Annotated in this window: 55 protein-coding genes and 1 riboswitch (1 of these 56 running past the window's edge); of the genes, 35 read left to right on the top strand and 20 right to left on the bottom strand. The window is 69.1% G+C overall.

All coding sequences use genetic code 11. The annotated features are described in order from the left end of the window. The 4 genes from BM417_RS28165 to BM417_RS28150 form a co-directional block, all read left to right on the top strand. A protein-coding gene (locus BM417_RS28165) for a GAF and ANTAR domain-containing protein (RefSeq protein ID WP_093601409.1) crosses the window boundary here: on the top strand, positions 1–95 show its 3' end. The gene continues 694 nt to the left of window position 1, outside the view; 95 of the gene's 789 nt are visible here — the last part of the coding sequence; its start codon lies off the left edge, out of view; the stop codon is at positions 93–95. A gap of 82 nt (positions 96–177) precedes the next feature. Then, complete coding sequence (locus tag BM417_RS28160; RefSeq protein ID WP_093600862.1) at positions 178–582, top strand: ATP-binding protein; 405 nt, start codon at positions 178–180, stop codon at positions 580–582. Positions 583–754: 172 nt separating this feature from the next. Then, positions 755–1426 carry a response regulator gene (locus BM417_RS28155; protein ID WP_093600860.1) on the top strand — a complete coding sequence of 224 codons (672 nt, stop codon included), beginning with the start codon at positions 755–757 and terminating at the stop codon, positions 1424–1426. Continuing rightward, complete coding sequence (locus tag BM417_RS28150) at positions 1423–2826, top strand: sensor histidine kinase (protein WP_093600858.1); 1404 nt, start codon at positions 1423–1425, stop codon at positions 2824–2826. Before BM417_RS28155 ends, BM417_RS28150 begins: the two co-directional genes overlap by 4 nt. Here the strand turns inward: BM417_RS28150 and BM417_RS28145 are convergent, their stop codons facing one another. Continuing rightward, entirely contained in the window at positions 2827–4599 is a 1773-nt protein-coding gene (locus BM417_RS28145) for a sugar phosphate isomerase/epimerase and 4-hydroxyphenylpyruvate domain-containing protein (RefSeq protein WP_093600856.1), read from the bottom strand. It lies immediately after the preceding gene. Continuing rightward, on the bottom strand, positions 4589–5437 hold the full coding sequence (locus BM417_RS28140) for a shikimate dehydrogenase (RefSeq protein ID WP_093600854.1): 849 nt from the start codon (positions 5435–5437) through the stop codon (positions 4589–4591). The genes BM417_RS28145 and BM417_RS28140 overlap by 11 nt, the downstream gene beginning before the upstream one ends. 110 nt (positions 5438–5547) lie before the next feature. On the opposite strand from BM417_RS28140, the gene BM417_RS28135 reads away from it, so the two are divergent. The 5 genes from BM417_RS28135 to BM417_RS28115 all read left to right on the top strand — a co-directional run bounded on the left by BM417_RS28135 (position 5548) and on the right by BM417_RS28115 (position 12089). Next, positions 5548–6189 carry a TetR/AcrR family transcriptional regulator gene (locus tag BM417_RS28135; protein ID WP_093600852.1) on the top strand — a complete coding sequence of 214 codons (642 nt, stop codon included), beginning with the start codon at positions 5548–5550 and terminating at the stop codon, positions 6187–6189. Between the two features lie 75 nt (positions 6190–6264). Further along, on the top strand, positions 6265–7569 hold the full coding sequence (locus tag BM417_RS28130) for an MFS transporter (RefSeq protein ID WP_093600850.1): 1305 nt from the start codon (positions 6265–6267) through the stop codon (positions 7567–7569). Between the two features lie 65 nt (positions 7570–7634). Continuing rightward, a complete protein-coding gene (locus BM417_RS28125; protein ID WP_093600848.1) occupies positions 7635–8981 on the top strand; it encodes a hypothetical protein in 1347 nt (448 codons plus the stop codon). Positions 8982–9246: 265 nt separating this feature from the next. Then, positions 9247–10581, top strand: coding sequence for an endo-1,4-beta-xylanase (locus tag BM417_RS28120; protein WP_093600846.1), 1335 nt, complete (start codon positions 9247–9249; stop codon positions 10579–10581). Positions 10582–10655: 74 nt separating this feature from the next. Beyond that, positions 10656–12089 (top strand): WGR domain-containing protein, encoded by a 1434-nt coding sequence (locus BM417_RS28115; RefSeq protein WP_093600844.1) that lies wholly within the window; start codon positions 10656–10658, stop codon positions 12087–12089. A 183-nt stretch (positions 12090–12272) separates the two neighbouring features. Here BM417_RS28115 and BM417_RS28110 read toward each other — a convergent pair whose 3' ends face one another. Further along, positions 12273–14360 carry a glycoside hydrolase family 2 protein gene (locus BM417_RS28110; protein WP_177320641.1) on the bottom strand — a complete coding sequence of 696 codons (2088 nt, stop codon included), beginning with the start codon at positions 14358–14360 and terminating at the stop codon, positions 12273–12275. 46 nt (positions 14361–14406) lie between these two features. Next, the gene (locus tag BM417_RS28105; RefSeq protein ID WP_093600842.1) at positions 14407–15846 is read right to left on the bottom strand and encodes an IucA/IucC family protein; all 1440 of its coding nucleotides are present in this window, start codon (positions 15844–15846) and stop codon (positions 14407–14409) included. A 22-nt stretch (positions 15847–15868) separates the two neighbouring features. Between BM417_RS28105 and BM417_RS28100 the strand changes: the two genes are divergently transcribed. Continuing rightward, positions 15869–17212 (top strand): IucA/IucC family protein, encoded by a 1344-nt coding sequence (locus tag BM417_RS28100; RefSeq protein WP_093600840.1) that lies wholly within the window; start codon positions 15869–15871, stop codon positions 17210–17212. On the opposite strand, the gene BM417_RS28095 is transcribed toward BM417_RS28100, so the two are convergent. Next, positions 17202–18215 carry a hypothetical protein gene (locus BM417_RS28095; protein WP_093600838.1) on the bottom strand — a complete coding sequence of 338 codons (1014 nt, stop codon included), beginning with the start codon at positions 18213–18215 and terminating at the stop codon, positions 17202–17204. The genes BM417_RS28100 and BM417_RS28095 overlap by 11 nt on opposite strands. A 72-nt stretch (positions 18216–18287) precedes the next feature. Beyond that, on the bottom strand, positions 18288–18635 hold the full coding sequence (locus tag BM417_RS28090; RefSeq protein WP_093600836.1) for a hypothetical protein: 348 nt from the start codon (positions 18633–18635) through the stop codon (positions 18288–18290). Between the two features lie 178 nt (positions 18636–18813). Here BM417_RS28090 and BM417_RS28085 point away from each other — a divergent pair, with 178 nt between their 5' ends. Genes BM417_RS28085 through BM417_RS28070 form a run of 4 tightly spaced genes read left to right on the top strand, consistent with a single transcriptional unit; the run spans position 18814 to position 21825 of the window. Continuing rightward, on the top strand, positions 18814–19344 hold the full coding sequence (locus BM417_RS28085; protein WP_093600834.1) for an NUDIX domain-containing protein: 531 nt from the start codon (positions 18814–18816) through the stop codon (positions 19342–19344). After that, entirely contained in the window at positions 19344–20204 is an 861-nt protein-coding gene (locus BM417_RS28080) for a cobalamin-binding protein (protein WP_093600832.1), read from the top strand. Before BM417_RS28085 ends, BM417_RS28080 begins: the two co-directional genes overlap by 1 nt. After that, positions 20195–21166, top strand: coding sequence for a D-cysteine desulfhydrase family protein (locus tag BM417_RS28075; RefSeq protein ID WP_093600830.1), 972 nt, complete (start codon positions 20195–20197; stop codon positions 21164–21166). The genes BM417_RS28080 and BM417_RS28075 overlap by 10 nt, the downstream gene beginning before the upstream one ends. A gap of 23 nt (positions 21167–21189) precedes the next feature. Next, on the top strand, positions 21190–21825 hold the full coding sequence (locus BM417_RS28070) for a GTP pyrophosphokinase (RefSeq protein WP_245822210.1): 636 nt from the start codon (positions 21190–21192) through the stop codon (positions 21823–21825). A 15-nt stretch (positions 21826–21840) separates the two neighbouring features. On the opposite strand, the gene BM417_RS28065 is transcribed toward BM417_RS28070, so the two are convergent. Continuing rightward, positions 21841–22662 carry a MerR family transcriptional regulator gene (locus tag BM417_RS28065; RefSeq protein ID WP_093600828.1) on the bottom strand — a complete coding sequence of 274 codons (822 nt, stop codon included), beginning with the start codon at positions 22660–22662 and terminating at the stop codon, positions 21841–21843. 102 nt (positions 22663–22764) lie between these two features. On the opposite strand from BM417_RS28065, the gene BM417_RS28060 reads away from it, so the two are divergent. From BM417_RS28060 to BM417_RS28050, 3 genes are all read left to right on the top strand, one after another. Then, a complete protein-coding gene (locus tag BM417_RS28060; protein ID WP_093600826.1) occupies positions 22765–23688 on the top strand; it encodes an anti-sigma factor RsbA family regulatory protein in 924 nt (307 codons plus the stop codon). 216 nt (positions 23689–23904) lie between these two features. Further along, positions 23905–24258 (top strand): DUF742 domain-containing protein, encoded by a 354-nt coding sequence (locus BM417_RS28055; protein ID WP_177320640.1) that lies wholly within the window; start codon positions 23905–23907, stop codon positions 24256–24258. A gap of 49 nt (positions 24259–24307) precedes the next feature. Continuing rightward, positions 24308–24688, top strand: a complete 381-nt coding sequence (locus BM417_RS28050; RefSeq protein ID WP_407656175.1) for a LapA family protein — start codon at positions 24308–24310, stop codon at positions 24686–24688. Here the strand turns inward: BM417_RS28050 and BM417_RS28045 are convergent. Continuing rightward, complete coding sequence (locus tag BM417_RS28045) at positions 24642–27266, bottom strand: helix-turn-helix transcriptional regulator (RefSeq protein ID WP_143138827.1); 2625 nt, start codon at positions 27264–27266, stop codon at positions 24642–24644. The two genes, BM417_RS28050 and BM417_RS28045, sit on opposite strands and share 47 nt — an antisense overlap. A 281-nt stretch (positions 27267–27547) precedes the next feature. Here BM417_RS28045 and BM417_RS28040 point away from each other — a divergent pair, with 281 nt between their 5' ends. Further along, entirely contained in the window at positions 27548–30091 is a 2544-nt protein-coding gene (locus tag BM417_RS28040; RefSeq protein WP_177320639.1) for a helix-turn-helix transcriptional regulator, read from the top strand. Positions 30092–30147: 56 nt separating this feature from the next. Continuing rightward, entirely contained in the window at positions 30148–30660 is a 513-nt protein-coding gene (locus tag BM417_RS28035; RefSeq protein ID WP_093601403.1) for an EF-hand domain-containing protein, read from the top strand. Here the strand turns inward: BM417_RS28035 and cobN are convergent, their stop codons facing one another. Then, the gene (gene cobN, locus BM417_RS28030; protein ID WP_093600816.1) at positions 30661–34224 is read right to left on the bottom strand and encodes a cobaltochelatase subunit CobN; all 3564 of its coding nucleotides are present in this window, start codon (positions 34222–34224) and stop codon (positions 30661–30663) included. It lies immediately after the preceding gene. A gap of 4 nt (positions 34225–34228) precedes the next feature. Further along, positions 34229–34376: riboswitch (adenosylcobalamin (AdoCbl) riboswitch) on the bottom strand. Positions 34377–34402: 26 nt separating this feature from the next. On the opposite strand from cobN, the gene BM417_RS28025 reads away from it, so the two are divergent. The 3 genes from BM417_RS28025 to BM417_RS28015 are packed head-to-tail and all read left to right on the top strand — an operon-like array spanning position 34403 to position 37541. After that, positions 34403–35476 (top strand): hypothetical protein, encoded by a 1074-nt coding sequence (locus BM417_RS28025; protein ID WP_093600814.1) that lies wholly within the window; start codon positions 34403–34405, stop codon positions 35474–35476. Then, the gene (locus tag BM417_RS28020; protein WP_093600812.1) at positions 35473–36093 is read left to right on the top strand and encodes a precorrin-8X methylmutase; all 621 of its coding nucleotides are present in this window, start codon (positions 35473–35475) and stop codon (positions 36091–36093) included. The genes BM417_RS28025 and BM417_RS28020 overlap by 4 nt, the downstream gene beginning before the upstream one ends. After that, a complete protein-coding gene (locus tag BM417_RS28015) occupies positions 36090–37541 on the top strand; it encodes a precorrin-2 C(20)-methyltransferase (RefSeq protein ID WP_093600810.1) in 1452 nt (483 codons plus the stop codon). Before BM417_RS28020 ends, BM417_RS28015 begins: the two co-directional genes overlap by 4 nt. Here the strand turns inward: BM417_RS28015 and BM417_RS28010 are convergent. The 5 genes from BM417_RS28010 to BM417_RS27990 all read right to left on the bottom strand — a co-directional run bounded on the left by BM417_RS28010 (position 37513) and on the right by BM417_RS27990 (position 43178). Beyond that, positions 37513–38304 carry a cobalt-precorrin-6A reductase gene (locus BM417_RS28010; RefSeq protein WP_093600808.1) on the bottom strand — a complete coding sequence of 264 codons (792 nt, stop codon included), beginning with the start codon at positions 38302–38304 and terminating at the stop codon, positions 37513–37515. The genes BM417_RS28015 and BM417_RS28010 overlap by 29 nt on opposite strands. Then, positions 38301–39041, bottom strand: coding sequence for a precorrin-4 C(11)-methyltransferase (cobM, locus tag BM417_RS28005; protein ID WP_093600806.1), 741 nt, complete (start codon positions 39039–39041; stop codon positions 38301–38303). The genes BM417_RS28010 and cobM overlap by 4 nt, the downstream gene beginning before the upstream one ends. After that, positions 39038–40192 (bottom strand): precorrin-6y C5,15-methyltransferase (decarboxylating) subunit CbiE, encoded by a 1155-nt coding sequence (gene cbiE / locus BM417_RS28000; protein WP_093600804.1) that lies wholly within the window; start codon positions 40190–40192, stop codon positions 39038–39040. The genes cobM and cbiE overlap by 4 nt, the downstream gene beginning before the upstream one ends. Further along, entirely contained in the window at positions 40173–40553 is a 381-nt protein-coding gene (locus BM417_RS27995; RefSeq protein ID WP_177320638.1) for a PPOX class F420-dependent oxidoreductase, read from the bottom strand. The genes cbiE and BM417_RS27995 overlap by 20 nt, the downstream gene beginning before the upstream one ends. Before the next feature lie 75 nt (positions 40554–40628). After that, positions 40629–43178, bottom strand: a complete 2550-nt coding sequence (locus BM417_RS27990; protein WP_245822209.1) for a chitobiase/beta-hexosaminidase C-terminal domain-containing protein — start codon at positions 43176–43178, stop codon at positions 40629–40631. A gap of 179 nt (positions 43179–43357) precedes the next feature. Here BM417_RS27990 and BM417_RS27985 point away from each other — a divergent pair, with 179 nt between their 5' ends. Further along, positions 43358–44167, top strand: a complete 810-nt coding sequence (locus BM417_RS27985) for a helix-turn-helix domain-containing protein (RefSeq protein WP_177320637.1) — start codon at positions 43358–43360, stop codon at positions 44165–44167. Next, positions 44067–44324 (top strand): DUF397 domain-containing protein, encoded by a 258-nt coding sequence (locus BM417_RS27980; protein ID WP_322788996.1) that lies wholly within the window; start codon positions 44067–44069, stop codon positions 44322–44324. The genes BM417_RS27985 and BM417_RS27980 overlap by 101 nt, the downstream gene beginning before the upstream one ends. Here the strand turns inward: BM417_RS27980 and BM417_RS27975 are convergent. The 4 genes from BM417_RS27975 to BM417_RS27960 are packed head-to-tail and all read right to left on the bottom strand — an operon-like array spanning position 44302 to position 48438. Continuing rightward, positions 44302–45966, bottom strand: coding sequence for an aminotransferase class V-fold PLP-dependent enzyme (locus tag BM417_RS27975; protein WP_093600799.1), 1665 nt, complete (start codon positions 45964–45966; stop codon positions 44302–44304). The two genes, BM417_RS27980 and BM417_RS27975, sit on opposite strands and share 23 nt — an antisense overlap. Position 45967: 1 nt before the next feature. Further along, complete coding sequence (locus BM417_RS27970; protein ID WP_177320636.1) at positions 45968–46726, bottom strand: amino acid ABC transporter ATP-binding protein; 759 nt, start codon at positions 46724–46726, stop codon at positions 45968–45970. Continuing rightward, on the bottom strand, positions 46713–47546 hold the full coding sequence (locus BM417_RS27965; protein ID WP_093600796.1) for an amino acid ABC transporter permease: 834 nt from the start codon (positions 47544–47546) through the stop codon (positions 46713–46715). The genes BM417_RS27970 and BM417_RS27965 overlap by 14 nt, the downstream gene beginning before the upstream one ends. After that, positions 47536–48438 carry an ABC transporter substrate-binding protein gene (locus tag BM417_RS27960; RefSeq protein ID WP_093600794.1) on the bottom strand — a complete coding sequence of 301 codons (903 nt, stop codon included), beginning with the start codon at positions 48436–48438 and terminating at the stop codon, positions 47536–47538. Before BM417_RS27960 ends, BM417_RS27965 begins: the two co-directional genes overlap by 11 nt. A 134-nt stretch (positions 48439–48572) precedes the next feature. Here BM417_RS27960 and trxA point away from each other — a divergent pair, with 134 nt between their 5' ends. The 8 genes from trxA to BM417_RS27920 all read left to right on the top strand — a co-directional run bounded on the left by trxA (position 48573) and on the right by BM417_RS27920 (position 53126). Then, entirely contained in the window at positions 48573–48953 is a 381-nt protein-coding gene (gene trxA, locus BM417_RS27955; protein ID WP_093600792.1) for a thioredoxin, read from the top strand. A gap of 33 nt (positions 48954–48986) precedes the next feature. After that, the gene (locus tag BM417_RS27950) at positions 48987–49376 is read left to right on the top strand and encodes a phage holin family protein (protein WP_093600789.1); all 390 of its coding nucleotides are present in this window, start codon (positions 48987–48989) and stop codon (positions 49374–49376) included. Then, complete coding sequence (locus tag BM417_RS27945) at positions 49373–49660, top strand: DUF3618 domain-containing protein (RefSeq protein WP_093600786.1); 288 nt, start codon at positions 49373–49375, stop codon at positions 49658–49660. Before BM417_RS27950 ends, BM417_RS27945 begins: the two co-directional genes overlap by 4 nt. Further along, a complete protein-coding gene (locus BM417_RS27940; protein WP_093600783.1) occupies positions 49657–49926 on the top strand; it encodes a DUF4235 domain-containing protein in 270 nt (89 codons plus the stop codon). Before BM417_RS27945 ends, BM417_RS27940 begins: the two co-directional genes overlap by 4 nt. Positions 49927–50011: 85 nt before the next feature. Continuing rightward, entirely contained in the window at positions 50012–50860 is an 849-nt protein-coding gene (locus tag BM417_RS27935; RefSeq protein WP_407656181.1) for a chorismate transformation enzyme, FkbO/Hyg5 family, read from the top strand. 38 nt (positions 50861–50898) lie between these two features. Beyond that, entirely contained in the window at positions 50899–51417 is a 519-nt protein-coding gene (locus BM417_RS27930) for a VOC family protein (RefSeq protein WP_093600777.1), read from the top strand. Positions 51418–51438: 21 nt separating this feature from the next. Then, the gene (locus BM417_RS27925; RefSeq protein ID WP_093600774.1) at positions 51439–52527 is read left to right on the top strand and encodes an S-(hydroxymethyl)mycothiol dehydrogenase; all 1089 of its coding nucleotides are present in this window, start codon (positions 51439–51441) and stop codon (positions 52525–52527) included. Continuing rightward, a complete protein-coding gene (locus tag BM417_RS27920; protein WP_093600771.1) occupies positions 52527–53126 on the top strand; it encodes an MBL fold metallo-hydrolase in 600 nt (199 codons plus the stop codon). Before BM417_RS27925 ends, BM417_RS27920 begins: the two co-directional genes overlap by 1 nt. On the opposite strand, the gene BM417_RS27915 is transcribed toward BM417_RS27920, so the two are convergent. Beyond that, the gene (locus tag BM417_RS27915) at positions 53127–53885 is read right to left on the bottom strand and encodes an enoyl-CoA hydratase/isomerase family protein (RefSeq protein ID WP_093600768.1); all 759 of its coding nucleotides are present in this window, start codon (positions 53883–53885) and stop codon (positions 53127–53129) included. Positions 53886–53987: 102 nt separating this feature from the next. Between BM417_RS27915 and BM417_RS27910 the strand changes: the two genes are divergently transcribed. The 3 genes from BM417_RS27910 to BM417_RS27900 all read left to right on the top strand — a co-directional run bounded on the left by BM417_RS27910 (position 53988) and on the right by BM417_RS27900 (position 57325). Next, positions 53988–54956 (top strand): DUF2332 family protein, encoded by a 969-nt coding sequence (locus BM417_RS27910; RefSeq protein WP_177320635.1) that lies wholly within the window; start codon positions 53988–53990, stop codon positions 54954–54956. An 11-nt stretch (positions 54957–54967) separates the two neighbouring features. Further along, positions 54968–55885: a hypothetical protein gene (locus tag BM417_RS27905; protein WP_093600762.1), complete on the top strand. Its 918-nt coding sequence runs from the start codon at positions 54968–54970 to the stop codon at positions 55883–55885. A 72-nt stretch (positions 55886–55957) separates the two neighbouring features. After that, positions 55958–57325, top strand: a complete 1368-nt coding sequence (locus BM417_RS27900) for a glycoside hydrolase family 28 protein (protein ID WP_093600759.1) — start codon at positions 55958–55960, stop codon at positions 57323–57325. A gap of 20 nt (positions 57326–57345) precedes the next feature. On the opposite strand, the gene BM417_RS27895 is transcribed toward BM417_RS27900, so the two are convergent. Further along, positions 57346–57671 (bottom strand): transposase (locus BM417_RS27895; RefSeq protein ID WP_177320634.1); only part of this gene is annotated, 326 nt, incomplete at its 5' end.

The following is a 57671-nucleotide window of genomic DNA, read 5'->3' as shown; positions in this document are numbered from 1 at the left end:
CCTTCACGATGCTGGTCGAGCGATCTCAGCGCGACAACGTGAAGCTCCGCAACATCGCCCTCGCCCTGTTGCGGACCGTCACACGCTCGGGGTGAGCCGGGCACGGTTGATCGCTTCGGCGAGCGGGCACCCCATCACCGACGCAGAAGGCGTGCCACGGCGAAGGAGGACGACGTGATGAACCGCAGGACCTCGTCCGATGTCGCGCACGTCCTCGAGCTCGACCGCGACGTCACCGACCTCGGCCGGATTCGCCGATGGACCGAGTCGTCCCTCTCCGGCCTGCACCAGGACGAGCTCGTCGACGTGCTGCTGGTCGTCACGGAGCTCGTGTCGAACGTCTACGACCACGCTCGGTTCCCGGCACGTCTCCGGCTGCGGAGGTCGGCCCGGCCGTGCACCGTCACCATCGCGGTCGAGGACGCCTCCTCCACGAACCCCGTGCTGCGACCGGTCTCACCCGACTCGGTGCGCAGCCGCGGTCTGGTGATCGTGAACCAGCTGGCCAAGCGGTGGGGCGTGGTCCAGAGCAGGGTCGGGAAGTCCGTGTGGGCCCTGATCCCCTGCCCGCTCACGTCCTGAACCGTCCAGAAGGTGGTGGCGCCGCTCCCCCTGCGACGCCGCCACCTTCTCCCCCGATCGCGGATCCCCTCATCCACGCGGCAGAGCCTGCCAGGGTGAACCTGAAGGGACGCTGAAAGAACCTGAACCGGATTTCAGGACGCGATCATGAGCGATGCGGCAGGCTGCCCCCATGCGCGTGCTCGTGGTGGAGGATGATCCCCGTCTCGCCGACCTGCTCACCCGCGGCCTGACCGCCGAAGGGTTCGCCGTCGACGTGGAGCGCACCGGCACGGACGGGCTGTGGCGGGCGCGGGAGCACCCGTACGACGTGATCGTCCTGGACATCATGCTGCCCGGTCTCAACGGTTACCGGGTCTGCCAGGCGCTGCGGGACGCGGGCGTGTGGACGCCGATCCTGATGCTCACCGCCAAGGACGGCGAGTTCGACGAGGCCGAGGGCCTGGACACCGGCGCCGACGACTACCTGACCAAGCCGTTCTCCTACGTGGTGCTGGTGGCCAGGCTCAGGGCGCTGGCCCGGCGGTCGCGCACCGCCCAGCCGGTGTTGCTGCGGGCGGGCGACCTGGTGCTCGATCCGGTCAGCCGGGAGTGCCACCGGGGTACCGCGCGGATCGAGCTGAAGGCCAAGGAGTTCTCGGTGCTGAGCTTCCTGCTCAGGCACGCCGGCGAGGTCGTCACCAAGTCGGAGATCATCGACGGCGTGTGGGACGCGGCGCAGGACCCCGACCCCAACCTCGTCGAGGTCTACATCAGCGCGCTTCGCCGCAAGATCGACACGCCGTTCGACCGGCGGAGCATCACCACCGTGCGCGGCGTCGGCTACCGGTTGGTGGACCGATGAAATCCTTGCAGGTCAAGGTGACCGTGCTGGCCACGGTGATCACCGCGCTGCTGATCGGGCTCGCCGGGACGCTGATGCTGACGGCACAACGCCGGCAGATCGCCGACCAGACGGCGGACAGTTCGCGCGTGCACTACATGTGCTCCAGCCAGAACTGCGTCCGGCTGCGCGAGCAGACGACCGCTCCCACGCCAGGGGTGCTGGTCCGGTACGCAAGCGTCGAGGTGCGGCCGGAGTTGTCGATGTGGCCGTTCACCAAGCTCGGCGAGACCCCGTACCAGGTGATCGGGGACGGGCCACGCCTCGACGAGGAGTTGACGCTGAACATCGTCTACCAGGCGCAACGGCAGCTGAACAGCGCGACGCTGGTCCTGTTCGGCGTGCTTTCCTCGATCGCCGCGCTGGTGTCGGTCACGGTGCTGGGCGCGGCCAACCGGGTGCTGCGGCCTGTGGAGGCGATGCGGGCCGAGGTGGCCGAGATCAACGAGCACAACCTCACCCGGCGCGTCCCGGTGCCGTCCTCCGACAACGAGATCGCCCGGCTGGGCAAGACGCTGAACGAGACGCTGGACCGGATGCACAGCGCCGTCGAGGACACCCGCAGGTTCGTCGCGGACGCCTCGCACGAGCTGCGCAGCCCGCTGGCCGCGTTGCGGGCCGAGCTGGAGATCGCGCTGTCGCATCCGCACCTGGCGGACTGGACCACCGTCGTGAAGGCGGCGCTGGAGGACGCCGAAAGACTCCAGGAGCTGACCACGGATCTGTTGCTGCTGGCCAGGTTGGACGCCGACGCACTGGACAACCAGGACACCGTGGACCTCACCGCCGTGGTGCGACGGGAAGTCTCGCGCCGGGCGATGGTCACCCTGGAGGCCGACGACCACGTCGTCGTTCCGGGGCGACGGGCGCAGCTGTCCCGGCTGCTCGGCAACCTGCTGGACAACGCCGAACGCCACGCGGGCACCGAGGTGGTCGTGCGGCTGCGCGGCGGGCCTTCCGCGACGATCGAGGTCATCGACGACGGCCCCGGCATCCCCGAGGCGGACCGGGAACGCGTCTTCGACCGGTTCACCCGGCTCGACGAGGCCCGCACCCGTGCCGCGGGCGGCGCCGGCCTCGGGCTCGCGATCGCCCGGCGCATCGCCACCAGGCACCACGGCACGCTCGAAGCCGCCGACGCCGAGGGTTTCCGCGGAATCCGTTTCGTGGCAACGATTCCGACCGGCGTTTCGCTACCGAGGAAAGCCGCCGCGCAGCAGCGCGCGGGCGACGAGGTGTGGCAGTTCCTCAACGGCTCGATCGTCTCGACGCACTTCCACATCCCCGAACCACGCCCGGCGCTCGAACAGCAACTGGAGTGGGAGCTCATCTTCGGCGAGCACCAGCCCGTGCCGCGGTGATCAGGCGCGCGCGAACCGCCGCGCCTCGTGGTGGGCGGCCATCCGGACGGGTGCGTTGACCACACCGAAGCCGCGGTAGCCACCGATCCGTTCGACCACCTCGAAGAACACCCTCGCGCCCGCCAGTTCGGTGTAGAAGTGCAGGTACTCACCGAACTCGTCGCGGTCGTAGAGCACGGAGTTCTGCCGGAGCGCGTCGACACGATCAGCCGACAGTTTCGTGCGCGCCAGGAGGTCGTCGTAGTAGTTGCCGGGGATCTCCAGCAGCCGTGCGCCCAGCTGCCGCAACGTTTCGGCGCACGCGACCGCGTCGGCACAGGTGAACGCGATGTGCTGAGGCTCCTCCACCGCCGGTGCCCACCCTCCACGCCGAACCAGCGCGCAGTCCAGGGTGAGCCGGACGCCGCCGCCACTCACGCCGCGACCGCGCACCAGGCCGAACGGCGCCGCGAACTCCGCCGTCACACCAGGTTCCAGGCCCAGCACCGAACGGTAGAACAGGCCCGCCTCGTCGAAGTTGTCGAACGGCTGGGTCAGCGCGACGTGGTCGATGCCGGTGATGCCGGCCTCCGGCGCCGACTCACCGGTGGGCACGAAGTCACCGAGCCAGTCGTCGTCCGCGCACAGGAAGATCTCGGTGCCGTCAGGTGCGGCGATCGCCGTCAGCGGCGCCTCACCAGGACCTGCCTTGCGTGCCAAGGGAGGCGCGAGCAGGACCTTCGCCCGCCGTGCCGCGGCGGCCGGGTCCGGCACGGAGACACCGAGCGCGCCGATCGCACCGGGTTCGCCTTCCGCGTTGACCAGCACGCGCGCTTCGCCCTGCGTCCACAGTTCCACGGGCTTCGAGCGATGCACGCCCGTCCGCGTGAAGCCCAGCACCGCGAGGTCCGACTCCCCCACGACCTCGGCGAAGGCGTAGCCGGTCGGAACGGGCGCGGCGGGAACGTCCAGCAGCCGCAAGGAGTCCTGGAGACCGACGAGCGACCGCATGGCGTCGACCGCGGCGCGGTGCGGGTCGGACTGGCGGAAGACGTCGTTGAACACCTCGAGCGAGAGCGGGCCGCGGTACCCGGCGTCGAGGACGTCACGGGTGAACGTCGTCAGGTCGAAGTCGCCCTGCCCAGGGAAAAGCCGGTGGTGGCGGCTCCACGGCAGAACGTCCATCGGCAGCGTCGGCGCGTCGGCGAGCTGGAGGAAGAAGATCTTCTCGCCGGGGATCGCGCGGATGGCCCTGGGATCGTCCCCTTTGGACAGGATGTGGAAGCTGTCGAGGCAGACCCCGAGTGACGGATGCCCGGCGCGGCGCACGATCCGCCACGCGTGCTCGTAGCCGTTGACGTACCTGCCCCAGGCGAGTGCTTCATAAGCGATGCGCAGGCCGCGTTCGCCCGCGCGCGTCGCGAGCAGGTGCAGCTGTTCCGCGGCGAGATCGTCGTCGTCGATGGCCTCCGGCGACACCGAGGAGCACACGAGCACGGTGTCCACGCCCAGTTCGGCCATGACGTCGAACTTCTGCTCGGCACGGCGAAGGTTGGCGGCGAGCACGTCCGGCGGCACGGCCTCGAAGTCGCGGAAGGGCTGGTACAGATCGATGCTCAGGCCGAGATCGGCACAGCGTTGCCGGATCTCCGCCGGGCCGCGGCGGTCGGCGAGCAGGTCGTTCTCGAAGAGCTCGATGCCGTCGAAGCCTGCCTCGGCGGCCGCGGTCAGCTTGTCGTCCAACGTGCCGGACAGGCACACGGTGGCGATGGCGGTGCGCAGATCAGGACGCATGAGCGGGCTCTCCTTCCAGCTCCTCGAAGTGCGCGAGCATCCGGTCCGCGTCCGGTTCGACGCCGGTGAACAGCCGCAACGACTCGGCGGCCTGGAGCACGACCATCCCGCCGCCGTGCAGCACCCGGCAGCCCCGTGCCCGCGCGGCGGCGAGGAGCGCGGTCTCCAGCGGCCGGTAGACGATGTCGGCGACCCAGAGTTCGCCCCGCAGCAACGACTCGTCGAGCGGCAGGCCGGGATGTGCCGCCATGCCCGTGGGGGTCGCGTGGACGAGGCCGTCCGCGGTGCGCACGGCCTCAGGGGTGCAGGTGGTGGCCCGGCCGGGGCCGAAACTCCGCTCCAACGCCGACACCAGCTTCGCGGCACGATCCCGGTCGACGTCGTGGACGCCGAGGTGTCCGGTGCCGAGCGAGAGCAACGCGTGGGCCACGGCGGCGCCCGCCCCGCCCGCGCCGAGCAGGACGACGTTCTTCATCCTGGCGTCCGGCAGGCCCCGGCTCAGGCTGCGGGCGAACCCCGTCGCGTCGGTGTTGTGGCCGATCGCCCTGCCGTTCTCGAAGACCACGGTGTTCACGGCGCCGAGCGCGGCGGCCTCCGGGACGAGTTCGTCGAGGTGCGGCAGGATCGCCTGCTTCGCCGGATGGGTGATGTTGAGGCCGTCGAACCCCTCGGCCCTGGCCTGCGCCAGCACCTCGTTCACCGGCAGGCCGATGACGTCGAGGTCGAGCAACCGGTAGCTGTAGGGCAGCCCGAGCTCGGCGGCCTCGCGTTCGTGCAGCGCAGGGCTCAGCGACGGGCCGATGCCGGAGCCGATGAGCCCGATCAGGTAGGTGGTCACCCGGCCTCCACTTAATGTACGAACTAGTGAGTTCACTCTAGCGCGCCGAGTCGCCCGCAGGAAGTGCTGCACTAGAGTTGGCTGGTCATCCGCAGATCGAAGGGGGCTCGGTGGCCGCACCGCCGTCATCCGATGAGCGCCAGCGGGACAAGGACCGCACCCGCGCCGACATCCTGGACGTAGCCACGCGGGAGTTCGCGGACAAGGGCTACACCGGGGCGCGGGTCGACGAGATCGCCGAGCGCACCAGCACGACCAAGCGGATGATCTACTACTACTTCGGCGGCAAGGAACAGCTCTACATCGCCGTCCTGGAGCAGGCCTACCTCGCGATCCGGGCTCTCGAAGCGGAACTCGACGTCGAGCACCTCGAACCGGAGGACGCCATCCGCCGGCTCGCGGAGCTGACCTTCGACCACCACGAGGCGCATCCCGACTTCATCCGGCTCGTCAGCATCGAGAACATCCACCGCGCCGAACACATCGCACGGTCGGAAGTCCTGGCGGGACTCGCGAACCCGGCCCTCGACGGCCTGACGCAGATCCTCGAACGGGGCCGCGCGGCCGGCCGGTTCCGCGACGACGTGGACCCGCTCGACGTGCACATGGTGATCAGCTCGTTCTGCGTCTTCCGGCTCGCGAACCGGCACACGTTCGCCGCGATCTTCGGCAGGGACATGCTCGACCCCGGCCGCCGCGAGCACTACCGACGCATGCTCGGTGACATGCTGATCGACTATCTGACCAGCTGAAATCTCGCTCTTGACACACGGGGGTCACATATCCGACCTTGTATTAACTAACTAGGTCGTACATGGGAGTACGCCGTGACCACATCGATGGCCCGCAAGACTGCGCTGGCAGCCTGGATCGGCAGCGCCCTCGAGTACTACGACTTCTTCATCTACGGCACCGCCGCCGCGCTGGTCTTCAACAAGGTCTTCTTCCCCGCCGCCGATCCGGCGACGGGCACCCTGCTCGCGCTCGGCACGTTCGGCGTGGGCTACCTCGCCAGGCCGCTCGGCGCGTTCATCCTCGGCCACGTCGGGGATCGCTTCGGCCGCAAGAAGGTCCTCGTCTTCACGCTGCTGCTGATGGGCGTGGCCACGTTCGCCGTCGGCTGCCTGCCGACCTATGCCACAGCAGGTGTCCTCGCACCGGTCCTGCTCGTCTTTCTCCGCCTGCTGCAAGGACTTTCGGCCTCGGGCGAGCAGGCGGGCGCGAACTCGATGTCGCTGGAGCACGCCCCGGATCACCGCCGGGCGTACTTCACCAGCTTCACGCTGAGCGGCACGCAGGCAGGGCAGATCCTCGCCACAGCGATCTTCCTGCCGGTGGCGGCACTTCCCCAGGAGGACCTGCTGACGTGGGGCTGGCGCGTGCCGTTCTGGTGCAGCGCGATCGTCGTGGTGGTCGGTCTCATCATCCGCCGCAAGATCGACGAGACCGCGGCGTTCAAGCGCACCAAGGCGGCCAAGCTGCCGGTCGCGGTGTTGTTCCGGACGCACTGGGCCGACGTCCTGCGGGTCGTCCTCGCGGCCACCATCGCGTCGGTCAGCACGATCTTCACCGTCTACGCCCTGAGCTACGCGGTGAACACGATCGGCCTGGCACGCACGCCGATGCTGTGGGTCGGCGTGCTGGCCAACGTCGTCGCGCTGGCCGCGATCCCGTTGCTGGCAGGGCTTTCGGACAGGATCGGCCGCAAACCCGTGTTCCTCGCGGGCTGCGGCGCGTGCGCGATCCTGATCTTCCCGTACCTGTGGTCGATCTCCATCGGCGCGTACGGGCTGGTGTTCGCGCTCGGCATCCTGCTGTTCGGCGTGTGCTACTCCGCGATCAACGGCATCTGGCCGTCCCTGTACGGCGAGATGTTCAGCACCGAGGTGAGGCTCTCCGGGATGGCGATCGGCACGCAGATCGGCTTCGCCATCGCGGGCTTCGCGCCGAGCGTGGTGGCGGCCATCGGCGCCGGGCGTGACGACTGGATCGGGGTCGCGATCTTCACCGCGGCGGTGTGCGCGGTCAGTGCGACCGCGATCGCGACGGGACGTGAGACGTACAAGCGTCCAACGGCGGAGCTCGGCCGCTTGCCGCAGGAAGCTGCTGCCGGGGCCTCATTGGGCCGTTGAGGGGTGGCCGGGGCGACTCCGCCGGGGTGCAATGATCCGGCGGAGTACGCCAACGGAGGTGTCGCATGCGAGCACGGCTCGTGGTGTCGTTGCTGGGACTCGTGCTCGTCGCAGGTGGTGCGCCCGCAGTGGCCGATCCCCTGCACGTTCCCGGTGACCAGCCGTTGCCCGGTTACACCATCGTCAACCCTCCACTGGCGCCCGAGGTGATCGACGGGCGGCCGACGAGGGTGTTGCAGGGCGTCCACCGGCATTCCGCGTACGTCGTCGAGGTGCCCGCGAAGTGGAACGGCCGGTTGGCCATGTGGGCGCACGGCTACCGCGGCACCGGCACCGTCCTCACCGTGGACCCACCGGCGTACGGCCTGCGCACCCGGATGCTCGGCCAGGGCTACGCCTGGGCCGCGTCCTCCTACTACAGCAACGGGTACGACGTCCGTGCCGGTGTCTCGGCGACGCACGACCTGGCACAGCACTTCGGCACGCTGGTCGCCAGGCCGAAGCAGGTGTTCGTCGCAGGGGTGTCGATGGGCGGGCACGTCATCGGCCGTTCGCTGGAGCAGTACCCCGGCTTCTACGACGGCGCGCTGCCGATGTGCGGCGTGCTCGGCGATCACGAGTTGTTCGACTTCTTCCTCGACCACCAGCTGACGGCGCAGGCGCTCGCCGGGATCCGCGCCTACCCGATCCCGGCCGACTACCAGACGGCCGTGGTGCCGCGCATCCAGGAGAAGCTGGGGCTGAACGGACTCCTGCCCGGCGGCCCGGACACCGTGACGGACCGGGGCGCCCAGTTCCGCGCGAACGTCGTCGAGCTCAGCGGCGGACCGCGTCCTGGCTCGACCCCCGCTTTCGCGTACTGGAAGGACTTCCTGTTCAGCCTCGCCGCGCCGCCCAACGACAGCGCGCCGCTCCCGCTCGACCCCGGCCGGTTGGCGACCAACCTCGGCACCCACTACCAGCCGAACACCCCGGTCGACCTCAACCGCGAGGTGCGGCGGGTGGCGCCGCGCGACTGGCGGACCCGTCTGTCCCCCGCGCTCACCGAGGTGCCCCGGATCGCGGGTAAGCCACGGGTTCCGGTGCTCTCGCTGCACGGGCTGGGTGACCTCTTCGTGCCGTTCTCGATGGAACAGGACTACCGGGCCGACGTCGCCCGCAACGGCCAGTCGAAGTTGGTGGTGCAGCGGGCGATCCGCACGGTGGACCACTGCGAGTTCTCGCCGGCGGAGGCGGGTGCGGCGTGGGACGACCTCGTGAGGTGGACCGACCGCGGCACGAAGCCCGCCGGTGACGCGATCGGCGATCGTGACGCGGTCGCCGCGCCCGCGTTCGGCTGCCGGTTCTCCGATCGCGCGGCCTACACCGGTCCCGGCACCCGCAGGTTGTTCTCGCCCTGTCCCGTGAACTGAGGTCGACGGCGGTTTCGAAACTTTGCCGTTTTGCCGCCCTTCGGCGCGTGCCGGGCGGGGCATTCACCTGGACGTTCGACGAATTCGACACCTGATTCAACGGATTCGACGGCTCTTGATCCGTCGAACCGGTCCGGTCGACACTGCGGGAAGTTCGTTCGGGCGGCATGGAGATTTGGCGCGATCCCTGCCGCTCGCACCGAACGGTGTGTCGACCGATCCACTCCACCCGCCTTTCGCGGGTGCTTCTCAGAAAGCGCCGAAAATGACGCTGACAGCGAAGTCAGTCGCACGGGTCACTCTCGTGTCAGCCCTTCTCACCGCCGTCGCGGGTGCCGCGATCATCGGAGCGTCGCCCGCCAGTGGCGCCGCCTCCACGTTGGGCGCGGCCGCCCAGCAGAGCGGCCGCTACTTCGGCACCGCGGTGGCCGCGGGCAAACTGGGCGACTCGACCTACACCGGGATCCTGAACCGCGAGTTCGACATGGTCACGGCCGAGAACGAGATGAAGATGGACGCGACCGAGCCCAACCAGGGCCAGTTCAGCTACGGCAACGCCGACCGGATCGTGAACCAGGCCCGCAACCAGGGCAAGCGAGTCCGCGGGCACGCGCTGGCGTGGCACTCGCAGCAGCCCGGCTGGATGCAGAACATGTCCGGCTCGTCGCTGCGCAACGCGATGCTGAACCACGTCACGCAGGTCGCGACCTACTACCGCGGCAAGATCTACGCCTGGGACGTCGTGAACGAGGCCTTCGCCGACGGCAGCAGCGGCGGCCGCCGTGACTCCAACCTCCAGCGCACCGGCAACGACTGGATCGAGGCGGCGTTCCGCGCGGCCCGTTCGGCCGACCCCGGCGCAAAGCTCTGTTACAACGACTACAACACCGACAACTGGTCGCACGCCAAGACCCAGGGCGTCTACCGGATGGTGCAGGACTTCAAGTCCCGTGGCGTCCCGATCGACTGCGTCGGTTTCCAGGCGCACTTCAACAGCGGCAACCCGGTGCCGTCCAACTACCACACCACCCTGCAGAACTTCGCCGCCCTCGGCGTGGACGTCCAGATCACCGAGCTGGACATCGAAGGCTCCGGCAGCACGCAGGCCCAGCAGTACCAAGGAGTCACCCAGGCCTGTCTGGCCGTCGCGCGGTGCACCGGCATCACCGTGTGGGGCATCCGCGACACCGACTCCTGGCGCGCTTCCGGCACTCCGCTGCTGTTCGACGGCAGCGGCAACAAGAAGGCCGCCTACACCTCGGTCCTCAACGTCCTGAACAGCGGCACGAACCCCGGACCGACGAGCACCACCACGTCGTCCAACCCCGGCGGCGGGGGCTGCACGGCGACGTACTCCGAGGGCGAGAAGTGGAGTGACCGCTTCAACGGCAACGTCACCGTCTCGGGCACGGACAACTGGATCGTCACGGTCACCGTGAGCTCGCCGCAGCGGATCATCGCCACCTGGAACACCAGCGCCACCTGGGACTCGGCCAACGTGATGACCGCGCGCCCCAACGGCAACGGCAACACGTTCGGCTTCACCATCCAGCACGGCGGCAACTGGAACTGGCCGAGCGTCTCCTGCCGCGTCGGCTGATCACCGCGGTCGCCGGAATTGTCGGACCCCCTTGCTACGGTCGTTTCAGCTGATCAACGCGAGGGGGAAAGACCGTGGCCGCTGCCACCACGTACCTGGAGCTGTCGGAGTCCGGCGGAAGTGCGCACAAGTTCTACGAGGTGGTCGTCGACGGCACGACGGTCACCATCACGTTCGGCCGCATCGGTGAACGCGGGTCCACTCGCGAGTCGACGTTCGCCGATGCGGCCAAGGCGGTGGTCGCCGCGGAGAAGAAGATCGGCGAGAAGGTGCGCAAGGGGTACGCGCCCGCGGTCAAGGGGCAGCGGGCGCGGCGGGCGATCACCCGGCGCGAGATCACGAGCGTGCAGTCGAGTGCCCGGCAGGCTCCTGTGCTGTGGCGCTTTCACTCCGGCGCGCCGGCGTTCGGCATCTTCATCGGCGAGGACGAGGCGTGGGTCGGCAACGAGCGCGGTGACGTCTTCACGCTCGCGCACGACGGCCAGGTGACCGGGCGGTACGGGCTGCCGGACGGCGTGAAGTGCATCGTCGCCGACGACTTCTGGATCTACGCGGGCTGCGACGACGGCCGCGTGTACGACCTGGGCGGCAAGGTTCCGCGCGTGGCGTACGAGATCGCCAACGACGTCGACATCTACTGGCTCGACATCGACGACGGCGTGCTCGGCGTGTCGGACCGGCAGGGCGGCATCACGATCGTCGACCACGAGGACGAGTTCCAGTGGTCGCGGCGCAGCACGGGCGACAGCGCGTGGATGGTGCGGTGTGCGCCGGAAGGGGTGTTCCACGGGCATTCTCGCGGCGTCACGCACTACGCGGCGCGCAGCGGCGATCCCGTGTGGCACGCCGAGACGGTGGGCGCCGTGCTGTTCGGCTGGCAGGAGCCGGCCGAGGTGTTCGCGGGCACCAGTCGCGGGTACGTGCACCGGTTAGCTCGCTCCAATGGCGCCGAGAAGGCGCGTTACCGTTGTGACGCAGCGGTTTTCTCGTGCGCCACCTCGCCGGGCGGCGACTACGTGTTCGCGGGCGACAACCACTCGTCGGTGTACTGCTTCGCGGCGGACGGCACGCGGTTGTGGAAGCTCGGCACGGGCTGCGGTTCCGCGTACTCCATGCAGTACCGCGACGAGCGCCTGTACATCGTCACGACGGACGGTTCGCTGGCGTGCATCGACGCCAGCCCGGCGGCGATCCACGCTGCCGAACAAGGAGAACTGCCGCAGCGCAGCGACATCAAGGCCGACCACTGGCAGCGCGTCGAGGCGACCGCCGCGGTGGAGACCGTCGTGGCCGGCGCGGTTCCGGCGGGTGGCATCGTCGTGGAGTGCGTGCAGGACGGCGGGCGGCTGCGCGTGCACGTGATCTCCGACGGATACGACCGCACTCGCGCCGTGCAGTTCCCGAAGGACATCCGCGTCCCCGGCGCGCGTTACCTGGTGACCGAGATCCACACTTCGGCGAGCGGCGGCTTCTACCGCGCGAGGGGAGAGATCAAGCGGCTCCTGTGATGCCAGGGCCCGGGGTTGTGGCACCGCGGCAGGTCGATGGCGTCACCGGTCAGGACGTACCCGCCGGACCGGTGCGCGATCGCCGGCGCCACCAGGACGCACCGCTGCCGGGGGCGGCTCCAGGTCCACCGCTCCCGCGCTCACTTCTCCCGGCAGACGCGACACCCCAGCGCCCCAGAACACTCACGCGGAAGTGAGCGTCCAGGTCGCCGTGTCGGTGTAAGTGCGTCCGTCGCGCGTGCCGGTGATCGTCACCGTGTTGGCGCCCGGCCGCAGGGAGATAGGCCAGGTGTAGATGTGGTCCGAAGCGGGCGGCTTCGGACCACCGACGGCCACGCCGTTCAACGTCAGCTGCACGGTGTCCGTCGTGCCGTAGGCGCGCACGGTGGTGGCGGCGGCGGTGCGCTGGGTCCAGCGGGCGCTGTTCAGGTGCACGAACGGGGTGTTCGTCCAGTTCGCCTTGTACAGGTAGAAGGAGTCCTTCCGGGTGGCGCGGTCGTAGGTGACCAGGCCCTTGTCGTTGCGTCCCAGGGTGTCGCCCTCGGAGCGGCTGTCGACGGCGAAGTCGAACATGTTCCAGACGAACGTGCCCCACAGGTACGAGCGCGTCTTGATGTCCGCCCAGTGGTTCTCGTGCACGAGGGTCTGGTACTCCTCCGGGTGCCATCGCGAGGTCGTCACGGGCGGGCGAGGGTTCTCCTCGTGCTGCGCGATGCTGCCGCCGGCTCCGTACTCGCTCAGCGCGATCCTGCGGGCCGGGTCGCGGGCGTGCAGGCGGTCCGCCCAGCCGCCGGGGCCGGTGCTGCTGGTGTCGTACCAGCCGAAGTACTTGTTGTAGGCAGCCAACTCCGCGTGGCTCGACACCGGGTCGAGGTCGCCGATGTGGCTCGCGTAGGTCGAGTGCCGGCCGGAGTCCTCGGCCCGGACGGCGGCGGCGAGGTCGCGCAGCAGGGTGTTGGTGGCCGTGTTGCTGGTCTTCTGCTCGTTGCCGATGCCCCAGAACGCGATGGACGGGTGGTTGAAGTTCTGCCGGATCATCTCCAGCAGCTGCTGCTGGGCGTTCGCGCGGAACGCCGCGCTGTCGGTGATCTCGTTGACCAGCGGGATCTCCGTCCACACCACGTAACCACGTTCGTCGGCGAGGTCGTAGATCTGCTCGGCCTGCTGGTAGTGGGCGGTGCGCAACGCGTTGACGCCCATCTCGTCCATCAGGTCGAAGTCCTGGCGCTGGTGCGCGGGCGTCACCGCCCAGCCGGCGTTCAGCCGGTCCTGGTGGGCATTCACGCCGTTGAGGCGCAAGGGCCTGCCGTTCAACGAGAATCCGGTGCTGGCGTCGACGGCGGTGGTGCGCAGGCCGAGCGGTTCGGTGACGACGTCCTTCACCGCGTTCGTGTCGGCGTCGATGATCTCCACGCTGGCGCGGTACAGGTACGGGTCAGCCTTGCCGTTCCACCGGTGCGGGCGCGCGATCGTGACCGTCTGCACGGTGTCGAAACCGGTGGCGGCGTTGACCGAACGGGTCGCGGACGTCGTCTCGCCGACGATGACGCCGGCGTGGTCGGCGACGACCGTGCGGATCTTGACCCGTGCCGCGGAAGCGCGGTTGTTCCAGGCCTTCGTGGTCACCTCGACGCTCGCGGACGCGTCACTCAGAGACCGTTGCCGCAGATAGACACCGGGGCCGCCGGAGTCGCCCATGCGCGCGGCGAGCAGGTCCAGCGCGGTCAGCGAGACGGTCCGGTAGATGCCGCCGAAGAACGTGAAGTCCGCGGAGATCGGGGCGATGTCGGCCTTCGCGGCGTTGTCCGCCTTGACCGCGATCACGTTGTCCTGCCCCAGTTTCAGCGCGGCGGTCGCGTCGAACCGGAACCCGGCGAAGCCGCCGCGGTGCTGGCCCAGCTTCACGCCGTTGACCCACACGTCCGCGACCTGGTTCACGCCGTCGAACCGCAACCACAGCCGGCGGCCCGCCAGCGTCGTGGACGGCGTGAAGTGCTTGCGGTACCAGCCGATTCCCCGGTAGTAGTTCGACCCGCCGTCCTGGCCGTCGGTGGCGTTCCACGTGTGCGGGACGCTGACCTGCGACCACGCCGAGTCGTTGAAACCCGATGCCTCGGCCCCGGCGGCGTCCGCGCGCAGGAACCGCCAGCCCGCGTCGAGACTCACCTGCGCGCGTGTCACCGGTGGCACGTAAGCCGAAGCCGCTGGTGTGCCGACGAACATCGCGGAGAGCAGAAGCAGAGGCAGGAGCAACGCCGGCAGACGTGTCATGCCACTGAACGTATGGGCGCGATGAAAACGGTGTCAACGAAAGGAGCTAGTTCCGGTACAACGGGTTGGGGCAGTCGACGTACCGGCTCGCCGCACCCTCCGCGCGCGTCCAGCGCAGCAGCAGGTTCGCCTTCGCGGGCACGAACCGGTTCTCCAGCAACGACATGACCTGTTCACATCCGTGATCTCTTGCATACGCAACGAAAACAGACCGTGCCTCGGTCCACACGTCGAGCCCGGGGTGCCGGACCAGCACCGCGCCGGCGATCTCGATCAGGTGGTTGACGATCAGGCAGTACTGGAGCCGCTCCCAGCCCTTCGCCTCGGAGACTCCCCGCGACCCCTCCAGTCCATCCATTGAGGACAGAAGCTCCGCGTGCCGGGGCAGCAGCCGCATGCCCTCGGGGTCGCGGTAGATCGCCTGCACCGGCATGCCCGCGGAGTCCACGCCCACCAGAACGTTCTGCAGGTGGCACTCCATCACGATGCCGTGCGCGAAGAACGCGTGCAGCACCGGAGGAACGACGACCGAGACGTACTGCCGGAACCAGCGCAGCGCGGCATCGGAATCCAGGCCGTCCAACGGGTTTCCCTCGAATCCCTCGCTGATTCCGGCCGCCAGCAACGGGGTCACGCCCGGAAGAACGTGCTGCCGGAGGCCGTCGCGCACCACGACCGCCAGCCCCTCGAACGAGTCCGGCGAGGTCCGGTAACCGCGGTCGATCAGGAAGGCCGCACCGGGGAAGTCCGACGCGATATCCGCGAACACCGGTCTCAGCAGGCGCCCGAGCGGCGGGATCCAGCGCAGGTCGTGCTCCCACAACCGCCGCACGTCGTTGGTGATCTGCACGTCCAGGCTGAACTTGTAGAACAGGTCCGCGGCCGGGTCGTAGACCGTGCGCACCGACGACGTCGGCCACACCTCGTGCTCCGCCACGGCACCCGTGAGGCCCAGCAAGGAGAGTTGCCACGGATGCGCGGGCAGCACACCGGCGGGCAGCGGCACCTCGCCGTCGTCGACGAACTCGCCTTCCAGGTGCGCCAGCGAAAAGCTCGCGTGCACCTCGGGCGAGTAGGGCAGCCACTCCGAGGCGGGCAGGCCGCCGCGACCCTTCGGCGCGGGGTGGTAGCGGTGGCCGGCGATCAACGCCTGCTCGGAACGCCGGTAGAGGTCGGCCGGCGGCGCGGCGCGGGCGTCGAGGACGGCGGCGATGGCCGACCGCGAGCCCGCGATCTCGTCCAGGAAACCGACCGGCGGGTCGCCGAGCTCCTTCGTGATGAGCACCGCGAGTTCGTGCCACGACAACGGCTGCCACGACCCGGTGAACACCTCGGGGTCCGACAGCCAGCGCCCCTCCCGCACCCGCAGCAGGACGCCGGTGCGGGGCAGGCGGATCGTGCCGTTCGCCCACTCCCCCACCTCGCGGCGCAGGCAGTTCAGCAGGGCCGTCGTGGTGACGGCGTCGGGGTCAGTGCTGGCTTCCACCGGTGTCCGCTTCCCTGTCGCGATGTGTCAGGATCAGATCATTCTGACGCAGACACCGGTCGAGTCCGACTTCGCCGCAGCGCTGGACGAAACACGCGCCGAGAGGTTCATCGCGGCGCTGCCGGGAGCCCGTGCGGCGATCCTCGCGCGCCTGCGCCGGGCCTTCGCGATCGAGCCGTTGCCGCAGGTCAGCGTTGATCCGGCCGAGTACGTCCACCCGGTCGGCCTCCTCACCGCACTGCGCTGGCCCGGCTCTGAGAGCCTGATCACGGAGGTCGCCCACAGCGTCGCCGGACTGGCTCTGTCCCGCACAACGAGCCCGCTCACGACTCCGTTCCTGAGCAGGTCGCTGGAGGAGCACGAGCAGAGCGTCGTCGACGGCCATCCGCTGCACCCGTGCTGCCGCAACCGCACCGGGTTCACCGCCCAGGACCACCTCGCGTACGGCCCCGAGCACCGCCCGATCGTGGCACTGCGGCTGCACTCCGCGCCGAGTCACGTGGTGTTCGGCGACTGGCCGGACGAGCTTCGCGACGGCGAGCGGATCCTCCTCCCGGTGCACCCGTGGCAGGCGGACCGGTTGAAGGTCCCCACCGAGGGCGCTCTGGACGCGAGCCCGCTGATGGCGCTGCGCACCCTCTCGACCGGTTCCTGGCACGTCAAGACGACGCTGAGCGCCCAGATCACGTCGGCCGTGCGGGACATCTCCGGCGGCTCGATCGCGACCGCGACGACGGTCTCCGACTTCCTGAGTTCCGCGGTGGAGGGCATCGAACTGCAGCAGAACCGGGCTTCGGCCGCCGTGCTGACCGACGGCGAACCGGACCGCCGGCTGGGCGTGATCCTGCGCGACAAACCCGTGCCACACGAGGGCGAGACCCTGCTGCCGCTGGCCGCGCTGAGCACCTGGCGGATCCCTGACCCGATCGAGTGGCTCGCGGAGTTCGCCGAACTGACCGTGCCGCCGCTGATGACGCTGCTGGCGCGCGGCGTGGCGCTGGAGGCGCACGAGCAGAACCTGCTGGTGGGCCTGGTGAACGGCAGGCCGCGCCGGGTGATCTACCGCGACCTGGCCGACATCCGCGTCAGCCCGCGCGCCGGCCTGCCGACCAGACTGCACGCGGGCCCGGAAGCCTTGCGCGCCAAGACGTTCGCGACGTTCTTCGCGACCGCGCTGACCGGGTTGGTCGGAGCCCTCGACGCCCCGGACGCCGACCTGTGGGACGTGGTGGCGAAGGCCGTCCCGGACACGCCGGACCGCCACGCGTTGTTGCACGACCCGTGGCCGGCCAAACCGCTCACGTTGATGCGGCTCGCCCCGGACACGACGGCCTGGGCCTTCCTGCCGAACCCGTTCAGGCCTTGAGCAACTCCGCACGGTGCTGCCACGCCAGCGACAACAACGCGGCACCGGCCGCCTGCGTCGGTTCGTGGTGAACGAAGCGCTCGACGTTCTCGGCGGTGAACGGCAGCCCACGCAGAACCTCGCCCTCTTCGTTGTGCGACACCAGATCGCCGAACAACTCGTCGAACTCCCCCGCCTCGATCACCGCGACCGTCAGCACGTCGGTGGCGAACGTCAGCGGGTCCACCCCCATACCGAGGTAGAACACCCGAGCCGCCGCCGTCAGCCGCCGCGCGAACGGCCAGGCCGCGTAGTCCACCGAGTGGATCTCCTCAGCGCCCAGCATCTCCTCGGCGAACTCGCGGATCATGCAGTGCCACAACGAGAAGTCGGCCTCGGTCGAGCCCTGGAACACACCGACCGGCAGCACCTGGAACATGCCGCCCGCATGTCCTACGCGCTTCGGGTCACGCCAGTGCAGGAAGAACGTCGCCTCTCCGGACGCCGAGTCGTGCCGCAGCGTGAGAGTGCTGATCGCGACGTTGATCGGACGGCGCCGGGGATCGCACGGATCACCGACCTCCGAACGCGAAGGCAGCGAGCCGATCCGGCCCAGCTCGCGCGCCGCGTACTCGTGGGCGCAGGCCTCGCCGACGTCGATGCCGTCGAAGTAGGTGCCGAGGCCGAACGTCAGGTGCCGGCCGGAGAAGTCGAGCAACCGGTAGGTCTCGCGGTTCTGGAACACCGCAGGCGCCGCGAGCGCGGCCATCGCCGCCGAGTAGCTGCCGAAGCCGTCCGGCAGCTGGGAGGCCGGCACCTCGGGCAGTTCGGCGGATGCCCCGAGTTCCAGTGAGAGATCGGCCAGCGGGATCGGCGCGGCCGCCATCCAGTCCGGCGACGTGAGCAGCGGCGTCCCGGCGACCCTGGGCACGTCCGGGTACTCCGAGACCGCCTTCAGGGCCAGCGCGTGGCGGTGTTCGAGCAGATGGGCGCGCACTTCGAGCCACTCGGCAGAGGTCGGCATGATGCCATTCTGGTCGGCGAAACGGCGAAATGACCGGGCCACCCGTGGCCCGGCCTCCTCACCGTGCAGCGGTCAGGCCCTCCAGCGCCGGGACGCGTGGACGACTTCGCCGACCGCGCGTGCCAGGCTTCCGTCGGCGTCGACGTGGCTCTCGTACTGCGCCGGAAGCGGCTGGGCCACCTCGGGCGGCGCCTCGTACGAGTCGCTGTCTTCCCAACGCAGCCTGCGCGCCGTCTTCACGAACACGACTGCCGCGACCAGCAGCAACATCCCGAGCACGGCCGGCCACCAGACCGATTCCGCGACCGCGATGGCGAACTGGACCTGGGCCACCACGACGAACACGACGGTCAGTCCGACCACCGACCACGGGGCCGAACTGCTCTCGTGTCTGCGCTTGGCGGCACCGGTTGCCCCCATTGGCGTCACCTCCACCGATGTTGCCGTGGACATCGGCGATTGATCGCACGGAGTTACAGGCCCAAGCGTACTCCTCGGTCGTTTGGTTGCAGACCGTCATCTTCCGGGCATCCGCGGACCGGCGCGAAACCGCTGCACAGCACGTGCGTGATTCACCCGGTGGTGTGATCATCAGCTCGTGTCCGCACTGCACGCGGGGGATCCCGCCTCATTCGCCGCCGATGTTCTCGACGAGGGTCCGGCCGAGCTGGAATACGTGCCAGGAGTGGCGTCCAGGCGCCCCACCAAGACGTGCGCGGGCGGCGCGCTGATCCGCGATTCCACCGGACGCGTGCTGTTCGTCGTGCCGACGTACAAGGCGGTGCTGGACATCCCCGGCGGCATGACCGAGGAGGACGAGTCCCCGAAGGCGGCGGCGCTGCGGGAGATCCGCGAGGAGCTCGGTCTGTCGCTGACGCTCGGGCCGTTGCTGGTGGTGGACTGGACGCCGCGCAACGGGGTCTGGCGCGACTGCCACCAGTTCGTGTTCGACGGCGGCGTCGTGGACGACGCGGTGGCCTGCGATCCCGAGCTGGAGGGCGTGTCGTACCTGACGCTGGACGAGGCACGGCACCGCATCTACCCGTCACTGCACCGGCGGCTCACCCTTGCTCTGGCCGCTCTTGAGAGCGGTTCCACCCGGTACGCCGAGTTCGGCCGGGAGGTCTGATGCGGATCGTCTCGCTGCTGCCCGCGGCCACCGACGTAATCGCCGAACTGGGACTCGTCGAGCACTTGGTAGGACGCACCCACGAGTGCGACTGGCCGGCCGAGGTCGAGGGCGTCCCGGTCGTCACGAGCACCGGGATCGACCAGAACACCCTGAGCAGCAGGGAGATCAACTCGACCGTCCACCACGGGTCGTCGCTGTACGGACTCGACGCGGACCTCCTGAACGACCTCGAGCCGGACGTGATCCTCACCCAGGACCTCTGCGACGTCTGCGCGATCTCGTACCGCAAGGTCACCGACACGGTCCGGATGATGGACGTGGGCCCGAAAGTGCTCAGCCTCGAACCCTCCACATTGGACGAAGTGCTGGACTGCCTGAGGACCGTGGGCGACGTCCTCGGCGTCGACAGCACGGACAAGATCGCCGCGCTGCGACACCGCATCGAGAACATCGAGCAGCAGACCAGGAACCTCGCCCACCCGCGAGTGGCCGCGATCGAATGGCTCGACCCGGTCTGGCCCGCCGGCCACTGGGTTCCGGAGCAGATCGCGGCAGCAGGCGGCATCCCGCTGATCGCAGGGAAGGGCGAGCACACCAGGCCGATCACCTGGCAGACCGTCCACGACGCCAAGCCGAACATCGCCCTCCTGATGCCCTGCGGCTTCCCGGTCGAACGGACGCTCCAGGAACTCCCGGACCAGCCGCTGCCGGAGACGTGGGTCCTGGATGGACCGTCGTACTTCAACCGGCCGGGCCCGCGCGTGGTGCGCGGAATCGAGGTCCTCGCCCACGTCCTGCACGGGATCGGAGAAACACCTTCCCAGCACGAGGCCCGTAAACTCGAACCATGGATCTGAGCGCGTTCCCCCGAGTCTCCCTGGGCAGCTGGCCGACCCCGCTGGAGGACGCCCCGAGGCTCGCGACCGAGCTCGGCGGCCCGCCGGTCCTGATCAAGCGCGACGACGTCAACGGCCTCGGCGCCGGCGGCAACAAGCTGCGCAAACTCGAGTTCCTGCTGGGCCAGGCGATCGAGCAGGGCGCGGATACGATCATCACGTTCGGCGCGCTGCAGACCAACCACGGCAGGCAGACGGCGGCGGCGTGCGCGAAGCTCGGCCTCAGGTGCGAGCTCGTGCTCACGGCCAAGGTGCCCATGAAGGGCGACGCGTACGAGAGGTCCGGCAACGTCGTCCTCGACCACATGTTCGGGGCGAACGTGCACGTCTGCGCGGACGCCGACGAGACCGTCAGGGCGTACGAGAAGATCAACCACGACAAGGCCGTCACGCTGCCCGTGGGCGGTTCGAACGGGCTGGGCGCGCTCGGCTACGTCGCGGCGGCCGTGGAGCTCGTGGGGCAGCTCAACGAGCGCGGCATCGACAACGCCACCATCGTCGTGCCGGACGGCAGCGGCGCCACGGCGGCGGGGGTCGCGCTCGGCACCGAACTGCTCGGCTGGCCCGGCGCCGTCCACGCCGTGAGCGTGTCGCACACCGCTCAGGACGCCGAGCAGGAGCTCCGCACCCTCGCCACCGACGCCGCCACCCTCCTCGGGCAGCCGGCCCCGAGGCTCGGCCACGTCACCGTCACCGACGACACCATCGGGCCTGGTTACGGCGTGCCGACGCCGGAGATGTGGAGCGTGCTGAAGCTGTTCGCGCGGACCGAGGGCGTGATCCTCGACCCGGTCTACACCGGCAAGGCCGCGGTGAAGTTCCGCGAGATCGCCCCGCACAGCGACGTGCCCGTCGTGTTCCTCCACACGGGTGGTCTTCCCGGCTTCTACGGGTACGCCCCCGAGGCCGTCGCCCAGTTCTGATCCGGAGTGATCAGTACTCTGGTGTGGTGACCGACCTGGCCGACGACCTGAGCCTGCTGCGCGACCTCGAACGACGTTTGCTCGTCTACAAGTTCGCGATCGAGGAGCTCATGACGAAGCTCCGCATCCTCAGCGAGGAGTTCGACTCGGTCCACCAGCACGACCCGATCGAACACATCACCAACCGCGTGAAGAAGCCGGAAGGCATCCTGGAGAAGCTGCGGCGCAAGGGCTTCCCGCTCGACCTCGACGCGATCGGCGACTGGCTCGACGACATCGCGGGCGTGCGGGTGGTCTGCCCGTTCGTCTCGGACGTCTACCGGGTCAAGGCGATGCTCGCGCGCCAGCACGACGTGGAGATCCTGCGCACCAAGGACTACATCGCCACGCCGAAGCCGAACGGCTACCGCAGCCTGCACCTGATCGTGCGGATCCCGGTGTTCCTGTCGGACCGGGTCGAGCACGTGAAGGTCGAGGTGCAGCTGCGGACCATCGCGATGGACTTCTGGGCCACGCTGGAGCACAAGCTGTTCTACAAGTACGACGACAGCCCGCCCGCGGACTTCGTGGGCGAGCTGATGTCGACGGCGATGATCGCGGCGCAGCTGGACGACCGGATGGAGTCGCTGCATCGGCGCATCCACCAGGACGATCGCTGAGCCGCGATCGCCGTCCTACGGCTTGCTGATCTCCAGCTGGATCTCCGTGACCCAGTCGGCGGGGTCGCCCTCGCCGTAGTTCAGGTACACCTCGCGGGCGAACCCGTTCTGCTTGTACCCGTTCGCCTCGATCCACGCCGCCACGGCCTGGTAGGTCGCGTCGACGTCGTCCATGGTGCCGCGATGCACGACGGTCGCCGCCTCGGCCAGCGCGGGCAGGTCGACGACCTCGAACTCGTAGGCCGGCGACGACTCGACGGCCACGGTCACACCGGCGTGCACGACGACCTGGTCGCCCTCGGCGGGCTCGTAGGTGGCGATCCCGTAGCCGGACGGCGCGACCCCCGCGCGGCCCAGTCGTTCGAGGAGCTGCGGGTACAGCGGCTGGATGACCGGGCCGATGTCCTCGGGCTCGTAGGAGGCGGCGGTCGCGGTCAGCCGGGCGACCCGGACGGCGGGAACGGGCTTCACAACGATCTCGTCGATGGGCATGGCGCCTTCTCTTTCGATGGCACGGAGACGTGCCTCGACCCGCCGCAGCCGCGACTCGTCCGCGAGGATCTGCTGCCGCAGCTCGGCGCGCCGCAACGAGAGCATGCCGTGCAACTGCTCGACGGAAAGCTTTTCGTCGAGCACCACACGCACCTGGTCGAGTGTCAGACCGAGGTCCTTCAACGCGACCAGGCGGTTGAGCCGTTGCAGCTGGGCGGCGGTGTAGAAGCGGTAGCCGGTGGCCGGGTCGACGCGGGCGGGCAGGAGCAACCCGACCGCGTCGTAATGGCGCAGCATCCGCACCGACACCCGCCCCAGATGGGCGAAGTCTCCGATGGTGAACATGACTGCTCCTGTGTAGGGGCTGACACGGTGTGAGGGTCAAGAAATGATGGGTTTGAGCAACGCACCGGGTGCGCATCCTGGGACGTTGACGAGAGGTGGCACATGACGTTCGCACATCCGGCGCTGTTCTACTCCGATGAGGACTCCTACATCGACGGGACCGTCCCGTTCGTCATGGAAGGTCTCGCGAGCGCCGAACCGGTCGCCGTGGCGGTGCCCAGCACGAACCTGGAGCTGCTCAAAGAGGCGCTGAGCGGGTTCGCGCACCTCGTGACGTTCATCGACATGGCGGACACCGGCCGCAACCCCGGCCGGATCATCCCCGAGCTCCGCGCGTTCGCCGACCGGCACCGCGGGGCCGTCCGCATCATCAGCGAGCCGGTGTGGGACCTGCGCACCGACGTCGAGTACCCGGCGTGCGCGCTGCACGAGGCGCTGGTCAACTACGCGTTCAGCGGCCGCGACCTGAGCATCCTGTGCCCCTACAGCATCACCACCCTCACCCACGACATCCTGGCCGACGCCGAGAAGACCCACCCGGTCGTCATCGACGCGAGCGGCCACCGTCCCAGCGACCACTTCCACCCCGCACGGGTGGTCGTCGCCGCCCACTCGATGCCGTTGCCCATCCCGTCGGACGCGGCGAGCACGTCCGTCGGCGCCGGGGCGATGGCGGCGGTGCGGGCGTTCGCCCGTGAGCAGGCCGTCAAGCTCGGTCTGGCCCATGATCGGGTCGACGACTTCGCGCTCGCGGTCACCGAGCTCGCGACGAACAGCGTGCGGCACGGCGGGGGCGAGAGCACGGTCCGCGTCTGGGCCGAGCGAAAAAGTATTGTTTGCCAAGTCAACGACAACGGTCACATCACCGATGTTCTGGCCGGCCGCACCCCCGTTCACGCAAACGAACCAGGCGGTCGCGGTCTGTTGCTCGTCAACCGTTTGGCGGACCTCGTGCGCACCCAAACGACGTCGTCGGGCACTGCAATCCAAGTCAGATTCGATCTGGGTGACAAAAAGGCAACGTGATCCACATACATTTGGGCGACTTCGTTATAGCTTGAGCACGTGCACGACGAGGAAGCGACGGAAATCGGTTACACGGGGGCGCGTTTCGGGTCTCCGGCGACCCGTAGACGGCTACGCGCCGACGGAAGTGAAGACTTCAAAGGCGCGGAGACGCAACAACTGCCCCGTCAGCAACCGTTGCGCCAACGCCCACCGGAACCGCCACCGGAGTGGCCTGTGCAAGAAGATGACCCGACCCACGCCCCCGCCAGGGACAGCTCGCTCATCCGTCCCTACGCCCGCACCGGCGGCCGCACGACGGCCCGCCACGACCTGCGTCTGGAGACGCTGCTCTCCACCGACGAGGACCGGCTGTACCGCGCGACCAACGACCAGGCGGCGATGATGCGCCTGTGCCTTCAGCCGCGGTCGGTCGCCGAGATCTCGGCGCTCATGAAGATCCCGCTCGGCGTCACGCGGGTGCTGCTGAGCGACCTGATCACCCTCAACCTGGTCGCGGTGCACGAGCCGAGCGCCCAGCCGAACATCGCGCTGCTCGAACGCGTGCTGTCCGGGTTGCGCAAGCTGTAACCCGTTCGCCAACGCGCGGGACGACGCTCGGGCGCCGATAATGTGGATCGTGGCGAACCCGAGCGACGAGTCCCCGAAAACGCCGGTCACGGAACCGATTCCGGCCGCTCCGGCGCCGGCCGTACCGAAGAAGCTGCGGCCCACCCGGATCAGCGGGACCTGGATCGCCGTGCTGGTGGCGATCGTCGTGCTGATCTTCCTGCTGATCTTCATCCTGCAGAACGGCGGCAACGCGACGATCCACTTCCTGTGGGGCCAGTTCAGCCTTCCCCTGGGGGTGGCGCTGCTGTTCGGCGCGATCGGCGGCGCGTTGCTGGTCGCCGTCGTGGGCGCGGCCCGCATCCTTCAGCTCCGGCGCCAGGCCAAGCGGACCACCGCCACACCTATTGGTCGTCCCGCGACCTCATCACCAGCTCGACGCGAGAGCTGATCTCCAGCTTGCGGAAGATCTTGCGCAGGTGGAAGTTCACCGTGTGCGGCGACATGAACAGCTGCGTGGAGATCTGCCGGTTCGTCTGACCCTTGGCCACCAGGTTGGCGATCGCCCGTTCGGTGTCGTCCAGACTGGACCATCCGGACGCGGGGCGCGCCGGGGCGGCCCTGCGGCGCCTGCCGAGCTTGCGCAACCGGCCCAGGACCCGCGCGCTGTCCCGTGACGCGCCGATCTCCCGGTACAGGCCGAGCGCGCTCTCCAGCGCCTTCACCGACCCCGCCCGGTCCGGCGAGCCGGTCAGCAGCACACCGAGGTCCTCCGCCGCGTTCGCCCGCGCCCACAGGTCGCGGTGCTGCTGCGCGGCCAGTTCCAGCAACTTCGCGTCGGCGTCGAACAGACCGCGCGCGTGCACCGCGGCCGCGGTGACGGCGCTGAACCCGGGGTGTTCCTCGGCGAGCCGTTCCGCGCGGTCCACGACGGCCTTCGCCAGCCGTTCGTCCCCCGCCTCCAGCGCCCGGCGCACGAACCACCCGGCGGCACGGGGTTCCTCCGCGAAGAGCCCCGACGACACCAGGCACGGGTACTCGTCGGTGAGCAGCGCCAGCGCCTTCTCGAGCCCGGAGCCGACGTGGGTGACGAGCACGTCGGCCCACTGGTAGTAGGCGCGGGAGAAGAGGATCCCGTCTGCGGGGACCTGCTCGCGGTAGCGCTCGACGTGTTCGATCGCGGCGGGCAGGTCGCCGGTGTGGATCGCGACCATCGCCAGCACTGCCAGCGCGGGCGCGACGACCGACTCGTGCCCGGTCTCCTCCGCCACGGTCAGCGCGGCACGCGCCTCGACGGAGGCCTCCTCGATCCGCCCTGCCTGCAACAGGATCCGCGCCTGCACGACCGCGGTCATGACCTCCCTGGTCACCACCGCGGACGGCCCGCCGCGCACCCGCCGCACCACGTCGTCGGCCTCGGCGAACTCCCGCAGCCCCGCGAGCAGCGTCGCGAACAGCAACTGCGGGTACGCGCTGAGGTCGTGGGAGGTGCCCGACCGCGCGGCCTCGCGGGCGAGTTCGAGCGCGGCGCCGGGCCGTCCGGTGTCGCGCGCGATCGCCGCGAGCACGGCCAAAGCCGTTGCCAGCACGTCGTCCGGCGAGCCCTGGTGGGTGCGCACGACCTCCTCGGCGAGTTCCTCCGCGCGGCGCCGGTCGTGGCCGAGCAACGCCATCAGCCGGGTGATCTCCACCCACGGCACGAGTTCCGGGGCCAGGCCGGGCTCGCGCAGCAACGCCTCGGAGATCTCCAGCGACTCGGCGTGCCGGGCGCCCAGCAACGTCGTCGTGGCCACGCAGTGCCGGAGTTTGGCGGCGGGTTCCGGGGACACGTGCCGGGACAGGGCTTCCCGCGCGAGCGCCTGCGCGGCGGTGAGCTTGCCGGCGGCGGTGAGCGCACGCACTGCCATGACCGTGCGGTGGACCAGCGAAGCAGACGCTTGGTCGGTCAGTTCGAGCGCGCGCACCGCGAGTTCGGCCGCGGCCTCGGGGGCGTTCCACAGCACGGCTTTCGCCGCCGCGACGAGGCCGCCGATCGACCGGGCGTCGCCGCGCTGGGCGCCGTGCAGCAGGTGCCTCGCGGCGAGGACGGCGGAATCCCCGCGCGCCAGCAGCATCTCTCCGGCCTCGCGGTGCAGCGCGCGCCGCACGGGCAGGGGCACGGAGTCGGCGACCAGCCGCCAGAGCAGTTCGTGACGGAACGCCAGCCGGTCGTCCAGCGACGTCACGACACCCGCGCCGATGACCTCGTCCAGGGCGGGCAACAGGATCGCGGTGCTCGACGCCAGCATCTCCGCGACGTCACCGGGTTCGAAGCGCGGCCCGAGCACCGAGGCGACCTGGAGGAGGTGCCTCGCCTTGCCGCTCAACGCACTCACGCGGTCGCGCAGCAACGCCTCGGTGGCGCGCGGCGAGCGGTCGGTCCTGATCGAGGCGTGCTCGGCGGTGACCGCCACCTGGTCGTCCTGCCGGAGGGCGGCGAAAAGTCCGATCAGCGCGGCGGGATTGCCCTGGGCGAGCGAAGCAAGCGCTTTCAGGTCGTGGTCGGGGATGCCGCCGGTCAGGTCGGTCACGAGGTCCTCGACCACGTTGTCCGCCAACGGCCGCAGCTCGATCCGGGTCGCTCCGCGTTGTGCGGCGGCGGCGAACAGGCGGTCCGCGCCCTCGCCACGGCGGCGGGCGAGCAGCCAGACCACCTTTTCGTGGATGGAGGCGGGTAACAGTGCGCGCAGGGCGGCCAGGGTGCCCGGCTCGGCCAGGTGGAGATCGTCCAGCACGACGAGCGCCGGGCCGTCCGGGCGACGGTCGGCCAGGCGGGCCAACAGGAACGGCTGATCGAGCTCGTCCCGCGCGGTGGCCACCTCGAACCCGCGGCCGGCGGCGACGGCGGCGATCTCGTCCAGCAACCGCGTCTTCCCGGTGCCCGCGGCCCCCTCGATCAGCACCACACCGGTGCCCGCGTTCAGCACACCGCTCAGGAGCTCCCGTTCTCCCTCACGGCCGCGAAACACCCCGTCCCGATTCCCCGACACCCATTTTTCCTTTCGCTCCGCGGCGGCGGAGAACACTCGCTGCATTACCACAACGACCCGCACCACGACCAGCCCCGAAGCGCCTCTCCTAGGCCGTTGGGATGAGCGGGTGAGGCCGCCGCCACGCTGCCGCTACCCATTCGAGTAGTTGCCCGCGGGATCATACGTGCAGCTCTCCTGTTGAGACGCCCTTAGCGCAGGAACCTTTACCTGGGCAAGTGGAGCGCTTTCTCCTAACATCAATTCCGCTGATACTTTCAGCGGCGGATTGTGGAGAGATCTTGGAAAACCGGCTGAAAGTGTGGTGCGCCGGAATCAGCGATCAGGTGGTGCCGGGCACGACCACGGTGGTGGAAGGCGCACCCGGCACGGGCAAGACGGCGGCGCTGGACGACCTCGCCGCGCGCTGGCAGGGGCAGGTCGTGCGGGCTCGTGGCAGTGCGCTGGAGGGCGACCTGCCGTTCGGGATCGTGGCACAGCTCTTCGACCTGATCGACCCTGATCTCGTGCCCGCAGAGGCGACGAACGCGTTGCGGCTCACAGCGGTCGCCGCCGATTTTCCCGTGCTGCACGGCGTCTACCGGCTGGCCGCCGGGCTGGCCGCGCGCGGTGACCTGCTCATCGTCGTGGACGACGCGCACTGGGCCGATGCCGCTTCCCTGCGCTGGCTCGCCTATCTGACGTTGCGGGTGCAGCGGTTGCCGATCGCTCTCGTGCTGGCCGTGGGTGTGGGCGAGCGGTGCGACGATCCCTCTTATGGCGAGATCATGGCTGCGTGCCAACGGGTCACGCTGGACAACCTGACTCCGGCCGAGATCGGTGTGCTGGTCACGTCGGCGCTGGGTGAGGCGGCGCCCGAGTTCGTGACCGCCTGTGTGGAGGCGACCGGCGGGAACCCGCTGACCGTGACGCGGCTGCTGAAGGCGTTGGCGGAGGACCGGGTGCCGCCGACCGCCGAGGCCGCGTGGCGGGTCGCGCAGCGCGGTGCGGAGGTGGCCGGCGAGATCATGGCGGCTCGGCTGCGCCGCCGTCCGGCCTCCGTGGTGGCCACGGCGCATTGCCTGGCGGCTCTGGGTTCCTCGCCGCATCCCGGCGTGCTGGCCGAGCTGACGCGGCTCAGCCCCGTCGAGTTGGCCGAAGCGATGCGGACGGTCGAGTTGCTCGGTGTGGCCGGGCCCGCGGTTCTCGACGACATGCCGGCCGGTGCGCGGGCCGCGTTGCACCTTCGGGCCGCACGGTCGTTGCGCACGCACGGCGCATCAGACCGGGCGGTCGCCGATCATCTGCTGGAGACCTCGCCCGGCCTGGAACCGTGGGCCGGCGAGGTGCTCGACCGGGCCGCGCAGGAGGCGGTGAACCAGGGCGACACGTCCGGTGCCGCGCGGTTGCTGTGGCGGGCGTTGCGCGAACCGGTGGCGAACCCGTCGCGGGCGTTGCGGCTGCTGGGAATCGCCGAGCTGGTCGGCGACCTGCCCGGCGCGACGGCCCGGCTGCGCGAGGCGTTCCAGTCCGATGTGGACGACGTGGAGTCCGCGGTGGCCCTGTCCTACGCTCTGCACGCCGAGGGGAACCCCGCCGAGATCCCGGTGGTTCTGGGCGGTTCTCCACTGGCCCAGGCACATCTGGCCGTGCACGGGCTGGTGTGGCAGGAGGCCGTGCCGTCGTCGGTGTCGCTCGACACGCCGGCCGGGGTGCTGCACCACGTGATGGTCGGGGACATCAGCGCGGTCGAAGCGGTTCCGCTCGTGTCGGCCTCGGGCGTGCTGTCGTCGCTGGCGTCCGCGATGACGCTGAACCTGGCCGACTCGCTGGACGAGGCGCTGGCCGTGCTGGACGAGGTCGACCGCGCGCAGGCTCCGGCGTTGCGGGCGCTGACGAACGTGATGCGCGCGAACGTCCAGCGCCGCAAGGGAGATCTCGTCTCCGCCCGCGCCGACCTGGAGGTCGCGGCCGATCATCTGCGCCAGGACCGGCGCTGGCACGCGGTGTCGACGTGGCACGCCGCGTTGCTCGCCGACATCCTGCTCGAAGAGGGCCGCCTGGACGAGGCAGCCGAGGTCATCGCCGAGGCCTCGACGGACGCGGCGCGGCGCGTCTGGTCGTACGGCGGCGTGCTGACCGTGCGCGGACGGATGCTGACCGCGCGAGGCGACGATCACGAGGCCCTGGAAGCGTTTCTGGCCGCCGGACGGCACTGCGCGGCGTGGCCGTACCGCAATCCGGCGGCGCTGGCGTGGCGTTCCGGCGCGGCCCTGGCGAGCGCGGCGACGGGCGACGGCGAACGGGCCCGCGAACTGGCCATGGAAGAGGTCACGCTGGCACGCGACTGGGGCGCGCCCAGGGCGTTGGGCATGGCGTTGCGCGCGGCCGGCCGGGTCACGGCGGGTGCGGCCGGGCGGACGTTGCTGGAAGAGGCCGTGCGGGTGCTGCGCGGCTCTCCCGCCCGCTTGGAGCTGGCGCGCGCGTTGGTCGACCTCGGCGTCGTGGTGCGGCGGCAGGGCGACACGGCTTTCGCGCGCACGTGCCTGCGTGACGCGATGGACCTGGCGCAGAAGTGCGGATCCTCGGCGATGGCCGCGCGGGCCTACTCCGAACTGGTGGCGACGAGCGCCGGACCTCGGCGGATGCGCCAGACCGGGCCGACCGCGCTCACCCCGACGGAGCACCAGGTGGCGGAACTGGCGGCCCGCGGCCGTTCGGATGACGAGATCGCGTCCACGCTGCTCATGCCCGTCGGCGGCGTTCAGGGCGTGCTCTCGGGGATCTACCGGAAGCTCGGAGTGTCCGGCCGTTTGCAGCTGGCTGATGCTCTGTTCGTGGACTAGTTCGGACCCGTTCGGCCGATGGTTCGGTTGCGCCTTCCGGTCCTATGGTCCTGCGCATGGCGAGCGAATTTCAGCGCAGCAAGGTGCACCTGGTGTTCGGCGCGATGGACGTCACCGGTGACGGCTATCTGACCGCGGAGGACTTCCGGCTCCTCGCCGCGCGCTGGGCGAGCCTGCGCGGCAGCGACGAGAAGCTGCTGTCCCAGGTGATGCTCGGCTGGTGGACGACCCTCCAGTCGGCGGCGGGCGGCGCGGACAGGGTGACGCTGGACGACGTGCTGAACGTCGTGGACGTGTTGCCCGCCAACATCGAGCCGGTGCTCGGCACGGCGGACGCGATGTTCGGTGCCGTGGACGCGGACGGCGACGACTACGTCTCCGAGGACGAGTACCGGGTGATGATCGAGGCTTGGCTCGGCCGCGAAGGCACGACCGACTTCACCGTCCTGGACCTCGACGGTGACGGCAGGCTGTCGCGGGCCGAGTTCGCCACGCTGTGGGCCGAGTTCTGGGCCGGCGACAACGCTGCCGCCGCCGGCTCCTACGTGTTCGGACCTGTCTCGGCCTGATCAGGCTCCGTCTTCCAGGTCGCCTTCCGTTTCGAGATAGGCCGCCCGCAGCGCGTCCAAAGTGGACTCCTCCGGGTGCTCCCACATCTTGCGCTCGGCCGCCTCCAGCAGACGCTCGGCGATGCCGTGCAACGCCCAGGGGTTGCTGGTCTGCAGGAACTTCCGGGTCTCCGGGTCGAGCACGTACGACTCGGTCAGCTTCTCGTACATCCAGTCCGCGACGACGCCGGTCGTGGCGTCGTAGCCGAACAGGTACTCGACCGTCGCCTGGAGTTCGAACGCGCCCTTGTACCCGTGCTGCCGCATCGCCCCGATCCAGCGCGGGTTCACCACGCGGGCACGGAAGATCCGTGAGGTCTCCTCCGTCAACGTCCGCGTGCGGACCGCCTCCGGGCGCGTGCTGTCACCGACGTACGCGGCGGGTGCCCTGCCCGTCAACGCCTTCACCATCGTGACCATGCCGCCGTGGTACTGGAAGTAGTCGTCCGAGTCGGCGATGTCGTGCTCGCGGGTGTCGATGTTCTTGGCCGCCACCGCGATCCGCCGGTACGCCGACTCCATGTCCGCGCGCGCCGCCACCCCGTCCACACCGCGCCCGTACGCGTAGCCGCCCCACACCGCGTAGACCTCGGCGATGTCGGACGAGTCGCGCCAGTTGCGGCTGTCGATCAACGGCAGCACGCCCGCGCCGTACGCGCCCGGCTTGGAACCGAAGACGCGCAACGTGGCCCGGCGCTGGTCGCCGTGCTCTTCCAGGTCCTTGAGCATGTGCGCCCGCACGAAGTTCTGCTCCGCGGGCTCGTCCAGCGCGGCCACCAGCTGCACGGCATCGTCCAACATGGACACGACGTGCGGGAAGGCGTCCCGGAAGAAGCCGGAGATCCGCACCGTGACGTCGATGCGCGGCCTGTCCAGCTCGTCCAGCGCGATGACCTCGAGGCCGGTGACGCGGCGCGACTGGTCGTCCCACACCGGTCGCACGCCCAGCAGCGAGAACACCTCGGCGATGTCGTCACCGGCGGTGCGCATCGCGGACGTGCCCCAGACCGACAGACCGACCGAGGGCGGCCATTCGCCGTCGTTCTCTTCGCGGTAGCGGGCGAGCAGTGAGTCGGCCATGGCCTGGCCGGTCTCCCACGCGAGCCGCGACGGGATGGCCTTCGGGTCGACCGAGTAGAAGTTGCGGCCGGTCGGCAGCACGTTCACCAGGCCGCGCAACGGAGAACCCGACGGGCCGGCCGGGGTGTAGCCGCCGTCCAGCGCGTGCAGGACGTTCGTCATCTCGTCGGTGGTGCGCGCCAGCCTGGGCACGACCTCGACCGCCGCGAACTCCAGGATCTTCTGCACGTCCTCGGACTCGTGCAGAGTCCTGGCCGTGTCCCGGTTCCAGCCCGCGTCCTCCATCGCCTGGACGAGTCCGCGCGCCTCTTCTTCAATCGCGTCAACGTCTTCACGGGTCGTGGTCGTGAGCCCGAGCGCCTCGCGCAGACCGGGCAGCGCGGCCACCTGACCGCCCCACATCTGCCGTGCCTGCAACATGGCGAGCACGAGGTTGACGCGGACGCTGCCGGTCGGTGCCTCGCCGAGGACGTGCAGGCCGTCGCGGATCTGGACGTCCTTGACCTCGCACAGCCAGCCGTCGACGTGCAGGATGAACTCGTCGAACTCCGCGTCGTGCGGCCGGTCGTCCAGTCCCAGGTCGTGGTCGAGCTTGGCGGCCTTGATCAGCGTCCAGATCTGCGCGCGGATCGCCGGTACCTTGGCCGGGTCCATCGCCGAGATGTTCCCGTACTCGTCCAGCAACTGCTCCAGGCGCGCGATGTCGCCGTAGCTGTCGGCGCGAGCCATCGGCGGCACGAGGTGGTCGACCAGCGTGGCGTGCGCCCGCCGCTTGGCCTGCGTGCCCTCACCGGGGTCGTTGACGAGGAACGGGTAGACCAGCGGCAGGTCGCCGAGCGCCGCGTCCGTGCCGCAGGACGCCGACATGCCGACGGTCTTGCCGGGCAACCACTCCAGGTTGCCGTGCTTGCCGACGTGCACGACCGCGTCCGCGCCGAAGTTCGACTCGATCCACCGGTACGCCGCGAGGTAGTGGTGCGACGGCGGCAGGTCCGGATCGTGGTAGATCGCGATCGGGTTCTCGCCGAACCCGCGCGGCGGCTGCACGATCACGACGACGTTGCTGGACCGCAACGCGGCCAGCACGATCTCGCCGTCCTTGGACTTGGAGTGGTCGACGAAGAGCGTGCCCGGCGCCTCGCCCCAGTGCTCCTGCATCGACTCGCGGAAGTCCTCGGGCAGCGTGTCGTAGAACTCCCGGTAGTCCGCGGCCGCGATGCGCACGGGGTTGCTCTCGAACTGCTCCTGCGTCAGCCAGTCCGCGTCCTGGCCACCGGCCGCGATCAACGCGTGGATCAACGCGTCGCCGTCCAGCTCCTGCACGCCCGGCAGCGCGTCACCGATGTCGTAACCGTGCTCCTGCATGGCCTTCAGCAGCCGCACGGTCGACGCCGGCGTGTCCAGGCCGACCGCGTTGCCGATGCGGGAGTGCTTGGTCGGGTACGCCGACAGCATCACCGCGATCTTGCGGTCCCCGACGGGAATGTGCCGCAGCCTGCCGTGCCGCACGGCGATGCCCGCGACGCGCAGCGCCCGTTCCGGGTCGGCGACGTAGACGGTGAGGCCGTCCTCGTCGATCTCCTTGAAGGAGAACGGAACCGTGATGATCCGGCCGTCGAACTCGGGGATCGCGACCTGGGTGGCGGTGTCCAAAGGAGACAGTCCGTCGTCGTTCTCGTCCCACGTCTCACGGCTCGACGTGAGGCACAGGCCCTGCAGGATCGGCACGTCGAGCGCGGCCAGCGCACCGACGTCCCACGCGTCGTCGTCGCCACCCGCCGATGCCTTCGCGGGGTTCGTGCCACCGGCCGCGAGCACCGTCACGACGAGCGCGTCGGCTTGGCGCAGCGTGTCGAGCAGTTCGGGTTCGGCGGTGCGCAGCGAGGAGCAGAAGACCGGCAGGGGCTTGCCGCCCTTGGCCTCGATCGCGTCGCACAGGGCGTGGACGAACGCCGTGTTCCCGGCCACGTGGTGCGCGCGGTAGTAGAGCACCGCGACCGTCGGACCTTCTGGGCTGACCTCACGTTCCAGCACACCCCACGTGGGGGTGGCGACGGGGGCCTCGAAGCCGTGGCCGGTCAGCAGCACGGTGTCCGACAGGAACTTGTGCAGCTCGGTGAGGTTCGCCGGACCGCCGTGCGCGAGGTAGAGGTGCGCCTCGGCACACACGCCACCAGGCACAGTCGACAGCTCCATCAGCGCCGCGTCGGGCTGCTGCTCACCACCGAGGACCACCACCGGCAGGCCGCACGCCAGCAGCCAGTCGAGGCCTTCCTCCCACATCCGGCGCCCACCGAGGATGCGCACGAGGACGAGGTCGACGTCCTGGATCAGCTCGGGCAGGTCGTCGGTCGTGAGTCGCGCGGGGTTGCCGAGCCGGTACTCGGCACCGCTCGCACGCGCCGACAGCAGGTCGGTGTCGGAGGTCGACAGCAACAGGATCACGCAGGCTCCATCCCTCGTGGGGTCCTCGCCCCAAAGTGCGGGTGACAGGCGAAGCGGAGTTCCTGACTCCCAGCGGTGTTCGCTGGTCACAGTGGCGGGACCGCGCCGGATTCACACCGGCTTCCTCCAGCGCTTCGTCGTTCGGGCTCACCCTAACCGGCGGGTTACAGTCCGACCTATGCGTAGTCACCCGGACGCCTGCCCCGGCGCCGTCGAGCTGCACGCCGCGGCCGACGGCGGGCTGGCGCGCATCCGGGTGCCGGGCGGCACTCTTTCCGCTGCTCAGTGGGACGTCGTGCGCCTCGCCTCGCTCGAACTGGGTTCAGGCTCGATCGAGCTGACCTCGCGGGCGAACCTCCAGATCAGGGGCCTGGCGGACGGCGTGGAGCTGGGCGCGCGGCTGGCCGCGGCCGGGCTGCTGCCCTCCGCGTCGCACGAGCGGATCCGCAACATCATCGCGGCGCCGCTGGAGGACAACCAGGCGCTGGTCGACGAGATCGACGCGGCCCTGTGCGCGGACCCGGCGCTGGCCTCGCTGCCAGGGCGTTTCCTGGTGACCGCAGGTGCGTCGGTGAGCGGGCTGGGCGGCGACATCGGCCTGGTCAGCGGCGATGTGGGCCCGGCAGGCAACGATGCGCCCGGCGCCGCCCGCCCAGCCTCCGTCGCGGCCCCCGGCATCCGCTCCGCCACCCCTTCCACCTGGATCCTGCTGCTCGCCGGCCGCGACACCGGCGTCCGCGTCACCGACCCGGTCGACGCCGTCGTCACCGCCGCCCGCCTCTTCCAGCAGCTCCGCGGCACCTCCTGGCGCCTGTCCGAAGTGGACGACGGTGTGCGAAAGATCACCGCTCATTTCGGCGCCACCGAGGCCCCTCGCTTCACCCCGGTTGTGACTCCTGTCGCACCTTCACCTGTGACCCCAGGCGTCCCGCTGGGCCGCCTCGACGCTCACCAACTCCCCGGCGTCCCGCTCCGCCTGACGCCGTGGCGCAGCCTGGTCGTCCCCGCGGGCACCGACACGTCCGGCCTGATCACCGACCCGGCCTCCCCGTGGCACGGCGTCAGCGCCTGCACCGGCCGTCCCGGCTGCGCGAAGTCGCTCTCCGACGTGCGTGCGGACGCGCGCGCCTGGCTCGGAACCCCGCACGACCGCCCCGTTCACTGGTCAGGCTGTGCTCGCCGCTGCGGCCGTCCCGCAGGCGATGTGACCGAGTTCGTCGCGACCGGCGACGGCTACGAGGAGATCCGTTGACGCAGTACATCAGGGACGGGGCGGAGATCTATCGCCAGTCCTTCGCCACCATTCGCGCTGAGTCGGACCTCACCAGGTTCCCCGACGACGTCGCGAAAGTCGTCGTCCGCATGATCCACGCGTGCGGCATGACCGACCTGCCGGACGACGTCGCCTTCTCCCCGAACGTCGTGCGCGACGCCCGGGAAGCGTTGCGAAACGGTGCGCCGATCCTGTGCGACGCCAACATGGTCGCGTCCGGCGTGACTCGCCGCCGCCTGCCGAAGGACAACGAAGTCCTTTGCCACCTGGGAGATCCGCGCACCCCGTCACGAGCGGCGGAGATCGGCAACACGCGCAGTGCCGCCGCCCTGGAGCTGCTCGCGGACCGGTTCGGCGGCGCGGTGATCGCGATCGGCAACGCCCCCACGGCGTTGTTCCACCTCCTCGACCTGATCGCCGCCGGAGCCCCCAGGCCCGCCGCGATCCTGGGCATCCCGGTCGGGTTCATCGGGGCAGCGGAGTCCAAGGAAGCTTTGGCCGCAACGGATCTGGAGCACCTCGTGGTGCGCGGCCGGCGCGGCGGCAGTGCCATGACGGCGGCGGCCATCAACGCGATCGCGAGCGAGGAAGAATGACGGGCAAGCTCTACGGCGTCGGCCTGGGTCCCGGCGACCCGGAACTCGTGACGGTCAAGGCCGCGCGACTCATCAGCGAAGCCGACGTGGTGGCGTTCCACAGCGCCCGGCACGGCAAGTCGGTCGCCAGGACCATTGCGGCGCCGTACTTCCGGGACGGTCAGATCATGGAACAGCTCGTCTACCCGGTCACCACCGAGGACACGGACGACTACCAGGGTGAGATCGACGCCTTCTACGAGGAGGCCGCCGCCAAGCTGGCCGCGCACCTCGACGCCGGACGCGACGTCGTCGTCCTGGCCGCCGGAGACCCGTTCTTCTACGGCTCCTACATGCACATGCACAAACGCCTCGCCGACCGTTACGAGTGGGAAGTGGTCCCTGGCGTCACGTCCGTGAGCGGTGCTTCAGCAGTCCTCGGCACGCCGCTGGTGGAACGTGACGAGGTGCTCACGATCCTGCCGGGCACGCTGCCGCCCGCCGAGCTCGCGACCCGCCTCGCCGACACCGACAGCGCCGCGATCCTCAAGCTGGGCCGCACTTTCGGCAACGTCCGCGACGCCCTCGAAGCGTCCGGCAGGCTCGACGGCGCGTGGTACGTCGAACGCGCCACCACCGGCCGGCAGAAGATGTCGCCGCTGGCCGACGTCGACCCCGAGAGCGTCCCGTACTTCTCGCTGGCCCTGCTGCCGAGCCAGTCCAAGCCCGCCAAGCCGAAGGGCGAGGTCGTGGTCATCGGCCTCGGTCCTGGAGCCCGCGCGTGGCTCACCCCGGAGGCCCGCCAGGAGCTGGAGGCCGCCGACGAACTGGTCGGCTACAGCACCTACCTCGACCGAGTCCCGCAACGCCCCGGCCAGAAGCGGCACTCCTCGCACAACCAGGTCGAGTCCGAACGCGCGGCCTTCGCCCTGGACCTGGCACGTAAGGGCGCACGAGTCGCCGTCGTGTCGTCGGGCGATCCCGGCGTCTTCGCCATGGCCACCGCGGTGCTGGAAGTCGCCGCGGAGACCCAGGACGTGCCGGTGCGCGTCATCCCCGGCGTGACTGCCGCGAACGCCGTGGCGGCCAAGGCGGGCGCACCGCTCGGGCACGACTACGCGGTGATCTCGTTGAGCGACAGGCTCAAGCCGTGGGACGTCATCGCCGAACGGCTCGAAGCCACCGCCAAGGCCGACCTGGTCATCGCGATCTACAACCCGGCGTCCAAGGCCCGCACGCACCAGGTGGCGGACATGCGCGACCTGCTGCTCCAGCACCGTGCCCCGGAGACGCCGATCGTCGTCGGCCGCGATGTCGGCGGACCGGAGGAGGAGATCCGCGTCCTCACGCTGGGCGCCCTCGACGCGGCCACGATCGACATGCGCTGCCTGCTGATCATCGGCTCGTCGCAGACGATCGTGACGCCCCAGGGCGTCGTCTTCACGCCCCGACGGTACCCAACCAGCTGACGGCGGCATCGACGTCGGCCACTGTTTCCGCAGGTGGGAGCGGTGGCCGACGCACGATCACGACCGGCACACCGAGACGGCGTGCGGCTTCGAGCTTGGCCGACGTCATCGAGCCGCCGCTGTCCTTGGTCACCAGGACGTCGATCTCACGAGACCGCATCAGCTCCAGCTCACCGTCCACAGTGAACGGACCGCGCGACAGCAGCACCTCGATCCGTTGCGGCAGGGGAGGTTCCGGCGGCTCGACCATCCGCGCCAGGAACCACTGCGGACACGCGGCGAACTCGGCGAGGTCCTGCCGGCCGGTCGTCAGGAAGACCCGCGTCCCGGGCAGTTCCCGCGCGGCGTCGGCAACGCTGTCGACCCAGCTCCAGCCGGGCTGCGGGGTGAACCCGGGCCGCCGGAGGACGAGGAACGGGACGCCGGTCTGGGAGCAGGCCTCGAAGGCGTTCGCGGTGATCCGCCGGGCGAACGGGTGCGTGGCATCGACCACGGCGTGGACATCGTTGTCGCGCAACCACTGCGCGAGCCCGTCGACTCCGCCGAAGCCGCCGACGCGGATCTCGCCTGCGGGAAGGGCCGGGTTGCTGACGCGGCCGGCCAGGGAGGAGATGACGGGCGGACGCGGGGTGCCGGACCCATCGGCCACCGAGGAGCCAGCCGCCGGAGAAGGCGAGGCCACCGCCCCGTCCGCCGCCGAGGCACCCACCACCCGCCGCGCGAGCTCCCGAGCCTCCCCCGTCCCGCCGAGGATCAGGATCATCGAACGCGCGTGGCCGAGTACAGGTGGCTGTCCGGGAACTGCGTCGCGCCCAGCACGTTCCCCACGATGATCACCGCGGTCCGCTTGATCCCGACGGCCTCGACCTGCGAAGCGATGTCGTCCAACGTCCCGCGCAGCACGACCTCGTCCTCACGCGACGCATAGGCGACGACCGCGACCGGGCAGTCCAGGCCGTAGTTCGGCACCAGCTCCGCGACCACGTCCGAGATCCGCTGCACGGCCAGGTGCAGCACGAGAGTCGCGTGACTGCGACCCAACGTGTCGAGGTCCTCACCGTCCGGCATCGGCGTGGCGCGCTGCGAGGTCCGCGTCAAGATCACCGTCTGCCCGACACCGGGCACGGTCAGCTCACGCTGCAACGACGCCGCCGCGGCCGCGAAAGCAGGCACGCCGGGCGTCACGTCGTAAGCGATCTCCAGCGCGTCCAACCGGCGCATCTGCTCGGCCATCGCGCTGAACACCGAGGGGTCCCCGGAATGCAGCCGGGCCACGTCCAACCCCTGCTCCGAGGCCGCGACCAGCTCGGCGACGATCTCGTCCAGCGTCAGCGAGGCCGTGTCGACCTTGCGTGCCCCAGCAGGACAGAAGTCCAGCAACTCCACGGGCACCAACGCGCCCGCGTACAGACACACCGGTGACGACTCGATCAGCAAACGCCCCCGCACCGTGATCAGGTCGGCCGCACCGGGCCCGGCCCCGATGAAGTGCACAGTCACTTGGTAACGCTCCACGTCGTCACGGGCATGTGCGGCCGCCAGCCGGTGAACTTGCCGACCGACGAGCCGCGGTTCACGGCGATCCGCACCAGGTCGCCGCCGAGCCGCGCGTACCACTGCGCCACCACGGCCTCGGACTCCAGCGTCACGGCGTTCACCACCAAACGACCGCCCGAAGCCAAAGCGTCCCAGCACGCCTGCATCACGCCGGGCACGGTCACGCCACCGCCGATGAAGATCGCGTCGGGCTTCTCCAGCCCCTCCAACGCGTCCGGCGCCCGTCCGATGTGGACCTCCACACCCGGCACGCCCAGAGACGCAGCGTTACCGGCGATTCGCTCTGCGCGTTCGGCCGACTGCTCGATGGCGATAACGCGGCACGTCGGATGCGTGCGCGCCCACTCGATCGCGATGGAACCCGACCCGGCCCCGACGTCCCACAGCAGCTGCCCCGGCAGCGGCGCCAATCTCGACAGCGAAATAGCCCGCACCTCTCGCTTCGTCAGCTGGCCATCGGATTCGTAAGCGTCATCAGGCAGTCCGGGAACCCGCGAGAGAGCGCTCCCGCGGTACTCGATCGCGATCACGCACAACGGGTCCGAGTCCTGCCCGGACCAAGGGTAAACCCGCTCGGCGGACCCACCTAGCTGTTCGAGCACAACGATCTGCCCAGCCACACCCACTACTTCGGCGACGGCAGCCGGGTCACCACCGAGCACGAGCACGCGCCGTCCCGGAGTCAACACGGGCCGTAGCAGGTCGACCGAGCGCGCCACCAACGACACGACCTCGACCTCGTTCAACGCCCACCCGAGCCGTGCACAGGCGAGCGACACCGACGACGGGTGCGGGATGACCGTCACCCGATCACCCAGCAACCGGACCAAAGTGGTGCCGATGCCGTGGAACATCGGGTCACCAGACGCCAGAACACACACCTCGCGGTACTTCTCGAACAGCCCGGGCAACGCCGGCACCAGCGGCGACGGCCAAGCGACCCGCTCGAACTCCCCCGGCACCAGGTCGAGCTGCCGCTGCGACCCCATCAACACCCGCGAGCCGGAAATCGCCTGCTGAGCGGCGGGCGACAGCCCGTCCCACCCGTCGGCCCCGATGCCGATGACAACGACGTCAGACGGTGCCGGTGACACGCTTCACCTGGATCTCGATCACCACGCGCTGCGGGTTGACCCGCGGCTGCTTGTAGCGCAGCGCATACCGCCGCACGGCCTCCTCGACGGATTCCACGTCGTCGCGCACGACCGCCACACCCTCCAAGGTGGACCAACGCCGACCGTCCACCTGGCACACAGCGGCGTACCCGGCCTTGCGCACGTGCTTGACCTTCCACGACGCGCCGGAGGTGATGATCCGCGCGACACCTGCTTCAAGATCGAGCGTGACGCCGACCGGCACCACGTGCGGAGTCCCGTCGGGACGGACGGTGGACAACGTGCACAGGTGCCGTTCAGCCCAGAACTCGGCGAACTCGGCACCCCGGTCGATCGACATGGCCCGCATCATAGGTGGCGGCAGCGATACGGCCCGTCACCAGGAGGAGGTGACGGGCCGTATTTCAGAGCGGCACTACGGGTAGTTGATGACGTTCACCGGCACGGTGCCCGGCGGTGTCACCGCCCCCACGTCGTTGATCACGTGGGTGATCGTTCCCTGGTAGTTGAGCGACACGGTCAGCAGGTTGTGCATCCGCACGCCGGGCCGGTTGGGCACCTCGAACGCGTGCTCCGCTCTCACCGACGGGTTGACGTTGAAGAAGCAGTAGCTGCCGAGCCCCCACGCCTCGTGCGTGGTGACGTTGTCCGCGACCTTGTAGGCCGCGTAGCCGGTCACCCCGTTGGGAGCATTCCAAGCCGCCTGGTTCGGCACGTCGTACGGCATCTCGTTCTGGTAGAAGATCGTCCGTCCGCCGTTGCCGTTCCAGATCACCTGGTACTTCTGGTAGTGCTCGACGAACAGGCCGGTGGCCAGCACGTCGTTGCCGTTCACGACCAGGCCGGTGTCACCGATGGCCTCGTTCCAGCCCCAGGTGCCGGCGTTGCCGTGGTCGGCCCGCCAGATCCAGCTGTGGTCGATGATCGTGTTGTTGCTGTTGACGACGAGGCTGTTGGTCGCCTTGCCCGCGACCGCCCCGCCGACGCGGAAGAACACGTCCTGCAGCGTGGTCGGGTTGGACGCGTGCGAGGCCGAGGAGCCCGCGGGCCCGACGGTCAGCAGCGAGTTCGACAGGGTGGTTCCCGCGTCGAACAGGATGCCCTTGATCCGCACGCCGTCGACGTCCGCGACCTGCATCGCGGTGACGCCGTTCTGCGGCACGATCGTCGCGTAGCCGATGCCCAGCACGACGGTGTTGGGCCGCGTGATGTTGATCGTCTGGTTGACGTTGTAGATGCCGGGCGTGAAGAACAGGTTGCAGCCCTGACCCAGTGCCGCGTTGATCGTCGCGGCGGTGTCACCGGACTTCACGACGTAGAACTGGCTCATCGGCAACGACGTGCCGGGAGTGCCGCCGTTGATCCACGACGCACCGGAAGCGTTGGTGCGCAACGAAGGCAGGAACACCCGGTACTGGTTGCCGTCGAGGTAGAGGTAGGGCACGTCGCGCGAGATCGGCGTCGTCGCGAGGTTCGTCGACGGCGGGCTCGGGAACGTGTTCGCGGGTGCGCCCGGCGTACCGGAGAACACCATGTTCCACACGCCGCCGTTCCAGCTGCCGTAGTTCGTGTCCCGCGTGTACCACTGCTGCTGCGAGACCGACGCCGTCTGACCCGACACCCGGCTGTCGGCCGTGTAGCCGCCGGACGCGAACCCGTAGCTCGCCGGGTAGAGCGCGAGGTTGCCGCGGATGTCCATGCGACGGAACGGCGCGGCCTGCGCGACCGCCCACCGGTTGGTGCCGCTGCTCGGGTTCACGGCCATGTTCTCGGCGGAGCGCCAGAAGTTCTGCAGCGCCACGCCCTTGTCGGACTCGTTGAACGCGTCCACGGTGATGTCACCGTTGATCAGCACGTCACCGGGGTTGCGGCCGAGACCCGAGACCGACGTGTAGTAGCCGACGTCGTCGTGGATGCCGCTGTAGGTGCCGGGCTTGAACAGATGCGCGACCCGCCGGGGTGCCATCTGCGCGGTCAGCGTGTCCTTCTGGTTGTTGAAGTCGATGTCGAGCTGCGTCTGGATGCTCGTCGCCGACATGCTCGGGTCGAAGATGCGCGTGTTCGGCCCGAAGTTCGGGTTGTCGGACTGCGTACAACCCTGCTGCGTGCCGATCGTGTAGGTCGCGCTGGCCACGGCCGAGTTCGCGAGCCCCGCCTTGATGCCGATCGCACTGATGGTCCTGTTGCTGGGCACGGAGATCGGCCCGCTGTAGACCGGCGAACTGGCCGTAGGTGTCGAACCATCCACTGTGTACCGGATCGTCGATCCGGAGGTCGCGGTGGAGATCGTCACCGTCTGGGCGGTCGCGTAGGCGCCACCCGGCGGACTGAAGGTCGGCGTCGCGACCGGCGTGCCGATCACGTACGACGCGCTGCCGACCGACGAGTTCGCCTGACCCGACTTGATACCAATCGCGTTGATTGTCCTGTTGCTGGGCACCGAGATCGGGCCGCTGTACAGGGTCGACGACGAGGTCGGCGTCGAGCCGTCGATCGTGTAGCGGATCGTCGCACCGGACGTGGCGGTCGAGATCGTCACCGTCTGAGCGGTCGCGTAGGTGCCGCCAGGCGGGCTGAACGTCGGCGTCGCGACCGGTTGCGGCGCACTGTTGTGCGTGTAGCTGAAGTGCGGTGTGTCGTACTGCGGCCCGGACTTCTCGTAGGTGAACCAGTAGTCGATCACCGTGCCGGCCGACAGCGACCCGACGGTCTTCTGCCAGGTCCCGGCGTTGTTGGTCATCCGGAAGTTCTGCTGCGCTTGGCCGGAGATCAGGTAGTGCACGTCGACGTAGACAGCAGGGGTCGTCGGCGTGAAGTTGATCCGGGCTTGAGTCGCGTCGATCGCGGTCACGTTCTGCGTGTAGTCGTCGGCCGCGTATGCAGCCTCGACCGTCGCCAATGACGACAGGGCAATCGCTACGGCGGCCAGTCCGCGCCGCCATCTCATCTTTGAGAGCGCTCTCACACCTGGAACGGTAAAGCCGGGATGACGGTGAGGGAAGACGTAAGTTACGGGAAAGTCCCGAGGCTCCAGCGGAACGCGAACCGGGACCGGGACTGTTTTCACCCGAACGAGCAGCTGATTGTATTGAATACAACCCATAGCGTCGGCGTATGACTCCATCCACCGCGTACAGCAGGGACTTGGGCGACGAGCTCCGCAGGCTCCGCGAGACCTGCATGGGCCTGGCGGGCAACAAGATGGCCGTGAAGCTGGGCTGGGACCCGAGCAAGGTCTCGACTGTAGAGCACGGCAGGGCGCGCGCCAGCGAGGTAGACATCATCCAGTACCTGTCAATGTGCGGTAAGGACATCGACTACATCAACGACTTCAAGCGCCGCTACCAGCACGCGTTCGATGAGTACATCGTGCAGGTGTCCGACAACCTCCGCACGGTCGCGATGGCCGAGGCCACCGCGACGGCGCTCACGAGCTACTCACCGCAGGCGATACCGGGCCTGGTCCAGACTCCGGAGTACGCCGACGGCCACTACCGAATGACCGGAATGGTGACGGAGGCGCGGATCCCAGCCCTCGTCCAGGTCCGGGTCGACCGCCAGACGGTGCTGCGTAGGCACAATCGGCCGACTTGCGTGTTCTACATCCATGAGAACGCGCTGCGATTGCGGGTGGGAAGCAGCGCGATCATGGAGGATCAGTACGCCCGGCTCCTGTTTCACGCGCACGCCATCCGGGTAGTGCCCGCCGATGCTCCCGTGGTCGCCTCCAGTTGCTCTCTTTGGGAGTTCGAGAAGTCGCGGCCGGTGGTCTACAGCGAGACCGAACTGACGAACGTGTACGTCCAGGATCCCGGAGCCATCGCTCGTACTCGGCTGCTCTTCGATCGCCTGGATGAAGTCGCATTGGATGCGGAACAATCGCGGAGCAGGCTGGCGGACTACGTCGGCCGACCGCGAGAGGATTCCGATGATGCAGGACCGCACTTGGCGTAAGAGCAGCTACAGCGTCGGCACCGAAGAAGGTGAGTGCGTTGAGGTGTCCCTAGCCCACGACGCACTCGTGCGGGACTCGAAGAACGCGAGTGGCGACGTCCTCGCGTTCTCGTCCCCCGCCTGGCAGAACCTGCTCAGGTCCCTCGGTTCTCGTTGAGGTAGTTGTAGATCGTGTAGCGGGTGACCTCCAGGACGCCCGCCAGGTGGTCGACCGAGTCGCGGATGAGGAAGAACCCGGCCTCGTCCAGCACTCGGACGACCTGCGACTTGTGCACCTTCTTCATCAGCTCGACGGGCACGCCGACGTCGGCGATCGCCTTCTCGACCAGCACGCGCTGAAGCGTGTCCACGTCCTGCGGGAACGACTCCACGGGTCCGGAAGCCTCGTGTGCCGCGAGTTTGTTGACGCACAGGCAGCCCACGGCCACGCCGGCCGCGTCGCGCACGAACGTGGTCGACGACCAGATCGCGCGGCCGTCCGGGGCGTACGTTTCGTAGCCGGGCATGTCGGTGGTCGTGCCGCGCCGGACGAGGCCCAGCAACAGGTCGGTCATCGGGCCGCCCACCTGGCGGCCGGTGAGCGAGCCGGCGATCGCGATGATCGAGTTCGGCAGGCGGGACAGGTCGTGCACGACGACCTCGGTGTCCGGGCCCAGTGCGGACGCGAGGCTGTCGATGGTCGGCACCAACGCTGAGAGCGCGGCCGGGATCGGTGAGGAAGCCGATGCGGACAACGACTTCAGGGCTGCCCGCAGGCGTTCCAACGTTCCCCGCGACGTGGTGGCGTGCGGGGACAGGCGGACGTGCTCGGGGCGGACGGTGGCGGTGATTCCGAAGGCGTTCAACGCTTCCCCGACCACCGAGGCGGCTTCGGGCATGGTGAAGGCCAGGATTCCGGCGCGGCGGTCGCGGGCCGACACGATCTTGCCGCCGCTCGACAGCACGATCTCCTCGACTTCCGCGACGATCTCGCTCACCGCCGAGTCCAACGACGAAACGCCTGCCAGTTCGACAAGTTCCAGCGCTTCCGCGAAGGCGCCGGACACGACCGGCGAGAGGTTCGTGATGTTCCAGGAGGCGGCGTCCGGGGCGGCGTCGTGCACGGCGTCGTCGAACAGGCCCGCGTCCACCGCGCCGGTCCAGCCCGACAACACCGGCGTCAACCTCTCCAGCGCACGGTCCGACAGCACGACGAAACCGGTGCTCCAGCCCGCCCGCAACCACTTCTGGCCGCCGACCACGAGCACGTCGGCCAGTTCCCACGGTTCGTCGGCCACGCCGAAGCCCTGGATGCCGTCCACGATCAGCAGGCGATCGCCGACCACCTCACGCAACGTCGCCAGGTCCGCGCGGTAGCCGGTGCGGAAGTCCACAGCGGACACCGAGAGAGCGGAGACCTCAGGCGTCAGGCGGGTTGCGACGGCCGCCGGGTGCACCGGGCCGTCCAGCAGAACGGACGGAAGTCCCGCCCGCACCCACGGATAGGTGTTGGACGGGAACTCCGCGGCCGAGTACATGACGGTGCCGGACAGACCGAAGGCCGCCTGGAACAGGCCGATCGACGTGTTCGGCACCAGAGCCACGTGGTCGGTGTCGGTGCGACACAACCGCGCGACGGCGGCCTTCACCCGTTGTTCCTCGCGCATCAGCGTGTCCACAGTGGACGGCCCGGCGAGAGACGCCTGTTCCATCAGCCGCGAGGTCGCCGTCACCACCGCCAGAGATGGTGGGCCGAAGCGGGCGAAGTCGAGATACCCCTCCGGTTCGCGGAACTGGGCGAGGTACGGGGCGTCGGTCAACTCAGAGCACCTTTGCGAGGAACTGTTGCGTGCGCGGCTGCTGCGGATTGTCCAGCACGTCGGCCGGCGTGCCGCTCTCCACCACGGCGCCGTCGACGAGGAACACCACGCGGTCGGCGACCGAGCGGGCGAAGCCGATCTCGTGAGTGACCACGATCATCGTCATGCCGTCGCGGGCGAGCGAGGTCATGACGTCGAGCACCTCGCCGACCAGCTCCGGGTCCAACGCGGACGTGGGCTCGTCGAACAGCATCAGCTTGGGCTTCATCGCCAGAGCACGCGCGATCGCAACACGTTGCTGCTGACCGCCCGAGAGCTGGCCGGGGTAGGCCGAGGCCTTCTCGGCGAGTCCCACCCTTTCCAGCAACGCCAGCGCCTCCGCGCGCACCTCGGCCCGGCTCCGGCCGAGGACCTGGACCGGGCCTTCCATGATGTTCTCCAGCGCCGTGCGGTGCGGGAAGAGGTTGAACCGCTGGAACACCATGCCGACGTCGCGCCGCTGGTGGGCGGCGTCGCGTTCGCGCAGTTCGTAGAGCTTCCCGCCCGACGCCCGGAATCCGACGGGCACGCCGTCGACCCAGATCCGGCCGGCGTCGATGGTCTCCAGGTGGTTCACGCAGCGCAGGAACGTCGACTTGCCCGCACCTGAGGGCCCGAGCAGGCAGACGACCTCGCCGCGCTCGACCTCCAGGTCGATGCCCTTGAGCACCTCGGTGTGGCCGAACGACTTGCGGACCCCAATCGCCTCAACGAGGGCCATAAGCACGCTCTAGGTAGTGCTGCCCGATCGACGCGACGGACACCATCACGAGGTACCAGGCCGCGGCGGCGAACAAGGTTTCCATGATCTCCAGGTTGCGCGAGGAGATGTTGTTCGCGGCGTGGATGAGCTCCAGGAAGGCGATCACCGACGCCATCGAGGTGCCCTTGATCATGTTGATGAAGTTGTTGCCGGTCGGCGGGATGATCACGCGCATCGCCTGGGGCAGCACGACTCGGCGCAACGTCGTCAGCGGGGTCATGCCGATCGACTTGGCCGCCTCGGTCTGGCCCTCGTCGACGCTGCTCAGGCCCGCGCGGACGATCTCGGCCATGTAGGCGCTCTCGTTCAGGCCGAGCCCGAGCAGCGCCGCGACGAACGCGGTCATGACCACGTTGGTGGGCACGGAGAACACCATCGGGATGCTGATGTTCTGGAACACCAGCGCGAGGTTGAACCAGATCAGGATCTGCAGCAGCACCGGCAGGCCGCGGAACAGCCAGATGTAGCCGACCGCGAACCACCGCGCGACGGGGTTCGCCGACAGCCGCATCAACGCGACGATCACGCCGAGGACGATCGCGCCGCCCTGCGCGGCCAACGCCAGCACGATGGTGTTGAGCAGGCCTTCGAGCATCACGGGGTGCGTGAAGAACCCCGGCACGTCCTCCCACTGGATCTGGGCCTCGGCCATCGCCCAGCCCAGACCCGCGATGACCAGCAGGATCACCGCGCCGCTGAACCACCGCCAGGGGTGGCGCAGCGGCACGACGGTGAGCTCCCTCTGCTGGAGCTCACTGGTCTGGAGATCACTTGCCATTGATCGCGGCCTTCGTGATCGCACCCTGCTTGATGTCCCAGGTGGTGACGATCTTCTCGTAGGTGCCGTCGTCGATCAGGGACTGCAACGCGCCCTTGATCGCCTCGGACAGCTTGGCGTTCTTCTTCGCGACACCGATGCCGTACGGGCCGCCGTTGATCGGCGCGAGCGGCACGACCTCGAAGTACTGGCCGTCGCCAGCGGTCTTCGCGACGTAGACGGCGGTCGGCAGGTCGTTGAGGATCGCGGCGACGCGGCCGGTGCGCAGCTGGTTCTGGTTGCCGGTGTCGCTGTCGGTGACGCTCAACGTCACCTCGGGCTTGCCGGCGGCCACGCACTTGGCGCTCTGCTCCTTGCCGAACTGCTCCTGCGAGCTGCCCAGGTTCACCGCGATGCCCTTGCCGCACAGGTCGTCGGGTCCCTTGACGCCCTGCGGGTTCCCCTTCTGCACCATGATCGTGATGCCGGAGGTGAAGTAGTCGACGAAGTCGATCTTCTGCTGGCGCTCGGCGGTGTCGTTCATCGCGGCCATCGTCACGTCGACACGGCCGGTCTCCAGGCTGGTGATCAGCGAGCTGAACGCCATGTCGCTGTGCTCGGCCTTGAGCCCGAGCTTCGCGGAGATCGCCTTGATCAGGTCGACCTCCGAGCCCATCGGCGTCTTGCCGTCCTGGTCGTAGAAGTTGTTCGGCGGGTTCTGGATGTTCGAGCCCACCTTCAACGTGCCGGCCGAGGCGATCTCGGGCGGCAGCAGCGCGGCGAGCGCGTCGTCCTTCTTGACCGAGCCCAGGTCGGACGACGGAGGCGTGGACGTCTGAGCGGGGTCAGACGTGGACCCGCAGGCGGCGAGCCCCAGTACGAGCAGCGAGGTCACGAGCAGGCGCGGCTTCATGGCGGGGACCGTACAACGTCCAGTTGAAGACGTCCACAAAAAGTTGAAACCAGGCGTGACCGGGCGCACGCCGGGAATTCCATCGGCGTCTGCTCCGTTGGATCGGGTGCCCCCAGCAAACGAGGAGGACCAACATGGCGACGGTCGAGCTGACCAAGGAGAACTTCGACGAGGTGGTCGGTGACTCCGACGGCTCCGGCATCGTCCTGGTCGACTTCTGGGCCGAGTGGTGTGGCCCGTGCCGCGCGTTCGGACCGACCTACGAGGCCGCGTCGGACAAGAACGAGGACATCGTGTTCGGCAAGGTCGACACGGAGGCGCAGCAGGAGCTCGCGGCCACGTTCGGCATCCGGTCGATCCCGACGTTGATGATCGTGCGCGAAGGTGTCGTGCTGTTCTCACAGCCGGGCGCACTGCCCGCCCCCGCGCTGAACGACCTGATCCAGCAGGCGCGCGACGTGAACATGGAAGAGGTCCACGCGAAGGTCGCGGAGGCCCAGGCCCAGCAGGGCTGATTGACTCTACGCCGCTCGGGGTAGTCGAGGTGCATGAACACCGACACGTCGACCGCGCAGCTGGTCCACCAGCTGTCCGAGCAGGTGAGCAGGCTCGCGCGCGATGAGATCCGTCTCGCCGTCGCGGAGCTGAAGGACAAGGGCAAGCACGCCGGTGTCGGCGCCGGGATGTTCGGCGCGGCCGGCGTGTTCGCGTGGTGGGGTGGGCTGAGCATCGTCGCCGGCCTGATCCTGCTGCTGGCACTCGTAGTACCGCCCTGGGCGGCCGCGTTGATCGTCGCGGCCGCCCTTCTGCTGTTCGCGGGCATCTTCGCGCTCGTGGGCAAGGGCCAGGTCAAGCAGGCCGCGCCCCCGGTGCCGAGGCAGGCGATGGACAACGTCCAGCAGGACATCGCGACGATCAAGGAGAGTGCGCACCGATGAGCGACCCCAAGGAAGAACTGCAGCGCGACGTCGAACGGACCCGGCGTGAGCTGGGCGAGACGGTGGAGGCGTTGGCGCACAAGGTGGACGTGCCCGGCCGGGTGAAGGAGCAGGCGCAGGAGACCCGGTTGCGGATGGCCGTCGCCACCAACCAGGCGGTCGACTCGCTGCCCGAGCCCGTGGCGGTGCAGGTCGAGAGGGCACGCCGGCACCCCGGGGCCATCGCGGCGGCGCTGATCGCGCTCGTCCTCGCGATCTGGGCGATTTCCAGGAGGAACGGATGAAGCTCCTTTACCGCCCGCTGGGAATGTTGATCGGTGCGCTGGGAGGGTTCCTCGCCACCGCCATCTTCGGTCAGATCTGGAAACTCGTGGCGGGTGACAAAGAAGCGCCCAGTGCCACCATGCGCAACCGCGCCTGGAGCGAGGTGCTGATCGCGGCGGCGTTGCAGGGCGCCATCTTCGGCCTGGTCAAGGCCGCCATCGACCGCGGCGGGGCCAAGGGTTTTCAGAAGCTGACCGGTGAATGGCCCGGCGACGAAGAGGATTGAGCACCCGTCTGTCCAATCAAGACGCGTAGGTGCGGACAATCCGGTGGCGTCTTAATCTGGCCCAGTCCCCCGGGAAAGGCCAGTGATGACTCGTCAGGTGCGGGCTCGTGCGCTGTTTTCGACGTTCGAACCGCTCACCGCCGTACCGGACGACCCGGCCCGTGCACGGCTGGGCGTCGTCAGGTTCGCCGGCACGTCCTTCAACCCCGTGGTGAAGGCCGGGTATCCGGAACTGACGGTCCACCTGGCCGACGAGGATCGTGGCTTCGCGGAGGTCTGGACGAGCGCGCACGGCGTGGAATCCGGTGAGCACAAGGCGATCGCCTATGCGCACGACGGCGAGTACCTGTTCTGCGCCGGACGGATCCCGCCGTGCGACGAGCACACCTACGCGGGGCGGCTGGCGTTCCGCGCGGCCCTGGAACTGGCCGGCAAGCTCGGCTACCACCACGTCTTCCGGATGTGGAACTACCTCCAGGACCTCAACCCCCGGACCTACCGCGAGTTCCTGCTCGGCCAGGCCGAGGCGTTCGCACGACGGCCGGTGACCTGGAGCGGCCTGACCGCGGCCACCGTGGTCGGCTCGCTCGGCGGCGGCATCGCGTTCCACTTCCTGGCCTGCCGGACGGGCGAGCCGGTCACGATCATCTCTCCCAGCGGCGCGCGCGGGGTCTACGCGCACGGGCGGCTGTACTTCTCCGCGCCGTCGCTCGACGACGCCGAGGAGCTGATGAGCACGGCGAACCTCGCCCAGTGGGGTGTCGACGACGGGTTCGGGCTGCACGACGTGTCGTCGTTGAAGATCTACGCCCGGCAACCGGGTGATCTTTCCCAGGTCAGGCCCCGCCTGGATCCCGCGACCTCGGTGGCGTTCCTGCAGGCCACGTTGCTCTCCCAGGACGACGCGGTGGAGTTCGAGGGTGTCGCCGGGTAGCCCTGCGGACGTTTGAATCCTCAACTACTCTGGCGCGCATGCCACAGCCAGAGGGTGATGACCTCGCCGCGATCCGGGCCAAGCGCGACGAGCTGCGCGCGAAGTACGTGAAGCCACTCGCCGAGCGAGGCGGCTCGCCGACCCAGGGCGTTCACCACATCGCGTTGATCTGCAAGGACGTCGAGGAGACCATCCGGTTCTACCAGGAGTTCCTCGGCTTCCCGCTGGTCGAGCTCGTGGAGAACCGCGACTACAACGGCTCCAGCCACTTCTTCTTCGACCTCGGGGCCAAGAACCTGCTGGGGTTCTTCGACTTCCCCGGCCACGACCACCCGCCGTTCTCCGAGACGATCGGTGCCGTTCAGCACCTGGCCCTGTCGACTTCGCCCGAGCGGTTCGCCGAGATCAAGTCCAAGCTGGACGAGGCGGGGATCGAGTACCTGGGCCCCGACCGCGGCGTCGAGGACAGCCTGTACATCCGCGACCCCAACGGTGTAGGGATTGAGTTCTACCGGGAAGAACTCGGCGAGTTCGAAGGCACGACACTGATCAACTGATCAACTGAGGACGGAGTCGCAGTGGCGCAAGAGGTCAAGGGCATCGTCGCCCGGGGCAAGGGACAACCGGTGGAACTGACCTCGGTGCTGGTGCCCGACCCCGGCCCCGGCGAGGCAGTGGTGAAGATCCAGGCGTGCGGCGTCTGCCACACCGACCTGCACTACCGCGAGGGCGGCATCAACGACGACTTCCCGTTCCTGCTGGGCCACGAGGCCGCGGGCCTGGTGGAGTCGGTCGGCGACGGAGTCACGGACCTGGCGCCCGGCGACTTCGTCGTGCTGAACTGGCGCGCGGTCTGCGGCACGTGCCGCGCCTGTCGTCGCGGCAAGCCCTGGTACTGCTTCTCCACGTTCAACGCGTCGCAGCCGATGACGTTGGCCGACGGCACGAAGCTCTCGCCCGCGCTGGGCATCGGCGCGTTCGTCGAGAAGACTTTGGTCCACTCCGGACAGTGCACGAAGGTCGACCCGTCCGCCCGCGCCGCCGCTGTCGGCCTGCTGGGCTGCGGTGTGATGGCCGGCGTCGGTGCCGCCATGAACACCGGCGGTGTCGGCCGTGGCGACTCGGTGGCCGTGATCGGCTGCGGCGGTGTCGGTGACGGCGCCATCGCGGGCGCCCGCATCGCCGGTGCCGCGAAGATCATCGCCGTGGACACCGATCCGCAGAAGCTGGAGTGGGCCAAGGGTTTCGGCGCCACGCACACCATCAACGCACGTGAGGTCGACGACGTGGTGGTCGCGATCCAGGACCTGACGGACTCGTTCGGCGCGGACGTCGTGATCGACGCGGTCGGCCGCCCCGAGACGTGGAAGCAGGCGTTCTACGCCCGCGACCTCGCCGGAACCGTTGTCCTGGTGGGTGTTCCGACGCCGGACATGCAGCTCGAGATGCCGCTGATCGACTTCTTCTCGCGCGGCGGCGCGCTGAAGTCCTCGTGGTACGGCGACTGCCTGCCCACGCGCGACTTCCCGATGCTCGTGGACCTGTACCAGCAGGGCCGCTTCGACCTGGACGCGTTCGTCAGCGAGGAGATCCCGCTGGACGGCGTCGAGGGCGCGTTCGAGAAGATGCACCGCGGCGAGGTGCTGCGATCGGTCGTGGTGTTCTGATGCCGCTTCGCGTTGATCACACCGTCACGTCCGGCACGTTCTCGCTGGACGGCGAGACCTTCGACGTCGACAACAACGTCTGGGTCATCGGGGACGACGCCGAGTGCGTCGTCATCGATGCGCCGCACGACGTGGACGCGATCCTCAAAGCAGTCGATGGCCGCAAGGTCGTCGCGATCCTGCTGACCCACGCGCACGACGACCACGTTCGCGTCGCACCGGATCTGGCTCACGCGACCGGCGCGCCGATGGCGTTGCACCAGGACGACCACATCGTGTGGAACCTGACGCACACCGGCGTGATCCCGCACCAGGCGCTGGAAGACGGCCAGGTGCTCACCGTGGCCGGCGAGGAGATCCACGTGCTGCACACGCCGGGGCACTCGCCTGGCGCCGTGTGCTTCTACGTGCCGTCGCTGGGCGCGGTGTTCACGGGCGACACGCTGTTCCAGGGCGGGCCGGGCGCGACCGGCCGGTCGTTCTCGGACCGGCCGACGATCGAGGCGTCGATCCGGGAGAAGCTGCTCACGCTGCCCGGCGAGACCGTGGTGCACACCGGGCACGGTGCGGACACCACGATCGCTGACGAGGTGTTCTAGCTAGAACCGCGGAGGCCGCTTCTCCAGGAACGCCGTCACGCCCTCGGCGTAGTCGGCGCTGGAAGCGGCCTCCGCGTACAGCGCACGCACGAAGTCGTCCTCGTGCCCGCCGTCCGTGATCGAGTTGATGATCTTCTTGGCGCCCCGCACCGACACCTGCGCGCGGCCCGCGATCTGTTCGGAGAGTTCCTTCACGCGGGCGTCCAAGGACTCCACGACCTCGTTCACGAGCCCGATCCGCAACGCCGTCGCGGCGTCGATCAGATCGGCGGAGAACAGGATCTGCTTCGCCCAGGCCGGGCCGACCGCGTCCACGAGGGCCTTGGTGGACGTGAAGTTGTAAACGATGCCGAGTTTCGCGGGCGTGATGCCGAATCGCGCATCGGAGGACGCCACCCGAATGTCGCAGGCGAGGGCGATCTCGCAGCCGCCGCCGACGCAGAAACCGGAAATCGCGGCAATCGTGGGTTTGTCGAGCCGGGCAATGGCGCGTTCGCCGTTGTGCACGGCCTCGCCGTAGTGGGCGGCGCCTTCCGGGCCGCGGCGCAGGGTCGAGAACTCCGCGATGTCGGCGCCGGCGGAGAAGTGCCCGCCGCCCCGGATCACCAACACCCGCACGTTCTCATCTGCGGAAACCTGTTCCAGGAGCCCCGGTATGGCCGACCACATCTCGTACGACATGGCGTTGCGCTTGGCCGGGCGGTTGATCGTCAACGTCGCGACCGGACCGGCCGCGGACAGCTCCAGGAACTCGCTCACCCGCCGCACGATACCTACCGCCTTCTGGCGGCACGCGCGGTCTCGGTTGGTAGTAACGCGTTCACCTCCTTGTAAAGTCCGTTGCCGAAGAGGGGAGGAAACGTGACTGCGGCCGCCATCGGTGCTTCCACGCTGCGCACGCTCGCGGTGCGGTTGCGCACCAGCGCGCCGGTGTCCGCGCGGATCCTCTCCGAGCTCGCCAGCGAACTCGACCGGGGCGGGCCGGTGGCGGACCTGCTGTGCTCGCACAGCGCCGTGCACAGCCCCCTGTTCGGCATCCAGGCGCTCGCGGGCGTGCGGTTGCTGATGCTGTCGGGAAAGGCGCCGGAGCTCAGTCAGCGGTTCGCGAGCGCGCACGCGGCGGCGATGGCCGGGGAGTCCGATTCCACGGCGCTGCTCGCGTGGCTGGCAGCACGGCGCGCGATCGTCGAGAACGCGGGCGAGATCCTGGCCGCGCTCGATCGCACGGTCCAGCAGCACCAGCCGAAGACGGCCGGGTTCCTGCTGCGGGGTCTCACGATGATCGGGGCGCCGAAGGTCCGGCTGCTCGAACTCGGCGCCTGTGCGGGGCTGAACCTCATCCTCGACCACTACCGCTGGTTCGGCCTCGGCTGGGAGTGGGGCGACAAGGACTCGCCGGTGCGGCTGGCCGCGGTCGGGCCGCAGCCGCCGAACCTGGAGATCGTCGACCGGGCCGGCTGCGACCTCCAGCCGCGCGACCCCGCCGATCCCAAGCACGCGATGATCCTGCACTCGTTCATCCCGCCCGAGCACGACGCGCTGCGCTGGGACCTCGACGACGCCATCGAGCTCGCCGCCAAGGTCGGCGTGAAGGTCGCGCGCTCTCCCGCAGGGCGGTGGTTGCGCGAGAACCTCGTGCCACCCGACGAACGCGGCACGTACACGGTGATCTGGCACAGCTCGTTCTGGGCGTACCTGACCGAGGACGAGCGCCACGAGATCGAGACGACGCTGACCGCGGCGGCCGGGTCGATGCCACTCGCGCGCGTTGCCTACGAGTCGACAGACTTTCGCTCAAACCCCCGGCTGACGGTCACCATCTACAGCTAACCTCCGGCGTCGTGAAAACGATCCGTGCCTCCCTGCTGGCCGTCGCCCTCTTCACCACGGCCCTCACCGCGCCCGCCCAGGCCGCGGTCTCGGACTACGACCTGGCGCTGCACTGGGCGCCGGTCCACCACCAGGACACCGACTCCTCGGACTACGACGCCGACTATCTGTCCACTGTGGACTTCGACGGTGACTGGAACACGCTGAACAACTGGGAGAACCAGACCCAGCTCGCGAAACTGACGGGCGCCGCGTACTACTCGGTGGTCGAGACGTCCACGCACTGGTTCCTCGTCTACAGCTTCTTCCACCCGCGCGACTGGGACGACCAGCCGGACCCGTTCGGCACCAGGACCCACGAGAACGACCTGGAGGGCACCCTGTTCGTCGTCCGCAAGGACGCCGGGTTCGGCAAGCTCGAAGCCGCGGTCACGGTGGCGCACAGCGACTTCTACTCCTACGTGCCCGCCGGGTCGCCGTACCAGAACGGGTCGGAGACCATCGACGGCACGCTGTTGCTGGTCGGCGGCCGCCCCGCCACCTTCCAGGAGGCCAAGGGCCACGGCCTGTACCGCTGGAACGGCTCCGGCTTCCCCGGCGGCGACGGCGTGATCTACCAGCCCGCCGCCACCGGCGAGGTGCCGTCGGGCGGCAACGACCGCAGCGTCGGCTACCGCCTGGTGAACTCCCTGGACGCCAACGGGATGTGGGCACGCCGCAACAACTCGGAGACCTACTCGTCGTTCGGCACCTTCCGCGGTGACAACGGCAAGGACAACGCCGCCAACGCGCCGTGGGGCTGGGACGACCAGAACGACGGCGCGATCTACCGGGGCTACCTGGCCACCGATCCGGCCCTGGTCATCGACAGGTACTTCACCAACAAGGGCGCGTTCAGCCTGACCTACACGCACAACGCCTTCCGCTAACCCACTGCAAACGTTTACAGTGTTTTCTGCAACACCCGCCGCCGTTCCCTTCATCGTGGAAGAGGACGTCGCATGGACGGCAGGATCAACCGCAGGCTGCTGATGAAGTCCACCGTCGTGGCCGCGGTCGCCACACCGGCGCTGACAGCGACCGCGCTCGCGGTCGCTGTCCCCACCCTGCCCTGGCCGGCCGCCAACGAGATCGTGCGGAACACGAAGCTCCCGTCGTTCCCCGACCGGAATTTCGACGCGACGACGTACGGCGCCAAGGGCGACAACAAGACCGACAACACCGACGCGTTCAAGAAGGCCATCGCCGCCTGCAACGCCGCGGGCGGCGGGCACGTGATCGTTCCGAAGGGCACCTACGTCACGGGTGCGATCCATCTGCTGAGCAACGTCGACTTCCACCTCGAGGACGGCGTGCTGCTCAAGTTCTCCGGCGACGCCTCGAAGTTCCCGACGGTGCTCACGCGCTACGAGGGCATCGAGTGCATGAACCGCTCCCCCATGGTCTACGCGCACAAGCAGACCAACATCGCCATCACCGGCAAGGGCACGCTCGACGCGGGCGCCACCGGAGGCTGGAACAAGGGCAGCGACCGCTCGTACCTGGAGTCGCTGGTGGCCAAGGGAACCCCGCCCGACAAGCGCGTGGTTCCCGGCTCCGGCAAGAACATGCGCTCGACGTTCATCGAGCCCTACGACTGCGACACGGTGCTGATCCAGGGCCTCACGCTGAAGAACCCCAAGTTCTGGCAGATCCATCCCACGCTCTGCAAGAACGTCACGGTCGACGACGTGCACACCGACCCCACGACGTCCGCCAACAACACCGACGCGGTGGACCCGGAGTCGTGCGACCACGTCGTGATCTCCAACAGCGACCTCGGCGCGCACGACGACAACGTGGCGATCAAGTCGGGCCGCGACGAGGACGGACGGCGGCTCAACGTGCCGTGTCAGAACATCGTCGTCGTCAGCTGCCGCATGAACGGCAACTGGGGCGCCATCACGTGCGGCTCCGAGCAGACCGGTGGCATCCGCAACGTCTACGGCTACCAGCTGAACTGCGTCAACGCCACCAAGTTCGCCCTGTACGTCAAGTCGAACACCAAGCGCGGCGGCTTCTCGCAGAACATCAACCTGGACAGCGTCTCCGGCGTCTTCGGGCGCGCGTTCATCTACGTCACCACGACCTACAACTCGCAGACGGGCAGCAACGTGCCGAAGTTCGGGCCGTTCTCCGTCTCGAACTCCAGCTGCACCAAGGCTTCCAAGGTCCTCGACGTGTCCGGCCTCTCGCAGGAGCACGTCAAGGGCCTGGAACTGCGCGACTCGAAGTTCAACGGCCTCGGCAGCACCACCAACACCGTCAAGAACGTCGACGGCCTGAAGTTCACCAACGTCACCGGCAACGGAAAGCCGATGACCAAGTAGCTGCTAGTAGACCGTCGCTTCTAACCTTTGGGGTAGAGGTGACGGAGTCGGGTGCGGGCGTCGTCGGTGGTGAACTGCCAGTCGACTCCGCGCTGGTTGGTGTTGGTGGTGTGTTGCCAGGCGGCGAGTTCGGTGTTGAGGGTGTCGAGGTCGCTGATGCGGCGGTCGAGGCATTGCCGTGACAGTGCGGACAGTTCGATCTCGGCGATGTTGAGCCAGGAGCCGTGTTTGGGGGTGTGGTGGATCTCCAGGCGCTGGGCCAGGGCGAAGGCCTCGCCGGGTTCGAACGCCTCGTAGAGCGAAGAGATGGTGTGGGTGTTGAGGTTGTCCATGACCAGCACCACGG

It is taken from the genome of Lentzea waywayandensis (assembly GCF_900115955.1).
Lineage (GTDB): Bacteria > Actinomycetota > Actinomycetes > Mycobacteriales > Pseudonocardiaceae > Lentzea > Lentzea waywayandensis.
The sequence above is the reverse complement of the archived record's forward strand: the minus strand, read 5'-3'. Positions and strand labels throughout refer to the sequence as shown.

Bases quoted from the DNA above. Each gene is read 5' to 3' on its own strand.
- BM417_RS28160 (WP_093600862.1), top strand. From the start codon at position 178: ATGAACCGCAGGACCTCGTCCGATGTCGCGCACGTCCTCGAGCTCGAC.
- BM417_RS28155 (WP_093600860.1), top strand. From the start codon at position 755: ATGCGCGTGCTCGTGGTGGAGGATGATCCCCGTCTCGCCGACCTGCTC.
- BM417_RS28150 (WP_093600858.1), top strand. From the start codon at position 1,423: ATGAAATCCTTGCAGGTCAAGGTGACCGTGCTGGCCACGGTGATCACC.
- BM417_RS28145 (WP_093600856.1), bottom strand. From the start codon at position 4,599: ATGCGTCCTGATCTGCGCACCGCCATCGCCACCGTGTGCCTGTCCGGC.
- BM417_RS28125 (WP_093600848.1), top strand. From the start codon at position 7,635: ATGCGAGCACGGCTCGTGGTGTCGTTGCTGGGACTCGTGCTCGTCGCA.
- BM417_RS28120 (WP_093600846.1), top strand. From the start codon at position 9,247: ATGACGCTGACAGCGAAGTCAGTCGCACGGGTCACTCTCGTGTCAGCC.
- BM417_RS28110 (WP_177320641.1), bottom strand. From the start codon at position 14,360: ATGACACGTCTGCCGGCGTTGCTCCTGCCTCTGCTTCTGCTCTCCGCG.
- BM417_RS28100 (WP_093600840.1), top strand. From the start codon at position 15,869: ATGTGTCAGGATCAGATCATTCTGACGCAGACACCGGTCGAGTCCGAC.
- BM417_RS28095 (WP_093600838.1), bottom strand. From the start codon at position 18,215: ATGCCGACCTCTGCCGAGTGGCTCGAAGTGCGCGCCCATCTGCTCGAA.
- BM417_RS28090 (WP_093600836.1), bottom strand. From the start codon at position 18,635: ATGGGGGCAACCGGTGCCGCCAAGCGCAGACACGAGAGCAGTTCGGCC.
- BM417_RS28080 (WP_093600832.1), top strand. From the start codon at position 19,344: ATGCGGATCGTCTCGCTGCTGCCCGCGGCCACCGACGTAATCGCCGAA.
- BM417_RS28075 (WP_093600830.1), top strand. From the start codon at position 20,195: ATGGATCTGAGCGCGTTCCCCCGAGTCTCCCTGGGCAGCTGGCCGACC.
- BM417_RS28065 (WP_093600828.1), bottom strand. From the start codon at position 22,662: ATGTTCACCATCGGAGACTTCGCCCATCTGGGGCGGGTGTCGGTGCGG.
- BM417_RS28060 (WP_093600826.1), top strand. From the start codon at position 22,765: ATGACGTTCGCACATCCGGCGCTGTTCTACTCCGATGAGGACTCCTAC.
- BM417_RS28035 (WP_093601403.1), top strand. From the start codon at position 30,148: ATGGCGAGCGAATTTCAGCGCAGCAAGGTGCACCTGGTGTTCGGCGCG.
- BM417_RS28025 (WP_093600814.1), top strand. From the start codon at position 34,403: ATGCGTAGTCACCCGGACGCCTGCCCCGGCGCCGTCGAGCTGCACGCC.
- BM417_RS28015 (WP_093600810.1), top strand. From the start codon at position 36,090: ATGACGGGCAAGCTCTACGGCGTCGGCCTGGGTCCCGGCGACCCGGAA.
- BM417_RS28010 (WP_093600808.1), bottom strand. From the start codon at position 38,304: ATGATCCTGATCCTCGGCGGGACGGGGGAGGCTCGGGAGCTCGCGCGG.
- BM417_RS27995 (WP_177320638.1), bottom strand. From the start codon at position 40,553: ATGTCGATCGACCGGGGTGCCGAGTTCGCCGAGTTCTGGGCTGAACGG.
- BM417_RS27980 (WP_322788996.1), top strand. From the start codon at position 44,067: ATGAAGTCGCATTGGATGCGGAACAATCGCGGAGCAGGCTGGCGGACT.
- BM417_RS27970 (WP_177320636.1), bottom strand. From the start codon at position 46,726: ATGGCCCTCGTTGAGGCGATTGGGGTCCGCAAGTCGTTCGGCCACACC.
- BM417_RS27965 (WP_093600796.1), bottom strand. From the start codon at position 47,546: ATGGCAAGTGATCTCCAGACCAGTGAGCTCCAGCAGAGGGAGCTCACC.
- BM417_RS27960 (WP_093600794.1), bottom strand. From the start codon at position 48,438: ATGAAGCCGCGCCTGCTCGTGACCTCGCTGCTCGTACTGGGGCTCGCC.
- trxA (WP_093600792.1), top strand. From the start codon at position 48,573: ATGGCGACGGTCGAGCTGACCAAGGAGAACTTCGACGAGGTGGTCGGT.
- BM417_RS27950 (WP_093600789.1), top strand. From the start codon at position 48,987: ATGAACACCGACACGTCGACCGCGCAGCTGGTCCACCAGCTGTCCGAG.
- BM417_RS27945 (WP_093600786.1), top strand. From the start codon at position 49,373: ATGAGCGACCCCAAGGAAGAACTGCAGCGCGACGTCGAACGGACCCGG.
- BM417_RS27940 (WP_093600783.1), top strand. From the start codon at position 49,657: ATGAAGCTCCTTTACCGCCCGCTGGGAATGTTGATCGGTGCGCTGGGA.
- BM417_RS27935 (WP_407656181.1), top strand. From the start codon at position 50,012: ATGACTCGTCAGGTGCGGGCTCGTGCGCTGTTTTCGACGTTCGAACCG.
- BM417_RS27930 (WP_093600777.1), top strand. From the start codon at position 50,899: ATGCCACAGCCAGAGGGTGATGACCTCGCCGCGATCCGGGCCAAGCGC.
- BM417_RS27920 (WP_093600771.1), top strand. From the start codon at position 52,527: ATGCCGCTTCGCGTTGATCACACCGTCACGTCCGGCACGTTCTCGCTG.
- BM417_RS27900 (WP_093600759.1), top strand. From the start codon at position 55,958: ATGGACGGCAGGATCAACCGCAGGCTGCTGATGAAGTCCACCGTCGTG.